General features: G+C 72.2%; 47 protein-coding genes, 2 tRNA genes and 2 pseudogenes (2 of these 51 running past the window's edge). 26 read left to right on the top strand and 25 right to left on the bottom strand.

The features are described 5' to 3' along the window. Positions 1-3,268 carry the 3' portion of a thiol reductant ABC exporter subunit CydD gene (gene cydD, locus ACFY3C_RS26920; RefSeq protein WP_390772550.1) on the top strand. 278 nt of this gene lie to the left of the window's left edge, so 3,268 of the gene's 3,546 nt are visible here — the last part of the coding sequence; its start codon lies beyond the left edge, outside the window; it ends in the stop codon at positions 3,266-3,268. 60 nt (positions 3,269-3,328) lie between these two features. On the opposite strand, the gene ACFY3C_RS26915 is transcribed toward cydD, so the two are convergent. The 6 genes from ACFY3C_RS26915 to ACFY3C_RS26890 all read right to left on the bottom strand — a co-directional run bounded on the left by ACFY3C_RS26915 (position 3,329) and on the right by ACFY3C_RS26890 (position 9,489). Further along, positions 3,329-4,216 carry an HAD hydrolase family protein gene (locus ACFY3C_RS26915; protein ID WP_390772549.1) on the bottom strand — a complete coding sequence of 296 codons (888 nt, stop codon included), beginning with the start codon at positions 4,214-4,216 and terminating at the stop codon, positions 3,329-3,331. A gap of 84 nt (positions 4,217-4,300) precedes the next feature. Further along, the gene (locus ACFY3C_RS26910; protein ID WP_386572583.1) at positions 4,301-5,212 is read right to left on the bottom strand and encodes an LLM class flavin-dependent oxidoreductase; all 912 of its coding nucleotides are present in this window, start codon (positions 5,210-5,212) and stop codon (positions 4,301-4,303) included. A 43-nt stretch (positions 5,213-5,255) separates the two neighbouring features. Further along, the gene (locus ACFY3C_RS26905; protein ID WP_390772548.1) at positions 5,256-5,795 is read right to left on the bottom strand and encodes an RNA 2'-phosphotransferase; all 540 of its coding nucleotides are present in this window, start codon (positions 5,793-5,795) and stop codon (positions 5,256-5,258) included. Between the two features lie 121 nt (positions 5,796-5,916). Continuing rightward, positions 5,917-6,864: a MerR family transcriptional regulator gene (locus ACFY3C_RS26900; RefSeq protein WP_390772547.1), complete on the bottom strand. Its 948-nt coding sequence runs from the start codon at positions 6,862-6,864 to the stop codon at positions 5,917-5,919. A 31-nt stretch (positions 6,865-6,895) separates the two neighbouring features. Continuing rightward, positions 6,896-8,650 (bottom strand): SDR family oxidoreductase, encoded by a 1,755-nt coding sequence (locus ACFY3C_RS26895; protein ID WP_390772546.1) that lies wholly within the window; start codon positions 8,648-8,650, stop codon positions 6,896-6,898. Further along, positions 8,647-9,489: a M24 family metallopeptidase gene (locus ACFY3C_RS26890; protein ID WP_390772545.1), complete on the bottom strand. Its 843-nt coding sequence runs from the start codon at positions 9,487-9,489 to the stop codon at positions 8,647-8,649. Before ACFY3C_RS26890 ends, ACFY3C_RS26895 begins: the two co-directional genes overlap by 4 nt. 239 nt (positions 9,490-9,728) lie before the next feature. Here ACFY3C_RS26890 and ACFY3C_RS26885 point away from each other — a divergent pair, with 239 nt between their 5' ends. From ACFY3C_RS26885 to ACFY3C_RS26860, 6 genes are all read left to right on the top strand, one after another. After that, on the top strand, positions 9,729-10,691 hold the full coding sequence (locus tag ACFY3C_RS26885; RefSeq protein ID WP_389179768.1) for an ABC transporter ATP-binding protein: 963 nt from the start codon (positions 9,729-9,731) through the stop codon (positions 10,689-10,691). Beyond that, positions 10,681-11,598, top strand: a complete 918-nt coding sequence (locus ACFY3C_RS26880; protein ID WP_390772544.1) for an ABC transporter permease — start codon at positions 10,681-10,683, stop codon at positions 11,596-11,598. The genes ACFY3C_RS26885 and ACFY3C_RS26880 overlap by 11 nt, the downstream gene beginning before the upstream one ends. Further along, complete coding sequence (locus ACFY3C_RS26875) at positions 11,595-12,506, top strand: ABC transporter ATP-binding protein (RefSeq protein WP_390772543.1); 912 nt, start codon at positions 11,595-11,597, stop codon at positions 12,504-12,506. Before ACFY3C_RS26880 ends, ACFY3C_RS26875 begins: the two co-directional genes overlap by 4 nt. A 10-nt stretch (positions 12,507-12,516) precedes the next feature. Next, on the top strand, positions 12,517-13,236 hold the full coding sequence (locus ACFY3C_RS26870; RefSeq protein WP_386572573.1) for an ABC transporter permease subunit: 720 nt from the start codon (positions 12,517-12,519) through the stop codon (positions 13,234-13,236). A 97-nt stretch (positions 13,237-13,333) separates the two neighbouring features. After that, a complete protein-coding gene (locus tag ACFY3C_RS26865; RefSeq protein WP_390772542.1) occupies positions 13,334-13,576 on the top strand; it encodes a hypothetical protein in 243 nt (80 codons plus the stop codon). A 275-nt stretch (positions 13,577-13,851) separates the two neighbouring features. Continuing rightward, positions 13,852-13,936, top strand: a tRNA-Ser gene (locus ACFY3C_RS26860). A gap of 179 nt (positions 13,937-14,115) precedes the next feature. Here ACFY3C_RS26860 and ACFY3C_RS26855 read toward each other — a convergent pair. The 9 genes from ACFY3C_RS26855 to ACFY3C_RS26815 form a co-directional block, all read right to left on the bottom strand. After that, positions 14,116-14,919 (bottom strand): HAD family hydrolase, encoded by an 804-nt coding sequence (locus ACFY3C_RS26855; RefSeq protein WP_390772541.1) that lies wholly within the window; start codon positions 14,917-14,919, stop codon positions 14,116-14,118. Continuing rightward, entirely contained in the window at positions 14,916-16,193 is a 1,278-nt protein-coding gene (gene serS / locus ACFY3C_RS26850; protein ID WP_386572569.1) for a serine--tRNA ligase, read from the bottom strand. Before serS ends, ACFY3C_RS26855 begins: the two co-directional genes overlap by 4 nt. 530 nt (positions 16,194-16,723) lie before the next feature. Beyond that, on the bottom strand, positions 16,724-17,656 hold the full coding sequence (pheA, locus tag ACFY3C_RS26845; RefSeq protein ID WP_386572567.1) for a prephenate dehydratase: 933 nt from the start codon (positions 17,654-17,656) through the stop codon (positions 16,724-16,726). Between the two features lie 81 nt (positions 17,657-17,737). Continuing rightward, positions 17,738-19,021: an iron uptake transporter deferrochelatase/peroxidase subunit gene (gene efeB / locus ACFY3C_RS26840; protein WP_390772540.1), complete on the bottom strand. Its 1,284-nt coding sequence runs from the start codon at positions 19,019-19,021 to the stop codon at positions 17,738-17,740. Between the two features lie 8 nt (positions 19,022-19,029). Next, positions 19,030-21,006: a copper resistance CopC/CopD family protein gene (locus ACFY3C_RS26835; RefSeq protein WP_390772539.1), complete on the bottom strand. Its 1,977-nt coding sequence runs from the start codon at positions 21,004-21,006 to the stop codon at positions 19,030-19,032. Between the two features lie 13 nt (positions 21,007-21,019). Beyond that, positions 21,020-21,475 carry a copper chaperone PCu(A)C gene (locus ACFY3C_RS26830; RefSeq protein ID WP_390772538.1) on the bottom strand — a complete coding sequence of 152 codons (456 nt, stop codon included), beginning with the start codon at positions 21,473-21,475 and terminating at the stop codon, positions 21,020-21,022. Continuing rightward, positions 21,472-22,125: an SCO family protein gene (locus ACFY3C_RS26825; RefSeq protein WP_386572562.1), complete on the bottom strand. Its 654-nt coding sequence runs from the start codon at positions 22,123-22,125 to the stop codon at positions 21,472-21,474. Before ACFY3C_RS26825 ends, ACFY3C_RS26830 begins: the two co-directional genes overlap by 4 nt. A 91-nt stretch (positions 22,126-22,216) precedes the next feature. Continuing rightward, on the bottom strand, positions 22,217-22,960 hold the full coding sequence (locus tag ACFY3C_RS26820) for a YcnI family protein (protein ID WP_390772537.1): 744 nt from the start codon (positions 22,958-22,960) through the stop codon (positions 22,217-22,219). 176 nt (positions 22,961-23,136) lie between these two features. Beyond that, positions 23,137-23,964: a hypothetical protein gene (locus ACFY3C_RS26815; protein ID WP_390772536.1), complete on the bottom strand. Its 828-nt coding sequence runs from the start codon at positions 23,962-23,964 to the stop codon at positions 23,137-23,139. Between the two features lie 243 nt (positions 23,965-24,207). Between ACFY3C_RS26815 and ACFY3C_RS26810 the strand changes: the two genes are divergently transcribed. From ACFY3C_RS26810 to ACFY3C_RS26790, 5 genes and pseudogenes are all read left to right on the top strand, one after another. Next, the gene (locus ACFY3C_RS26810) at positions 24,208-24,651 is read left to right on the top strand and encodes an ATP-binding protein (protein WP_386572556.1); all 444 of its coding nucleotides are present in this window, start codon (positions 24,208-24,210) and stop codon (positions 24,649-24,651) included. A 38-nt stretch (positions 24,652-24,689) separates the two neighbouring features. Continuing rightward, positions 24,690-25,268, top strand: a complete 579-nt coding sequence (locus ACFY3C_RS26805; protein WP_386572555.1) for a GNAT family N-acetyltransferase — start codon at positions 24,690-24,692, stop codon at positions 25,266-25,268. A gap of 119 nt (positions 25,269-25,387) precedes the next feature. Next, on the top strand, positions 25,388-26,311 hold the full coding sequence (locus ACFY3C_RS26800; RefSeq protein WP_390772535.1) for an intradiol ring-cleavage dioxygenase: 924 nt from the start codon (positions 25,388-25,390) through the stop codon (positions 26,309-26,311). 17 nt (positions 26,312-26,328) lie between these two features. Next, positions 26,329-26,658 (top strand): annotated as a pseudogene (locus ACFY3C_RS26795) (triphosphoribosyl-dephospho-CoA synthase); the annotation flags it as partial. Between the two features lie 339 nt (positions 26,659-26,997). Beyond that, positions 26,998-27,501 (top strand): annotated as a pseudogene (locus ACFY3C_RS26790) (triphosphoribosyl-dephospho-CoA synthase); the annotation flags it as partial. On the opposite strand, the gene ACFY3C_RS26785 reads toward ACFY3C_RS26790, so the two are convergent. From ACFY3C_RS26785 to ACFY3C_RS26770, 4 genes are all read right to left on the bottom strand, one after another. Then, on the bottom strand, positions 27,476-28,720 hold the full coding sequence (locus ACFY3C_RS26785; protein ID WP_390772534.1) for an MFS transporter: 1,245 nt from the start codon (positions 28,718-28,720) through the stop codon (positions 27,476-27,478). The pseudogene ACFY3C_RS26790 and the gene ACFY3C_RS26785 overlap by 26 nt on opposite strands. 68 nt (positions 28,721-28,788) lie before the next feature. Continuing rightward, positions 28,789-30,153 carry a PLP-dependent aminotransferase family protein gene (locus ACFY3C_RS26780; protein WP_390772533.1) on the bottom strand — a complete coding sequence of 455 codons (1,365 nt, stop codon included), beginning with the start codon at positions 30,151-30,153 and terminating at the stop codon, positions 28,789-28,791. 93 nt (positions 30,154-30,246) lie between these two features. Further along, entirely contained in the window at positions 30,247-31,755 is a 1,509-nt protein-coding gene (locus tag ACFY3C_RS26775) for an aminopeptidase P family protein (protein WP_390772532.1), read from the bottom strand. Positions 31,756-31,891: 136 nt separating this feature from the next. Continuing rightward, positions 31,892-33,319 carry a SpoIIE family protein phosphatase gene (locus tag ACFY3C_RS26770; RefSeq protein WP_390772531.1) on the bottom strand — a complete coding sequence of 476 codons (1,428 nt, stop codon included), beginning with the start codon at positions 33,317-33,319 and terminating at the stop codon, positions 31,892-31,894. A gap of 606 nt (positions 33,320-33,925) precedes the next feature. Between ACFY3C_RS26770 and ACFY3C_RS26765 the strand changes: the two genes are divergently transcribed. Continuing rightward, the gene (locus ACFY3C_RS26765; protein WP_390772530.1) at positions 33,926-34,591 is read left to right on the top strand and encodes a bifunctional DNA primase/polymerase; all 666 of its coding nucleotides are present in this window, start codon (positions 33,926-33,928) and stop codon (positions 34,589-34,591) included. Positions 34,592-34,647: 56 nt separating this feature from the next. After that, a complete protein-coding gene (locus ACFY3C_RS26760) occupies positions 34,648-35,316 on the top strand; it encodes a hypothetical protein (protein ID WP_390772529.1) in 669 nt (222 codons plus the stop codon). 246 nt (positions 35,317-35,562) lie between these two features. Here ACFY3C_RS26760 and ACFY3C_RS26755 read toward each other — a convergent pair whose 3' ends face one another. The 3 genes from ACFY3C_RS26755 to ACFY3C_RS26745 all read right to left on the bottom strand — a co-directional run bounded on the left by ACFY3C_RS26755 (position 35,563) and on the right by ACFY3C_RS26745 (position 38,340). Further along, the gene (locus ACFY3C_RS26755) at positions 35,563-36,525 is read right to left on the bottom strand and encodes a DUF5926 family protein (RefSeq protein WP_386572545.1); all 963 of its coding nucleotides are present in this window, start codon (positions 36,523-36,525) and stop codon (positions 35,563-35,565) included. 176 nt (positions 36,526-36,701) lie between these two features. After that, the gene (locus tag ACFY3C_RS26750; RefSeq protein WP_390772528.1) at positions 36,702-37,340 is read right to left on the bottom strand and encodes an ATP-binding protein; all 639 of its coding nucleotides are present in this window, start codon (positions 37,338-37,340) and stop codon (positions 36,702-36,704) included. A gap of 172 nt (positions 37,341-37,512) precedes the next feature. Further along, entirely contained in the window at positions 37,513-38,340 is an 828-nt protein-coding gene (locus tag ACFY3C_RS26745) for a glycerophosphodiester phosphodiesterase (RefSeq protein WP_386572543.1), read from the bottom strand. Between the two features lie 294 nt (positions 38,341-38,634). On the opposite strand from ACFY3C_RS26745, the gene ACFY3C_RS26740 reads away from it, so the two are divergent. The 3 genes from ACFY3C_RS26740 to ACFY3C_RS26730 all read left to right on the top strand — a co-directional run bounded on the left by ACFY3C_RS26740 (position 38,635) and on the right by ACFY3C_RS26730 (position 41,308). Further along, a complete protein-coding gene (locus ACFY3C_RS26740; protein ID WP_386572542.1) occupies positions 38,635-40,137 on the top strand; it encodes a trypsin-like peptidase domain-containing protein in 1,503 nt (500 codons plus the stop codon). A 154-nt stretch (positions 40,138-40,291) separates the two neighbouring features. Further along, positions 40,292-40,378: transfer RNA gene (locus ACFY3C_RS26735), tRNA-Ser, on the top strand. A 234-nt stretch (positions 40,379-40,612) separates the two neighbouring features. Further along, the gene (locus ACFY3C_RS26730; RefSeq protein ID WP_386572541.1) at positions 40,613-41,308 is read left to right on the top strand and encodes a hypothetical protein; all 696 of its coding nucleotides are present in this window, start codon (positions 40,613-40,615) and stop codon (positions 41,306-41,308) included. Between the two features lie 31 nt (positions 41,309-41,339). Here the strand turns inward: ACFY3C_RS26730 and ACFY3C_RS26725 are convergent, their stop codons facing one another. Continuing rightward, positions 41,340-42,212: a bifunctional DNA primase/polymerase gene (locus tag ACFY3C_RS26725; protein WP_390772527.1), complete on the bottom strand. Its 873-nt coding sequence runs from the start codon at positions 42,210-42,212 to the stop codon at positions 41,340-41,342. 370 nt (positions 42,213-42,582) lie between these two features. Between ACFY3C_RS26725 and ACFY3C_RS26720 the strand changes: the two genes are divergently transcribed. The 8 genes from ACFY3C_RS26720 to ACFY3C_RS26685 all read left to right on the top strand — a co-directional run bounded on the left by ACFY3C_RS26720 (position 42,583) and on the right by ACFY3C_RS26685 (position 50,518). Then, the gene (locus tag ACFY3C_RS26720; RefSeq protein ID WP_386572538.1) at positions 42,583-42,894 is read left to right on the top strand and encodes a hypothetical protein; all 312 of its coding nucleotides are present in this window, start codon (positions 42,583-42,585) and stop codon (positions 42,892-42,894) included. A gap of 201 nt (positions 42,895-43,095) precedes the next feature. Further along, on the top strand, positions 43,096-44,247 hold the full coding sequence (locus tag ACFY3C_RS26715; RefSeq protein WP_390772526.1) for an acyl-CoA dehydrogenase family protein: 1,152 nt from the start codon (positions 43,096-43,098) through the stop codon (positions 44,245-44,247). Between the two features lie 8 nt (positions 44,248-44,255). Beyond that, positions 44,256-45,176: a bifunctional MaoC family dehydratase N-terminal/OB-fold nucleic acid binding domain-containing protein gene (locus tag ACFY3C_RS26710; protein WP_390772599.1), complete on the top strand. Its 921-nt coding sequence runs from the start codon at positions 44,256-44,258 to the stop codon at positions 45,174-45,176. Position 45,177: 1 nt separating this feature from the next. Continuing rightward, complete coding sequence (locus ACFY3C_RS26705; RefSeq protein WP_386572534.1) at positions 45,178-46,443, top strand: acyl-CoA dehydrogenase family protein; 1,266 nt, start codon at positions 45,178-45,180, stop codon at positions 46,441-46,443. Then, positions 46,433-46,876: a MaoC family dehydratase gene (locus ACFY3C_RS26700; RefSeq protein ID WP_386572532.1), complete on the top strand. Its 444-nt coding sequence runs from the start codon at positions 46,433-46,435 to the stop codon at positions 46,874-46,876. Before ACFY3C_RS26705 ends, ACFY3C_RS26700 begins: the two co-directional genes overlap by 11 nt. After that, on the top strand, positions 46,873-48,039 hold the full coding sequence (locus ACFY3C_RS26695; RefSeq protein WP_390772525.1) for a lipid-transfer protein: 1,167 nt from the start codon (positions 46,873-46,875) through the stop codon (positions 48,037-48,039). Before ACFY3C_RS26700 ends, ACFY3C_RS26695 begins: the two co-directional genes overlap by 4 nt. A gap of 149 nt (positions 48,040-48,188) precedes the next feature. Continuing rightward, on the top strand, positions 48,189-48,746 hold the full coding sequence (locus ACFY3C_RS26690; RefSeq protein ID WP_386572528.1) for a SigE family RNA polymerase sigma factor: 558 nt from the start codon (positions 48,189-48,191) through the stop codon (positions 48,744-48,746). Between the two features lie 116 nt (positions 48,747-48,862). Continuing rightward, positions 48,863-50,518 carry a long-chain fatty acid--CoA ligase gene (locus tag ACFY3C_RS26685; protein WP_386573110.1) on the top strand — a complete coding sequence of 552 codons (1,656 nt, stop codon included), beginning with the start codon at positions 48,863-48,865 and terminating at the stop codon, positions 50,516-50,518. A gap of 62 nt (positions 50,519-50,580) precedes the next feature. Here ACFY3C_RS26685 and ACFY3C_RS26680 read toward each other — a convergent pair whose 3' ends face one another. After that, positions 50,581-51,789 carry an MFS transporter gene (locus ACFY3C_RS26680; RefSeq protein ID WP_390772524.1) on the bottom strand — a complete coding sequence of 403 codons (1,209 nt, stop codon included), beginning with the start codon at positions 51,787-51,789 and terminating at the stop codon, positions 50,581-50,583. Between the two features lie 126 nt (positions 51,790-51,915). On the opposite strand from ACFY3C_RS26680, the gene ACFY3C_RS26675 reads away from it, so the two are divergent. Beyond that, positions 51,916-52,500, top strand: coding sequence for a TetR family transcriptional regulator (locus tag ACFY3C_RS26675; protein ID WP_386572525.1), 585 nt, complete (start codon positions 51,916-51,918; stop codon positions 52,498-52,500). Positions 52,501-52,522: 22 nt separating this feature from the next. Here the strand turns inward: ACFY3C_RS26675 and ACFY3C_RS26670 are convergent, their stop codons facing one another. After that, positions 52,523-56,795: the 3' portion of a PAS domain-containing protein gene (locus tag ACFY3C_RS26670; protein WP_390772523.1), read on the bottom strand. The gene runs 380 nt beyond the window's last position; 4,273 of the gene's 4,653 nt are visible here — the last part of the coding sequence; its start codon lies off the right edge, out of view — the gene reads right to left on this strand; the stop codon is at positions 52,523-52,525.

The raw sequence follows: 56,795 nt of genomic DNA, 5'->3' as shown, positions 1-56,795 counted from the left end.
TCGGGGGCGGCTGCTGGAGCGCGCGGCCCAGCTGGGCCCCGGGTGGTTGAGCAGACAGCGGACCGGCTCGCTGGTCACCCTGGCCACCCGAGGAGTTGATGCCCTCGACGACTACTTCTCGCGCTATCTCCCACAGTTGGGCCTGGCGGTCGTCGTCCCGGTGGCCGTGCTGGCGCGGATCGTCACCGAGGACTGGGTGTCGGCGGCGATCATCGTCGGCACCCTGCCGCTGATCCCCCTGTTCATGATGTTGATCGGCTGGGCCACGCAGTCCCGGATGGACCGTCAGTGGCGGCTGCTGTCCCGGCTGTCGGGCCACTTCCTGGACGTGGTCGCCGGGTTGCCCACGCTGAAGGTGTTCGGCCGGGCCAAGGCGCAGGCAGACTCCATCCGCCGGATCACCGGCGAGTACCGGCAGGCCACCATGCGGACCCTGCGGATCGCGTTCCTCTCCTCCTTCGCCCTGGAGCTGCTGGCCACTCTGTCGGTCGCGCTGGTCGCCGTGACGATCGGCATGCGTCTGGTGCACGGCGACATGGACCTGTACGTCGGCCTGGTCATCCTGGTGCTGGCGCCCGAGGCCTATCTGCCACTGCGCCAGGTGGGCGCGCAGTACCACGCGGCGGCGGAGGGGCTCGCCGCGGCGGAGGAGATCTTCGCCGTACTGGAGACGCCGGCACCCGCGTCCGGCACCGCGGTGGTGCCCGAGGGCCCGCTGGCCTTCGACGGGGTGACGGTCCGCTACCCGGGGCGGTCGGCGGACGCCGTGAGCGAGGTGTCGTTCACCGTCGAGCCCGGCGAGACCGTGGCGCTGGTCGGGCCGAGCGGCGCGGGCAAGTCGACGCTGTTGAACGTGCTGATGGGGTTCGTGCAGCCCGCCGAGGGCCGGGTCCGGGTCGGGGGAGCCGATCTCGCGGACGTCGACCTGGCGCAGTGGCGGTCGAGGATCGCGTGGGTGCCGCAGCGGCCGCACCTGTACGCCGGGACCATCGCGGAGAACGTCCGGCTGGCCCGGCCCGACGCGGACGACACCGCCGTACGCCGCGCACTGCGGGACGCGGGCGCGCTGGAGTTCGTGGACGCGCTGCCCGAGGGGGCCGACACGGTGCTCGGCGAGGACGGGGCCGGGCTGTCCGCGGGGCAGCGGCAGCGGCTCGCGCTGGCCCGGGCCTTCCTCGCGGACCGGCCCGTGCTGCTGCTGGACGAGCCGACGGCCGCGCTGGACGGGGCGACCGAGGCCGACGTCGTGGCGGCGGTACGGAGGCTTGCAGCGGGCCGGACGGTGCTGCTGGTTGTGCATCGGCCGGCGCTGCTGGAGGTTGCCGATCGGGTGGTGCGGCTGGAGGGCTCGGAGTCCTTGGCGCGGCTGTCCGGCAGTTGCCCGTCCAGGGGGCTCCGCCCCCTGGACCCCCGTCCTCGCCCACCCGCCACCCGACTCGGTCAGTTGGAAGGTGGACCGGACGGCGCTGGACTCGGCCCGCTGAGGACCGGGGCGGGAGCGCAGGTCCTGCAAGGGTTCCGGAGTGCCCTCGCCCGGGTTCGGAGGCTCGCCGGGCCCCGGCGTGGTCGGCTTCTTCTCGCGCTGCTGCTCGGGAGTCTGGCGCTCGGCAGTGCTGTCGGGCTGATGGCCACCTCCGGCTGGCTGATCTCGCGAGCCTCGCAGCAGCCGCCGGTGCTGTATCTGATGGTGGCTGTGACGGCGACGCGGGCCTTCGGGATCGGGCGCGCCGTCTTCCGGTACGCCGAGCGGCTGGTGTCGCACGACGCCGTGCTGCGGATGCTGGCCGACACCCGGGTCGCCGTCTACCGGCGGCTGGAGCGGCTGGCGCCCGCGGGCCTGCGCACGGCCCGCCGCGGCGATCTGCTCACCCGGCTGGTCTCCGACGTGGACGCGCTCCAGGACTACTGGCTGCGCTGGCTGCTGCCCGCCGGCGTCGCGGTCGCCGTCTCCACCGCCTCCGTCGCCTTCACGACCTGGCTGCTGCCCGAGGCCGGAGCCGCCCTCGCGGCCGGGCTCCTTGCGGCCGGTGTCGGTGTCCCCCTGGTCACCGCGGCCGCGGCCCGCCGGGCCGAGCGTCGGCTGGCGCCCGCTCGCGGAGAGCTCGCGACCCGGGTGACCGACCTGCTCACCGGCACCGCCGAGCTGACCGTCGCCGGCGCGCTGCCGGCCCGTACGGCCGCGGCCCGGCAGGCCGACGGCACGCTCACCCGGATCGCGTCGCGCTCTGCCGCCGTCACCGCGCTCGGTGACGGGCTCACCGCGCTGCTCTCCGGCCTGACCGTCACCGTCGCCGCCCTGCTCGGCGCCCAGGCGGTGGCCGCGGGCCGGCTCGGCGGCGTGGCGATGGCCGTGGTGGTCCTCACCCCGCTGGCCGCCTTCGAGGCCGTACTGGGGCTGCCGCTCGCCGTGCGCTACCGGCAGCGGGTGCGCCGGAGCGCGGAGCGCGTGTTCGAGGTGCTGGACGCCCCGGAGCCCGTACGTGAGCCGGAGCAGCCCCGGCAGGCGCCCGCCTCGCCCTTCCCGGTCGTGCTCAGGGGCCTGGACGCCCGGCACGCGGGACAGCACCGGGACGCACTCGCCGGACTCGACCTCACGTTGGAGCAGGGCCGCCGGATCGCCGTGGTCGGTTCTTCCGGATCCGGCAAGACGACACTCGCCCAGGTGCTCCTCAGGTTCCTCGACCCGCAGGCGGGCTCGTACACGCTCGCCGGTGTGGACGCCTGCGCCCTGGCCGACGACGACGTGCGACGGCTCGTCGGACTGTGCGCGCAGGACGCGCACCTCTTCGACAGCAGCGTGCGCGAGAACCTGCTGCTCGCCCGGAAGGACGCTACCGAGGCCGACCTGCGCGACGCGCTGGCCCGGGCCCGGCTGCTGGACTGGGTGGACGGGTTGCCGGACGGGCTGGACACGCTCGTCGGCGAGCACGGGGCGCGGCTGTCGGGCGGGCAGCGGCAGCGCCTCGCGCTGGCCCGCGCGCTCCTCGCCGACTTCCCGGTCCTCGTCCTGGACGAGCCCGCCGAGCACCTGGACCTGCCGACGGCCGACGCACTCACCGCGGATCTGCTCGCCGCCACGGAGGGCCGTACGACCCTGCTGATCACCCACCGGCTGGCCGGGCTCGACGCGGTCGACGAAGTGGTCGTGCTCGACGCAGGCCGGGTGGCGCAGCGCGGGCGGTACGCGGAACTGGCCGCCGTGGAAGGGCCGTTGCGGGAGATGGTGCTGCGGGAGACGGCGGCGGAGTCGCTGGTGGGGGCGCGGTGACGGGCCACTGGTGAGAGTCCCCCTACCGGAGACCCCCACCGGGTTGCCGGAGTAGCGACATCAGACGCGTTCGGCGATCATCCGCTCGATCACGACCGCCACGCCGTCGTCGTTGTTGGCGACCGTACGGCCCGAGGCGGCGGCGATGACGTCCGGGTGGGCGTTGCCCATCGCGTACGACTGGCCGGCCCAGGTCAACATCTCGACGTCGTTGGGCATGTCCCCGAAGGCGACGACCTCCTCGGGCGTGATGCCGCGCTCGGCGCAGCACAGGGCGAGCGTGCTGGCCTTGGAGACGTCCGGTCCGCTGAGTTCCAGCAGCGCGCTGGGGCTGGAGCGGGTGACGTTGGCGCGGACGCCGATCGCGAGACGGGCGAGGCCGAGGAAGACGTCCGGGTCGAGTTCGGGGTGGTAGGCGAGGATCTTGAGCACGGGCTGGTCGGCGTCCGGGCCGTCGGCCGAGAGCAGGTCCTCGGCGGGCAGGAGGTTGTCCGGTATCTCCATGTGCAGCTTGGGATAGGCCGGTTCCTGGTGGAAGCCGTACGTCTGCTCGACCGCGAACACCGTGCCCGGTACCGCGTCACGCAGCAGTCGTACGGCGTCCAGCGCGTTCTCCCGGGCCAGTTCGCGCACCTTCACGAAGCGGTGGGTGCCGGGGCCGCCGTGCAGGTCGACCACGGCGGCGCCGTTGCCGCAGATCGCCAGGCCGTGGCCGTGGACGTGGTCGCTGACGACGTTCATCCAGCGGGCCGGGCGACCGGTGACGAAGAAGACCTCGATGCCCGCGGCCTCGGCGGCGGCCAGCGCGGCGACCGTCCTCGGGGAGACCGACTTGTCGTCGCGCAGGAGAGTGCCGTCGAGGTCGGTGGCGATCAGCCGCGGCGGTAGAGCGGCGGCCGGGGTCCCGGGCTGTCTGGTCGCTGAGGTCACCGGGTCATTCTCGCGCATATGCCAGCACGCCCGTGCGGAAGTCCGCACAGATGAGTCCACAGACACATCGCAGATGGCCGACGGGTGACGTCTGTCACCGGGTCACGCCAGCTGGGCGGGAGCCTCCATGGCGATCCGCTCGAAGACCTTCTCGTCCGCGGCGAAGTCCGAGTCCGGGATGGGCCAGTGGATCACGATCTCGGTGAAGCCCAGCTCCTGGTGGCGGCCGGCGAAGTCCACGAAGGCGTCCAGGGATTCGAGCGGGCGGCCGCGGTCCGGGGTGAAGCCGGTGAGCAGGACCTTCTCCAGCTCGGTCACGTCCCGGCCGATCGACGCGCACGTCTCGGACAGCTTCTCCAGCTGTCCGCGCAGCGCCTCGACCGACTGCTCCGGCGTGCCGTTCTCGTACAGCTTCGGGTCGCCGGTGGTCACCCACGCCTGGCCGTGCCGCGCGGCGAGCCCCAGTCCGCGCGGGCCGGTTGCCGCCACCGCGAAGGGCAGCCGGGGCCGCTGCACACAGCCGGGGATGTTGCGCGCCTCGTGCGCCGAGTAGAACCGGCCCTCGTACGTCACCGCGTCCTCGGTGAGCAGCCGGTCGAGCAGCGGCACGAACTCGGCGAACCGGTCGGCGCGCTCGCGCGGCGTCCACGGCTCCTGACTACTTTTCGACAGGGCCGTCGCGTCGAAGCCGGTGCCGCCGGCGCCGATGCCGAGGGTGATGCGGCCGCCGGAGATGTCGTCCAGGGAGATCAGTTCTTTGGCGAGGGTCACCGGGTGCCGGAAGTTCGGCGAGGTGACCAGCGTGCCGAGGCGGAGCCGGTCGGTGGCGGCAGCGGCGGCGGTCAGCGTCGGTACGGCGCCGAACCACGGGCCGTCGCGGAAGCTGCGCCAGGACAGGTGGTCGTAGGTGTACCCGGTGTGGAAGCCGAGCTGCTCGGCCCGCGTCCAGGCCGAACGACCGCCCTCGCTCCAGCGGCGGTACGGCAGGATCACGGTGCTCAGACGCAGACTCATGCGTCCGAGGGTACGGGGCCCCACCGACAAGGGCCGAAATCGATCAAGAGAACCGCAGGTAGCGGGGTGGTACCGCCTGGGTGAGCCACACTCCGTTCGCGCTGACGTGGAAGATGTGGCCGTCGCGGTGCATGGCGCCGGCGTCCACGGTCAGCACGACGGGGCGGCCGCGGCGGGCGCCGACCCGGGTCGCGGTCTCGCGGTCGGCAGAGAGATGGACGTCGTGCCTGTTCATGGGCCGCAGGCCCTCGGCACGGATCGCGTCCAGGTTGCCGGCCACGGTGCCGTGGTAGAGGTACGGCGGCGGGGTCGTCGGGGGCAGGCCGAGGTCGATCTCGATGCTGTGGCCCTGGCTGGCGCGGATTCTCGTGCCCTCGATCGCGAAGCGCTGCTTGTCGTTGGCGGCCACCACGTGGTCGAGCTCCTCACGGGTGAACCGGAACCCGTGCGCGGCGGCCGCGGCGATCAGTGTGTCGATCTCGACCCAGCCGCCCGGGTCCAGTGTGAGGCCGATGCGCTCGGGCTGGTGGCGGAGGTGTTTCGAGAGGTACTTCGACACCTTCACGGTGCGTCTTTCTTCCATGCCTCCAGGGTGCTGGAGAGACGCGGATCACGCAGGTTGTTTTCTCTCCCGGGTTTGATCCACAAGCAAGTGGAGTTATCCACAGGGTAATTGAAGAAATTGTGGACAACTGGCGGGCGTTTTAGGGTGTTTCGTCAAGTTCGCTGTGAGAGCGCTTCGGTGAGGCCAGGTCGTCCAAGGCCCTTGCCCTTACCTCTCGTTCGGCGGCCAGGGCGATGAACGTGGACGTGTGTTCGCGGCCAACGAGGTGCTCCACGGCGGTGATCGTCTCTGTGGGCAGGTCGACGGAACACGTCCGACCGCGCTGCTCGCGTGGATCCTCGGCACCGAGGCGTGTGCGCAGGTGCTGGATCGCGAACACGCGCATGGCCCGGGCCAGTTCGGCGTCCACGGTCTGCTGGGCGAGAGGGCGGAGGCGGCGTACCAATGAGGCCGCTTCCGCCGCGTGTGCGTCCGTGCGGTGGGTGGGGTCGTCGAGGTAGCGGGCGAAGACGTACTCGGTGGTGAACTCCAGGAAACGGGCGGCTATGTGCTCCACCTGACCTCTCAACTCCCTGAGGTGGCCTGAGATCGCGGAGAGCGGGACTCCGGCAGCGTGCAACTCCGCCGCCACGGACAGTTCTTGGGGGCTCGGTACCAGGAAGGTGTCGGGGTCGCCGTCCACCGGTTCCAGTACGCCGAGTTCGACCGCCTCGGCCACTGCGTCCTCGTCCGGGGCGCCGCCGAACCGGGCGTCCAGCTCGGTGCGGGTGATGCGGGCCGGCTCCTCGTCGGTCCATGGGCCCTCCACCTCGGTGACCAGGCCGAGGACACCGCCCAGGCCGCGGCCGGTGTCCCAGGCGTCCAGGAGTTCCTTGATCGAGGCGAGGGTGTAGCCGCGGTCGAGGAGGTGGGCGATCTGGTGGAGACGGGTGAGGTGGATGTCGGAGTAGAGGTTGGCGCGGCCCTGGCGCTCGGGGCGGGGGAGGAGGCCTTTGTCCTGGTAGGCGCGGATGGTTCTGACGGTGGTGTGGCTGCGGTGGGCGAGGTCTTCGATGCGGTAGGTCTTCTGGGCCGGGGGGTCGGTCATGTGGGGGTTCCTCGGAGGGGTACCGGAGGCTTCACAACTTCGGCTCCACCCGCGCGATCCCCCTCAACACCCCGGGCATGAACCGCGACAGAAGATGCGCGCCCCGCGCCTCGGGTGTCACCGGTACCACCGCCTTGTTGTGAGTCACCGCGTCCAGGACGGCCTTGGCGACCTTCTCCGGTGGGTAGTTGCGCAGGCCGTAGAGGCGGGCGGAGTGCTTCTGGCGCCGGCGTTGCTCGGCCTCGTCGACTCCGGTGAAGCGGGCTGTGGAGGTGATGTTGGTGTTGACGAAGCCGGGGCAGATCGCCGTGACTCCGATGTCCTGTGCAGCCAGTTCGGCGCGCAGGCACTCGGAGAGCATCAGGACCGCCGCCTTGGAGGTGCTGTAGGCGGGCAGCGCGCGGGAAGGCTGGTAGGCGGCCGCCGACGCGATGTTGACGATGTGGCCGCCCTGGCCGCGCTCGGCCATGCGCGCGCCGAAGAGGCGGCAGCCGTGGATCACGCCCCAGAGGTTGACGTCCAGGACCTTGCGCCAGTCGTCGGTCGTGGTGGTGAAGAAGGAGCCCGACAGGCCGATCCCCGCGTTGTTGACCAGTACGTCCAGCACGCCGTACTCGCGGTGCACCTTCTCGGCGAGCTTCTCCATGGCCTGTTCGTCGGAGACGTCCGCCGTCTCCGCCCACGCCTCGGGGGCGCCGACCAGCCGGGACAGCTCGGCGGTGCGGGCGGCGGCCTCGGCGTCGCGGTCGACGGCCACCACGCGCGCGCCCGCCTCCGCGAAGGCGAACGCCGTGGCCCGGCCGATACCGCTGCCCGCTCCGGTGACCAGCACCAACTGCCCGCCGAACCGGTCCGCGTGGCGGCCGGCGGCCCTGGGCTCCGGCCGGCCGCCCTCGACGCTCGTCACGAACTCCTCGATCCAGGCGGCCACCTGGTCGGGACGCGTGCGCGGGATCCAGTGCTTGGCCGGGAGCGTGCGCCGGGTCAGCTGCGGCACCCACTGCTCCAGGTCGTCGTACAGGCGCTCCGACAGGAACGCGTCCCCCTGGGGAGTGATGAGCTGCACGGGCGCGTGCGCGAACGCGTCCGGGCGGGGCCTCAGCAGCCGGGCGCGGACGTTGTCCCGGTACAGCCAGGCGCCGTGCGCCGCGTCGGAGGGGAGGGAGGGGGTCGGGTAGTCGCCGGCAAGGACCCCTTCGGTCCGCTGGAGGATCTTCGGCCAGCGCTTGCCGAGCGGGCCGCGCCAGGCCAGTTCCGGCAGGGCGGGGGTGTGCAGCATGTAGACGTACCAGGACTTGGCGCCCTGTCCGAGGAGCTGGCCCACCCGGCGGGGCGTGGGACGCTTCACGCGCGCGTTGATCCAGTGCCCGAAGTGGTCGAGGGAGGGGCCGGACATCGACGTGAAGGAGGCGATACGGCCCTCCGTGCGGCCCACGGTGACGAACTCCCAGGACTGCACCGAGCCCCAGTCGTGCCCGACGAGGTGCACCGGGCGGTCCGGGCTCACCGCGTCCACGACCGCCAGGAAGTCGTCCGTGAGCTTCGCCAGGGTGAAGCCGCCGCGCAGGGGCTGCGGTGCGGTGGAGCGGCCGTGGCCCCGGACGTCGTACAGGACGACGTGGAAGTGGTCGGCGAGGCGGACGGCGACCTGGGACCAGACCTCCTTGCTGTCCGGGTAGCCGTGCACCAGCACCACCGTCGGCTGCTCCGGGTCACCCAGCTCGGCCACGCACAGCTCGACCCCGCCGGTGTGCACCCGGCGCTCACGCGCACCCTTCAGCGTCACTTCGCCTCCGCCCAGCGCCGCACGTGCGGCAGATCGTCGTCCAGCCAGAACGCGCTCTGCTCGGGGTCCCGGGAGTCGGTGACCACCAGGATCTCCTCGAACTTCGCGCCCGTACCCCGGAAGCCGAGGTGGGGTTCGACCGCCCACAGGCCCGGCTGCGGCGGGTGGTCGGAGAAGCGGTACGGCGACCACAGGGGCGACCAGCCCTCGCGGTGGCCGTGCAGGGCGTCGGCGGCCAGGCCCTTCAGGGACTGCGTGCCGAACCCGAACAGATGGAGCGACCAGCGGCGCTGCTTCACCCGGTCCACCTTGTGGGCGATCACACCGAACGGGTACGCCCGGTGCCGGTTGGCGTAGCCCTGGCGGACCATGAGGCGGTCCACGTCCTCGTAGATCTCGCGCAGCGGCCGCCGCTCGCGCACCTCGCGCAGGATCAGCTCCCGGTGCGCCTCCAGGTCGGCCATCAGCCGGTCCTGCACCGGGTTGACGCCGAGGGAGCCCGAGTAGCCGATGTCGGCCGTGTATCCCTCGTAGACCGGGGCCATGTCCAGGATGAACGGCATCCCGGGCTCCAGGGCGCGGTCGGTCGGGAAGAACTGCAGCGGGATGCGGAAGTTCACGAACGCCGTGCGGTCGCCGAACCAGGCGAAGGGCAGGTGGAACCAGTCCCGCACCCCCCGCTCGCGCAGCCACTCGCGCTGCATCCGCGCCGCCTCGCGCTCGGTCACCCCCGGTTCGAGGCGTGCCGCGACCGCCTCCGCGCACTCGTAGGCGAGGCGCTGCACCCGCCTGAACCCCTGCAACTCCACGGAGAGTTCGCTGTTCACTGCCGTCGCCATGCCGCCCCGTCCCGTCGACTGCGGTACGCGTCCGTAACTTGACACTGGTGAATGTGACAGTTGTTAGAGGCGGCGTCAATAGGCGGGATCAAGGCTGTGGACAACGCTCGGTGAGCTGCTGCGGATAACTCTCAGGCAGGGGATCCCTCAGGGGCCCGTAATACTCGAGTCTGACGCGAAGACGGCTCTGAGGTCTGACGACCGGCGTGGTCCGGATCACTACCTTCGATGACGTGACTGTGATCGCGACCGAAAGCCTGAGCAAGCGGTTCCCCCGGGTGACCGCGCTCGACCGGCTGTCCGTGGACATCGGACCCGGTGTGACCGGACTCGTCGGAGCCAACGGCGCCGGCAAGTCCACCCTGATCAAGATCCTGCTGGGTCTGTCCCCCGCCACGGAAGGCCGCGCCGAGGTGCTCGGCCTCGACGTGGCCACCAAGGGCGCCGCCATCCGCGAACGTGTCGGCTACATGCCGGAGCACGACTGCCTGCCGCCCGACGTCTCGGCCACCGAGTTCGTCGTCCACATGGCCCGCATGTCCGGCCTGCCGCCCACCGCGGCACGCGAGCGCACCGCGGACACCCTGCGCCATGTCGGCCTGTACGAGGAGCGCTACCGCCCCATCGGCGGCTACTCCACCGGCATGAAGCAGCGCGTGAAGCTCGCCCAGGCCCTGGTGCACGACCCGCAGCTGGTCTTCCTGGACGAGCCGACCAACGGCCTCGACCCGGTCGGTCGCGACGAGATGCTCGGCCTGATCCGCCGCATCCACACCGACTTCGGCATCTCGGTCCTGGTCACCTCCCACCTGCTGGGCGAACTCGAGCGCACCTGCGACCACGTCGTCGTCATCGACGGCGGCAAGCTGCTGCGCTCCAGCTCCACCACGGACTTCACGCAGACCACCACGACCCTCGCGATCGAGGTCACCGACAGCGACGAACACCCCGACGGCACCCGCGCGGTCCGTGAGGCGCTCCACGCGCGCGGGGTGGACACCGACGACAGCAGCGGCCTCCCCGGCGCCGGGCACATCCTGCTGCTCACGGCGCAGGGTGAGGAGACGTACGACCTGGTGCGCGACACCGTCGCCGACCTGGGCCTCGGGCTGGTGCGCATGGAGCAGCGCCGGCACCACATCTCGGAGGTCTTCACGAGCGAGGAAGAGCAGCGGAAGGAGGCGGCCGTCCATGGCAGTTGAGCAGCCCATGCCGACACCCGTCGCACCGTCGGGTGACCAGACCCGCATCCACAACATCGGCTACCGCACCTACGACGGCCCGCGCCTCGGCCGCTCCTACGCCACCCGCTCGCTCTACTCGCAGTCCCTGCGTGGCGCGTACGGCCTCGGCCGCTCGGTCAAGTCCAAGGTGCTGCCGATGCTGCTGTTCGTGGTGATGTGCGTGCCCGCGGCCATCATGATCGCCGTCGCGGTCGCCACGAAGGCGAAGGACCTGCCCGTCGACTACACGCGCTACGCGATCATCATGCAGGCCGTCATCAGCCTGTACGTCGCCTCGCAGGCGCCCCAGTCCGTCTCGCGCGACCTGCGCTTCAAGACCGTGCCGCTGTACTTCTCACGGCCGATCGAGACCGCCGACTACGTGCGGGCGAAGTACGCGGCGTTGGCCTCGGCGCTGTTCGTCCTCACCGCGGCCCCGCTGCTCGTGCTCTACATCGGCGCGCTGCTGGCCAAGCTCGACTTCGCCGACCAGACCAAGGGATTCGCTCAGGGAATCGTCTCCGTGGCACTGCTCTCGTTGCTCTTCGCCGGCATCGGCCTGGTCATCGCCTCGGTGACCCCGCGGCGCGGCTTCGGCATCGCGGCCGTCATCGCCGTCATGACGATCTCCTACGGCGCGGTCTCCACGCTCCAGGCCATCGCCGAGGCGCAGAACAGCACGGGCGCCATCCCCTGGATCGGCCTCTTCTCGCCCGTCACGCTCATCGACGGAGTGCAGTCCGCGTTCCTCGGCGCGAGCTCGTCGTTCCCCGGAGCGGTCGGACCCACCGACGGGGAGGGCGTGGTCTACGTCCTCGTCGTCCTGGGCCTGATCGCCGCCAGCTACGGCCTCCTCGTGCGCCGCTACCGGAAGGTGGGACTGTGACCACACTCTCCATCGACCACGTCTCCCGCTGGTTCGGCAACGTGGTCGCCGTCAACGACATCACCATGACCATCGGCCCCGGCGTCACCGGCCTGCTCGGCCCGAACGGCGCCGGAAAGTCCACCCTCATCAACATGATGGGCGGCTTCCTGGCCCCCTCCACCGGCACCGTCACCCTCGACGGCCGGCCGGTGTGGCGCAACGAGGCCATCTACAAGCACATCGGCATCGTCCCCGAGCGCGAGGCGATGTACGACTTCCTCACCGGCCGCGAATTCGTCGTCGCCAACGCCGAGTTGCACGGCCTGGGCGCCAAGGCTGCCGGGCGGGCGCTGGCCACGGTCGAGATGGAGTACGCGCAGGACCGCAAGATCTCGACGTACTCCAAGGGCATGCGCCAGCGAGTGAAGATGGCGAGCGCCCTGGTGCACGACCCGTCGCTGCTCCTGCTGGACGAGCCCTTCAACGGCATGGACCCGCGCCAGCGCATGCAGCTCATGGAGCTGCTGCGGCGCATGGGCGACGAGGGCCGCACGGTGCTGTTCTCGTCCCACATCCTCGAAGAGGTCGAGCAGCTCGCCTGGCACATCGAGGTCGTCGTCGCCGGGCGGCACGCGGCCAGCGGCGACTTCCGCAAGATCCGCCGCCTGATGACCGACCGCCCGCACCGCTACCTGGTGCGCTCCAGCGACGACCGCGCGCTCGCGGCCGCGCTGATCGCCGACCCGTCGACGTCCGGCATCGAGGTCGACCACGCCGAGGGCGCCCTGCGCATCCAGGCCGTCGACTTCGGCCGCTTCACCACCCTGCTGCCGAAGGTCGCCCGCGACCACGGCATCCGGCTGCTCACGGTCTCGCCGTCCGACGAGTCCCTCGAGTCCGTCTTCTCGTACCTGGTCGCGGCGTAGGAGGCCGAAGATGTACGACCCCACAGTCGCCCGGCTCACCTACCGGGCCCTGCTCGGCCGCCGCCGGGCCCTCATCCTGGGCGCCCTGCCGCTCCTGCTGATCGCGATCTCCGTCGTCGTCCGCGGTCTCGCGGGCGCCGACGATCAGACGGCCGCCGACCTGCTGGGCGGGCTCGCGCTCGCCACGATGGTGCCGATCATCGGCGTCATCGCGGGCACGGGCGCGATCGGCCCGGAGATCGACGACGGCTCCGTCGTCTACCTGCTGGCCAAGCCGGTGAAGCGCCCGACGATCATCTTCACCAAGCTGATCGTGGCGATCGCCGTGACGATGGTGTTCTCGGCCCTGCCGACGCTCGTCGCGGGCTTCATCCTCAACGGCAACGGCCAGCAGATCGCCGTCGCCTACACGGTGGCCGCACTGGTCGCGTCGATCGCCTACGCGGCGATGTTCCTGCTGCTCGGCACGGTGTCCCGGCACGCGGTGGTGTTCGGCCTCGTCTACGCCCTCGTCTGGGAGGCCCTGTTCGGCTCCCTCGTGTCCGGCGCCCGCACCCTGAGCGTCCAGCAGTGGTCGCTCGCCGTCGCCCACAAGGTGGCCGGCGGGGACCTGGTGACCTCGGACGTCGGACTGCCCACGGCGACGGTCCTGCTGGTCGTGGTCACCGTGCTCGCCACCTGGTACGCGGGCCAGAAGCTGCGGTCGCTGACGCTCGCCGGCGAGGAGTGACAGGTCACGGTCCTGACGGGGGCTTCACCTCGGTCCGGGCACACTGGGCGGAGCGGATGTACGGCTAGGGGACCGCTGTACGGCTGGGAGGCCGCAGATGGCAGAGGAGATCCCGCGGTACGAGGGACGAGGGCGGACCGGCGGTGACGTCTGGGACGAGCTGGTCCTGGACGAGGACTTCGTGCGGGCCGCCGAGACCTCCGAGCCGTCCGCCCGGGCCCGGATGCTCGCCGCCCGCTGGCGCGCCGAGGAGCCGGAGCCGCAGCCGTGGCGGTCCGACGACCCGCCGGCGGGCTGGTTCTTCAGCAAGGCGCGCCGGCGCAGGTGGCGTCGCCGGTAGCGGCGGCTCCCGGTAGCGGCGGCCCCCGGTTAATTCAGTGGCGCCCAACCCGGTGGCGGGGCACAGTGGTTGTGCCCCATCCGCCGGGAGTGTCCCGGCGCCGCGTTCTGGGAGAGGAGTTGGGCGATGTCCATGCACGGCAGTACGTCCAGCTCCCTTCAGGGCAGCCTGAGCCGGGCTCCGGAGTGATCCCTACCTCTCCGTAGAGCTCATGGGAGCTGCCCGGGGCGGCCGCTTCGAGCACGCGATGTGTCTCTCGCGTGGGCCGCCCACCCGGAGGATTGGCCGAGTGGTAAGGCACCGGCTTGCTAAGCCGTGGTCGGGGGCGACCCCGCGCACGTTCGATCCGTGCATCCTCCGCGAGACGTTGTCACTGGGACTTGGCCGAATTTTCAGGGCTTGGGCGTATGTGAGAAAGGCACCCGGCGCTGCAGGCTGTGCCCACCCTCCCCCGCTCTCGGCTTCGCTCGAGCGGGGGACCCCCATCGCCCTGCGGAACGACTGCCCACAGCGGTTGCGCAGCCACGCCCGTCCCTGGCTCAGCCCAGCAACCGCTCCAGCACCACCGCGATCCCGTCCTCCTCGTTGGAGGCCGTGACCTCGTCCGCCACTGCCCTCAGCTCCTCGTGGGCGTTGGCCATCGCCACGCCCCGGGACGACCAGGCGAACATCGGGACGTCGTTGGGCATGTCGCCGAAGGCGATGGTGTCGGCGGCCTTCAGGCCCAGGCGGCGGGCCGCCAGGGACAGGCCCGTGGCCTTGGACAGGCCGAGGGGCAGCAGCTCCACGATGCCCTCGCCCGCCATGGCGACCGTGACGAACCCGCCGGCCGCCCGGCGGGCCGCCTCCACCAGCTCGTCGTCGCCCAGCGTCGGATGCTGGATGTAGATCTTGTTCAGCGGGGCGGCCCAGAGGTCGGACGCGTCCGTGAAGGGGGTGGCGGGAAGGGCGCCCGAGACCGCGTAGCCCGGCCCCACCAGCACCTTGCCGTCCAGGCCGTCCTGGCTCGCCGCCACGTACAGCGGGCCCACCTCGGCCTCGATCTTCGCCAGGGCTACGCCCGCCAGCTGCCGGTCCAGGGTCACGGACGTCAGCAGGCGGTGCTGCCCGGCGTCGTACACCTGCGCGCCCTGGCCGCAGATGGCGAGGCCGTCGTAGCCGAGGTCGTCGAGGATGTGCCGGGTCCAGGGGGCCGCACGGCCGGTGACGACGATGTGCGCCGCGCCCGCCGCGGTGGCCGCGGCGAGCGCCTCACGGGTGCGCTGCGAGACCGACTGGTCGGAGCGCAGGAGCGTTCCGTCGAGGTCGGTGGCGATGAGGCGGAACGGGAATCCGGCGCTCACTTGGCGACCGGCTCCAGGACCTCCCGGCCGCCGAGGTACGGACGCAGCACCTTGGGCACGTACACGGAGCCGTCGGCCTGCTGGTGGTTCTCCAGGATCGCCACGATCGTGCGCGGTACGGCACACAGCGTGCCGTTGAGCGTGGCCAGCGGCTTGACCTGCTTGCCGTCACGGACGCGGATCTGCAGCCGGCGGGACTGGAACTCGGTGCAGTCCGAGGTCGAGGTCAGCTCGCGGTACTTGCCCTGGGTCGGGATCCACGCCTCGCAGTCGTACTTACGGGAGGCCGAGGCGCCGAGGTCGGCGGAGGCGACGTCGATGACGCGGAACGGCAGCTCCAGCGAGGTCAGCCACTGCTTCTCCCACTCCAGCAGGCGCTTGTGCTCCTCCTGCGAGTCCTCGGGAGCGACGTACGAGAACATCTCGACCTTGTCGAACTGGTGCACGCGGAAGATGCCTCGCGTGTCCTTGCCGTGCGAGCCGGCCTCGCGGCGGAAGCACGGGGAGAAGCCCGCGTAGCGCATCGGCAGCCGGTCGGCGTCGATGATCTCGTCCATGTGGTACGCCGCCAGCGGGACCTCGGAGGTGCCGACCAGGTACAGGTCGTCCTTGTCGAGGTGGTAGACGTCCTGGGCCGCCTGGCCGAGGAAGCCGGTGCCGGCCATGGACTGCGGGCGCACCAGCGCCGGGGTGAGCATCGGCGTGAAGCCGGCCTCGGTGGCCTGCGCGATCGCCGCGTTCACCAGGGCCAGCTCCAGCAGGGCGCCGACACCGGTGAGGAAGTAGAAGCGGGACCCGGAGACCTTGGCGCCGCGCTCGACGTCGATCGCGCCGAGGAGCTGGCCCAGCTCCAGGTGGTCCTTGGGGTCGAAGCCCTCGGCGCCGAAGTCGCGGATCGTGCCGTGCGTCTCCAGCGTGACGAAGTCCTCCTCGCCGCCGACGGGCACGTCGGGGTGGACGAGGTTGCCGAGCCGGAGCAGCAGCTGCTGGGTCTCCGCGTCGGCCGCGTCGCGCTCGGCGTCGGCGGCCTTGACGTCGGCCTTCAGCTGCTCGGCACGCGCCAGCAGCTCGGCCTTCTCGTCGGGGGCGGCCTTGGGGATCAGCTTGCCGAGCTGCTTCTGCTCGGCGCGCAGCTCGTCGAAGCGGACGCCGGAGGACCTGCGCCGCTCGTCGGCAGACAGGAGGGAGTCGACGAGCGCGACATCCTCTCCACGGGCGCGCTGGGACGCGCGCACACGGTCGGGGTCCTCACGAAGCAGGCGAAGGTCAATCACGAGGCCAAGGCTACCGGTGCGAGCTCCCAGGCCACGACCCACTATTGCGACTCGCGCCTTACGTCCCGTTATGGGTCAATTACGCAGAGTGTCGAGACGTGTCAATAAAAGCCGTCTCATTCCCTGGAACGAGGCAGTCGGCCGACCCCTGGTTGACCGGATTTCCTTGTGGAGAGCGGGACTTGGCGGGCCCGTTGTCCACAGGAATCCACACGCCGGGAAGAGTTATCCACAGGCTGTGCGGAAAGTCTGTGGACTTCGGAATTGATCACTCCGGAAGTTCCGACCGGACTGAAGAATTCCCGGCTCAAACAGGGGTGACACCCACTTTCGGGTGGAAAGGGGTCGCTCCAAAAGATGAACCAAAGGAAACGAGTGGACGAAGGGTGACCTGCCGGGCGGTGGCCCCATCTGGGACATCCAGGGCGATTTGTCGACCGGATGGCACCGTCGTGTCGACTTGTCCCCAGGTCGAGAAGCGGACCTGTGGATAACTTCTGTGGATAACGAAGATACGCAGGTACGACTGGCTAGAAGCGGCCGTCCTGGCAGCGCGCGACCCAGTCCGCGGCCGCCACGAACTCCTTGTCCGAGGTCCCCGGCAGGGTGGCCCGGGCCTCGCCCGGCTTGATGTCCGCACGCGGATAGGAACCGAGGAAACGAACCTGCAGACAGATCCGCTTCAGCCCCATCAGCGCCTCGGCCACCCGCCGGTCGGAGATATGGCCCTCGGCGTCGATGCAGAAGCAGTAGTTGCCGATGCCGGCGCCGGTCGGCCGGGACTGCAGCAGCATGAGGTTGATGCCGCGGGTGGCGAACTCGCCGAGCAGGTCCCGCAGGGCGCCGGGGTGGTCGTCCCGCTGCCACAGCACCACCGAGGTCTTGTCGGCACCGGTCGGCGCGGCGGGCCGGGCCGGGCGGCCGACCAGCACAAACCTGGTCTGCGCGTTCTCCGCGTCGTGGATCCCGGTCTCCAGGGCCTCAAGGCCGTACCGGGCGGCGGCGAACTCGCCCGCGAACGCGGCGTCGTACTGGCCCTCCTGGACCAGCCGGGCGGCGTCCGCGTTCGAGGCGGCGGACTCCCAGTGCACGTCCGGGAGGTTCTTCTTGAGCCAGTTGCGGACCTGCGGCTGGGCGGCCGGATGCGCGGAGACCGTCTTGATGTCGGACAGCTCGGTGCCCGGGCGGACCAGCAGCGCGAAGGTGATCGACAGCAGCACCTCGCGGTAGATCATCAGCGGCTCGCCCGCGACCAGCTCGTCCAGGGTGGTGGTGATACCGCCCTCGACGGAGTTCTCGATCGGCACGAACGCGGCCTCCGCCTCGCCGGCCCGCACCGCGTCCAGCGCGGACTGCACCGACACGTACGGGATCAGCTCGCGGGTGGCCGCCTCCGGAAGCGTGCGCAGGGCGACTTCGGTGAAGGTGCCCTCGGGACCGAGATACGCATAGCTCGCTGGCATGCCCTCACCCTAATGGGCACCGGCGAACGCGGCCCTCGTGTCTCACGGACGCCACTCGACCGGGTGGTTTGAAACCCGGAATCACCCCTCCAGCAGCCGCTGTCCCACGTACTCTCCCTCGGCCGCACCGCCGGGCACCGCGAACAGACCGCTCGACTCGTGCCGGATGTACGTGGACAGCGCGTCCCCGCGGTCGAGCTTGCGCTGCACCGGTACGAAGCCGCGCAGCGGGTCCGCCTGCCAGCAGACGAACAGCAGCCCGGCGTCCGGCGTCCCGTCCGTGTCGATGCCGTCGTGGTAGGAGAACGGGCGCCGCAGCATGGCCGCGCCGCCGTTCCGGTCGGGCCGGGTGATCCGGGCGTGGGCGTTGATCGGGACGACGTACTCGCCCTTGGGGTCCGCCTTCTCCAGGTCCATCGGGGTCGTCTCGCTGCCACCGGACAGCGGCGCCCCGTCGGCCTTCCGGCGCCCTATGACCGCCTCCTGGGCCGTTTGCGACAGCTTCTCCCAGTCGTCGAGGAGCATGCGGATACGGCGTACGACGGCGTAGGAGCCGTTCGCCATCCACGCGGGCTCTCCCGAAGCGGGCACGAAGATCCGCTTGTCGAAGTCGGCGTCGGCCGGCTTGGGGTTGCGGGTGCCGTCGAGCTGGCCCATGAGGTTGCGGGCCGTCATGGGGTGGGCCGTGGCGCCGGGGGTGCGGTTGAAGCCGTTCATCTGCCAGCGGACCCGGGCCGCGCTGCCGGCGTCCTTCTGGATCGCGCGCAGTGCGTGAAAGGCGACCAGGGCGTCGTCGGCGCCGATCTGCACCCAAAGATCGCCGTCGCTGCGCCTCTTGTCGAGCTGGTCGGAGGAGAAGTCGGGCAGCGGGTCGAGGGCGCCCGGCCGCTGCTTCTCCAGACCGGTCCTGCCGAAGAAGCTGTGACCGAAGCCGAAGGTGATCGTCAGCGCGGACGGGCCCGCGTCCCGGGCCACATCGGTGTCGTCGTGCGGCGCCACCTCGCCCGCCATGAGCCGCTCGGCCGTCGCCGACCAGCGGCGCAGCAGGGCCGCCGCCTCCTTGCGGCCCGCGCCCGCCGCCAGGTCGAAGGCGACGAGGTGGCCGCGGGCCTGCAGTCCCTCGGTGATGCCGGGCTGATGTTTCCCGTGAAACATCGCCCGGTCGGAGCCCACCGAGGTCAGCGGGGTGGCCTGGGCGGGCGCGGCCGCGTAGCCCACGGCTGCGCCGGCCGCGCCGAGAACGAGCCCGGTGGCCCCGGCGGTGCCGATCAGCGCGCGCCGGGAGATGCCGCGGCCGCCGTCGGCAGCGGGCTCCCGCACCGCGGACTCGGGCGTACGGGCCTGGGGAAGGGACTGGTCGGGCATGGTGGGGTTCAGCCGATCTGCGCGTTCTTGGAGACGGTCACCTGGTCGATGTCGGAGGTCCGCACGGTCACGGCGATCTTCCAGTCGCCCGCCATGGGGATCTGCACGCTGCTCGCCGACCAGTGGCCGGTGGTGATGTGGTCGGGGGTCACCGGGAGCGGCCCGATCTTCTTCGCCGTGAGGGTGAAGGCGACCTTCACCTCGGGGACGTCGAAGGCGCGCCCGTTGGGCCGCTGGACGTAGACGTGCATCTCGTTGCCGCCCACGCGCGCGGGGTCGAGGTCGACCCGCACGAGGCCCTTGCCGTCGGTGCCGCCGGTGTCGAAGGGCATGTCCAGGGTCAGCGTGCCGGAGGAATTCGACGAGGAGGAGGACGAGGAGGACGACGTGGCCGCCTGGGCCTCCAGCTCGGTGCGGCCCGGCTCGGTCTGGGTGAGCCAGGTGGTGACGGCGAGCAGCACGACCGCGACGCCTGCCTCGGCGAGCACCGAGCGGCGCAGACCGAAGCGGTTCGCGTCGGCGTCCCGGAGCCGCTTCTGGCGGGCGGTGTCCACCGCGGCCCGCTGCCGGGCGAGCTGGGCGGCGCGCTTGTCGTCACCGGAGACGGCACCCTTGCCGGTGTTCTTCTCGCTGCCCTTGTCGGCGGCGGCCTTCGACGCGGAGACGTGCTCCTTCTCGCGCTCCTCGTCGCGTTCCGTCTCGCGTTCCTTCTCGGGCTGCTGGGCCTTCTCGGCGGCAGCGACCGCGTCCGTGACGTCCGCCAGGCGTCCCGTCCAGCGCCGCGAGATCCACGCGATGCCCACCAGCAGCGCCACCAGCCCGATCTTGACCAGCAGCAGCTGCCCGTACCGGGTCTCGGTGAACGCGGACCAGGAGCCGAGCTGGCGCCAGGACTGGTAGGTGCCGGTGGCGACCAGGGCGAGGACGGAGCCGAACGCGAGGCGGGAGAACCGGTGGACGGCGGCCGTCTCGATCGGCGTGTCCGCGGGTGCCCGGTACAGGGCGACGAGGAGGGCGGTCAGACCGCCCAGCCACGCGGCGACGGCCATCAGGTGGAGGACGTCGACGGGCATGGCGATGCCCGGCTGGAGCCCGGTGGAGGCGTGCTCGGCCATGGCCCAGCTCGCCGCGAGCCCGGCGGCCACGACCACTCCGCCGATGCCGAGTCCGAAGGTCAGGTCGCGCTTCTCCTCGCCCTCCTCCCGGCGGTTGTAGGCGCCGAAGAGGACGGCGATGAACAGTGCGGCGGCGGCGAGCAGCAGCAGCCGGGAGACCAGCGCGGCGCCGGTCTTGGTCTGCAGCACCTGGCCGAGCAGGTCGAGATCGAAGACCTCCCCGAACTTCCCCGAGGAGGTGTAGGAGCCGCGCAGGAGCAGCAGCCACAGGGTGGCCGCGGTGAGCGCGAGCCAGCCGCCGACCACGAGCCGCTGCAGGGCCCGTACGCCCGAGCCGCGCTGCCAGCAGGCCAGCACGAAGGCGGCGCCGCCCGCCAGCACGATGAAGCCGGCGTACGAGACGTACCGCCCGAACGCGTAGAGCCAGCCGACGACCGTGTCGCCCGCCGCGGTTCCCACCCCAGAGACGACGGTCTGCGAGGGCGCCCCGATGGAGAAGGTGAAGGCGCCGGAGACGGGGTGGCTGTCCGCCGAGACGACCTGGTAGGCGACCGTGTAGGTGCCCTTGGCCAGGCCGCTCTTCAGCTTCACGGCGTACGTCGTCCCGCTCACGTTGGCGGGCGAGCCCACCTCGGCGTTCTTGCCCTTGGGGTCGAGGACCTGCAGCGAGTCGTCGTTCATCGCCACCTTCTCGGAGAAGGTGAGCGACACCTGGGTGGGTGCCTTGTCGACCACCACCCCCTGTGCGGGGTCGCTGCCGGTCAGCGCGGCATGCGCGGAGGCCGGTGCGGCGCCCGCGAGCAGCGCGCCGGCGACGGCGAGAAGCAGCAGCACCAGGGTCCGCAGGCGGGGGGTGATGGTCCGCGTCAAGGTGGTCCCTCCCTCAGTGGCCGGTCGACGGGTTGTACGTGGCGGACTCCACCGGCATCTCGACGGTGAGGGGCCCGGACTTGGCGAAGGTGAGCTTCAGGGTGACCTTCTGACCCTGCTCCGGCCTGCGCTTCAGCTTCTCGAACATCAGGTGGTTGCCACCGCTTTTGAACACGAGTTGACCATGCGCCGGGACGGCGAAGGAGGTCTTCTCCTCCATGGCCCCGCCGACGGTGCTGTGCATGGTGACCTGGCCGGCGACATCGCTGGTGACCGAGGTCAGCTCGTCCTTCGTACCACCCTGGTTGGTGATCGTCAGGAACCCGGCGGCCATGTCGGCGGAGACCGGCTGGGGCATGTAGGACGCACTCACCGACAGCTCGGCCTTGGCGGAGTCGGAGCCGGTGCCGCAGCCGACGAGTGCGAGGGCGCCCGCGAGCGCGGCCGCGGTCAGGACGGCACGCCTCACGGCTTGGCTCCCTCGACGAGCTTCGGCAGGTCCTTGGTGTAGTCGTCGACCGTGGCGTCCTCGCCGTAGAGGACGTAACCGCCGTCGGTCTTCGGCGAGAACGCGATGACCTGGGTGCCGTGCACCGAGACGATCTTGCCCTTCTTGTCCTTAGTCGTCGGCTCGATGGAGATGCCGAGGGAGCGGGCGCCGGCCTGGATGGTGGAGAAGTCGCCGGTCAGGCCGATGAACTGGGTGTCGATGCCCTTGAGCCACTTGCCCAGTTCGGCGGGGGTGTCGCGCTCGGGGTCGGTGGTGACGAAGACGACCCTGAGGTCGTTCTGCTCGGCCTTGGGCAGCGCCTTCTTGGCGACGGCGATGTTGCTCATCGTCGTCGGGCAGATGTCGGGGCAGTGCGTGTAGCCGAAGTAGACGAGGGTCGGGTGGCCCTTGGTCTCGGCACGCAGGTCGTACTTCTTGCCGTGCGTGTCGGTGAGGACCAGGTCGGGCTTCTCGAACGGCTGGTCGAGGACGGTCGCGGCCTTGCCCGAGTCGGTCTCCTCGGAGACCACGGCGACGGGCGACTTTCCGTCGCCGCCGCTGCCGCAGGCGGAGAGGGTCAGGGTGGCGGCGGCGAGCAGCGCGGCCGCGGCGAAGGTCTTCTTGCGCATAGAAAAATGTCCCAGATGTGAGAACTCCGGTGCGCACCGGGGTCGTACGACAGCCTCGCACGACCCCTTGGTGCGCCTGCGGAACGGTGGGTCAGGCGGTCCGGCGGCGGCCGGCGAGGACGCCGTAGGCCACGCCCGCGACACCGATGACGATGCCGACCACGCCGAGCACGCGCGCGGTGGTGTCGCTGTCGCCCTTCGCGTCGTCGTCGGCGGCCGTCGTCTCGTTCTTGCCGTCGGCCTTGCCCTCGGACTTGTCGGAGGCGTCCTCGGCGGTCGAGGCGCCGTGGTGGTCGCCGGTGGCGGCGGACAGCTCCAGCACCGGGGCCGGGTTCTCCGGCTCGGCCTGGCCCTCCTGCGGCACCTCGATCCAGCGCACGACCTCCTTGTCGGAGTACGTCTGGACCGCCTTGAACACGAGCTGGTCGGTGTCCTCGGGCAGGGCGCCGACGGAGAGCGGGAACTTCTGGAAGTAGCCGGGCTCGATGCCCTTGCCGTCGGCGGTCCAGGTGACCTTGGTGACGGCCTCGTCGATCTTCTCGCCGTGCAGGGTCAGCGGCTTGTCGAGCTTGGACTTGGTGACCTTGACGTTCCAGCCGGCGAGGGGCTGGGGCATGACGGAGGCCAGTGGGTGGTCGGCGGGGAAGGTCACCTCGAGCTTGGTGGTCGAGGTGTCGTCCCGCTCGTTGGGGACCTTGAAGTCGACGACCGCGTAGCCGCCCTTGGCCGCGGTGCCTTCGGGCTGCACGCTGACGTGCGCGAAGGCGGGGGCGGACAGCGTGAGAACGGCCGTGCCGGCGACGGCAGCGGCGGCGGCGATACGAGAAGCCTTCATGGCGGGGAGCACTCCACTCCGAATGGGTTCCGGTGGTGATCAGGAGTACGCGTGCGCGTGGCGGTACCACTCGTGGTGCCGGATGCCGATGTGCGCACGCGCGCGTGCCGCACGACGGCGGCCCCTCCTGTCCGGTTCTCCGTTTCCGGCTCCGGTGGAGTGATGGTCGCGTCGCGTCAGGCGGCGAGGAGGAACGCGGCGGCGGGCGGGCCGCGCCGGATCACCGTGTGCTGGAGTGCGGTGGTGTGCGGGGCGGGTTCCTCGTCCCGGTCGGTACGACGGCCCCGCGGGCCGGGCTCGGCCGCGGGCAGCAGCCCGGCGCACAGGGCGTGCGCCAGCGCGAGCGCCCCGCGCAGGGATCGTGCGAGCGCCCCCTCCGTGACTCCGTGCGCCGACAGCTCGATCAGCCGCAGCACGGCCAGGTCGCCTCGGCGCAGCAGCCATCCGGCGGCCAGGGCCGCGAGGACGTGGCCGAGAAGCATCGGCAGGGAGGGCAGCAGCGACGCCGAGGAACCGGTGGCGTCGGCCATGTGGTGCATGGCCGGCGTGGCTCCCACGGCCCGGCCCGAGGGGTCGATGAGGTGCGCGTCGAGCAGGAGCCGGTAGGCGTGCCCGGGGGTGAGTGCCGCGGGGCTGGACCCGCACACGAGCCGGGCGGCCCGCTCGACGAGCGCGCCGCTGCTCAGCGACCCCTCCGTCGGACTCATCGACATCGCGCCGGTCGTCCCGTGCTGACCCAGCCCGAACAGCGTGTGCAGCACGGTCTGGCCGAGCGCGAGGAGCGCGGCGATGCCGGGCAGCGAGCGCTGCCGTCCGGCGAGCGGTGCCACCAGCAGCAGGGAGCCCAGGAATCCCGCGCCGAGCGTCCACAGCGGCACGCGCGCGCAGGAGGCCAGTGTGTGCCCGGCCGCGGCCAGCGCGACGCAGACCGCGGCGAACACCGCGGCCCGCAGGAACCGGAGCCCGGCTCCGGGGCGCGCCGTGCGCGGGTGGGGGGTAGTCATGGCGGCCTCATCATCGCACTGGCCTTGCCCCGTTCCTGTGGCAGGGCACGGGATCCGGCCTCGGCGAAAAAGATCACCACAAAGAATGGAAGATCACCCTCCGCCCGGGGACCTGCTCTCATACACCGATTCCTCCCGGGACGCATCGACCGTATGGGCGGAGTCACGTCAACGGTGTGCTTACGGCCGTGCACGGGCGGCAATAGGTAACGGTATGTCGAGCCGCAGCCAGGAGGCTGGAGCATGAGCATCTGGTGGTCACTCCATCTGCGGCGTGAGGCTGCGAGCGTCCCGCTCGCCCGGCGGCTGCTGATCGGCACGATGGAGACGGCGGGCGTCGACCCGGATGTCTCCTACGACCTGTCCGTCGCCCTCAGCGAGGCCTGCGCCAACGCGGTCGAGCACGGCGGAGGATCGCGCGACGGCTGCTCGGAGGCCTACCGGGTGACCGCCTACCTCGACGGCGAGAAGTGCCGGATCGAGGTGGCCGATTCCGGGCCCGGGTTCACCCGGACCCAGGACATCAGACCCGCCCGCGCGGACGCCGAGCACGGTCGCGGGCTCTGTCTCATCCGGGAACTCGCCGATCACGTGCACATCGGCGCCAAGCCCGGCCGGGGCGGGACGGTGGTGAGCTTCGACAAGATGCTCAAGTGGAAGAAAGATCCTTCCCTGCTTACGGCATGACGGTCCCTCTCCCGAGTCCGCGCCGCTATGGTGCGCGCATGCATGGCAGAGACATGGAATTGCAGCACGAGAAAATAGCGGGCGGAGTGATCCTGCGTCCGCTCGCCGCGGCCGACGCTTTCGCGCTCGCCTCCGCCTATACGGAGAACCGTAAACACCTGGAGCCGTGGGAGCCGGTCAGACCGGAATCCTTTTTCACCGCCGAGGGCCAGGCGGAGCGCATCGACGGGCTGCTGCGGCAGTTCGCCGAGGGCGCCGTGGTGCCCTGGGTGTTCGAGGCTCCGGACGGCCGGATCGTCGGGGCGATCACCTTGTCCGGTATTTCGCACGGCCCTTTCTGCAGTTCCTATCTCGGGTACTGGGTGGCCGCCGACCAGCAGAACAAGGGGCTGGCCAGCTCCGCGGTGCAGCAGGTCTGCCGTATCGCCCGGGACACGATCGGACTGCACCGGATCGAGGCGTCCACGCTGACCGACAACACCGGTTCGCAGCGGGTTCTGGCGAAATGCGGATTCGAAGCGATCGGACTTGCGCCCGACTACCTGCACATCAACGGGGAATGGCGGGACTGCCGGCTCTTCCAGCGCGTGCTGCACGACCACGCTCCGGTCCCGTAAGGGCGCGTTCTCGCCCAAGGGTGCCTTTTCGGCCTTCTTCTCGGACTTCCCTTCCTTCACAGCGCTTTCCCAGGTCATGCCCATCGGACTGACAAGCGGCGTTCCTAACTTCCTCGGCCATGACGGGAAATCACAGAAACACCTCGATCACCCGGCGCCGGGCCCTCGCGGTCACCGGCGGCACGGTGGCGGCCGGCGGCCTCGCGGTCGCCGGCTACCAGTCGGCGTTCGCCGAAACGGCCACGGACGCCGAGGCGAGCGCGACGGCCTCGGCGACCTCGACCAGCGGCACCTGCATGCAGCTGCTGTCGAGCGTCACGGAGGGGCCGTACTACCTCGACGGTGCCTTGGTGCGCAAGGACATCACCGAGGGCAAGAGCGGTGTCCCGCTGACCCTGCGGCTCACGGTCGTGGACGCCACCGACGGCTGTACGCCGGTCTCCGGCGCGGCCGTCGAGATCTGGCACTGCGACGCCTGGGGCTACTACTCCGGCTACACCACCGCCAACCCGGGCGGCTCGGCCCCGGCCGAGAGCGAGGAGGGCGACAGCGCGAACGACAACACGTATCTGCGCGGCTATCAGATCGCCAATGCCAACGGGGTCGTGAAGTTCGAGACGATCTTCCCTGGCTGGTACACCCCGCGCACCTGCCACATCCACGTCAAGGTGCACACCGGCGGCGAGAAGGCGGACGGCACCTACGAGGGCGGCAAGGTCAACCACACCGGCCAGCTGTTCTTCGACGACGACATCGCCGAGGAGATCTTCGCCCTGGAGCCGTACTCCCAGCACACGGGCAGCTACACCACCCTGGCCGACGACATGGTCTACGACGGCGGAGGCGCCGCCGACGGCCTGCTCACGCTCAAGCCCGTGCACAAGAGCGACCTGTCCAAGGGGTACAAGGGCTTCCTGACGCTGGGCATCGACCCGGACGCGGAGAACACCGGCGCGGGCAGCGGCGGCGGGGGCACCCCGCCGAGCGGCGCCCCCACGGGTGCCCCGCCGACCGACGCCCCCTCCCCCTCGGCGTCCTCCTGACGGCTCGGGGGAGGGCGATGAACACCCGCGAGGACGAGGCGCTGGCGCGGGCCGCGGTGGCCGCGCTCACCGGTCAGCTGGCGCTGACCCCCAAGCCGGGGCTGCCCGACCCGCGCGACCTGAACGCCCTGACCGTCCACGCGGACCACCGCACCCTGCGCTGGTCCGCCAAGGCGCTCACCCCCGGCCTCGCGGCCATGGCCGCAGCCGCCCGCCGCACCGCCGAACCCACACCGGCACTCCGCGCGGAACTCGGCGCGATCGGCCGCTGCACCGAACACACCGTCACCCTGGCGGGCGGCGGCCACCGGGGCGCCCTGTGGGTGCTGGGGCTGCTGGTCGCTGCGGTGGCGGTGGAGTCGGGGGTGGGTGGGGGCGGTCGTGGGTCCGGTGCCGGTGGTTTGGTGTCGGGTGCGGATGGTCGTGGGTCCGGTGCCGGTGGTTTGGTGTCGGGTGCGGGCGGTCGCGGATCCAGTGCCGGTGGATCGGCGTCGGGGGCGCGCGGCCGCGGGGCCGGCAGTGCTGCCCGCCAGTCCGGGGCTGCCGGTGTTTCCGGGTCCGTCCGTGAGTCCGGGGCTGCTGGTGTCTCCGGGTCCGTCCGTGAGTCCAGGGCCGCCCGCCAACCTGGGGCCGCCGGTGTCTCCGCGGCCGTCGGCGAGTCGGAGGCTGCCCGCGAACCCGGCAGGGCCGCCCGAGACCCCCGTGCCCGCGCCCACCGCATCACCGCGCTCGCCCGGCAGATCGCCGTGCACCCCGACCGTGGGGCGCCGGCCCGGCCCACCCGGGGCTCTGCCGTCTCCGTCAGGTTCGGGGCCGCGGGTGCGAGGGGTGAGGCGCGGGCCGGATTTCCGCATGTGCGGCGGGCGTTGGACGCGTTGGGCGCGGCGCGGGCGGGCGGTGCCGACGAGGTGCGGGCCCGGCTGGACGCCCTGCTCACCGTGATGTCCACCCTGCAGGACACCGAACTGCTGCACACCGCGGGCCCGCTCGGCCTGCGCCGGGTGCAGGCGGGTGCCCGCGCCGTCCTGGAGGCGGGCGGTACGGCGACGGCGGCCGGCGCCGAGGCACTGGCCGCGCTCGACGCCGACCTGCACGCGCGCGCGTGGAGCCCCCGTGGCAGCGCGGGGCTGCTTGCGGGGGCGTTGTTCCTGGACGCGTTGCCGGTCAGCCCGCGAGTGCCGGCTCGGTGACCGTCCGCTCGGCACGGCCGGCGGCCCGGCGGGCCGCCGGCCCCATCGCACAGGCCGCCACCGGCATCAGCGCGCCCAGCAGCAGCCAGCCCGGGGTGCCCCAGCCCATCAGCAGCGAGGTCACCACCAGCGGGCCCAGGGTGCGGGCCACCGTGACACCCGTGCCGAAGAAGCCCTGGTACTCACCCATCCGGTCGGCCGGGGCCAGGTCGAAGGACAGCTGCCACGAGCCCGCCGACTGCTGCATCTCCGCGACGACCTGCAGCACCGCGCCGGCCACCAGGATCACCGCCGCGGGCCACGCGGATTGCCCCGCCGACAGCGCGAACACCGCGCAGGACGCGAACATCACGACCCCGGACCGGCGCAGCACCCGTACCGCCGTGGCCAGCCCGGTGACGGCTCGGGCCGCCCGCACCTGGAACAGCGTGACGGCCCCGGTGTTGAGGACGAAGAGCACCGAGGCCAGCCAGGCCGGCGCCCCGGTCCGCTCCGTGATCCACAGCGGCAGCGCGAGGCTCAGCAGTGGCAGACGCAGCAGCAGTACGGCGTTGAGCAGCGCGAGGAGCGCGTACGGGCGGTCGCGCAGGACGGCGAACCGCTGCTCGCGGCGCTCGCCCGCCACAGCCACCGCAGTCGCAGTCGCCGTCCCCGGCACCGATGCCACCGCCGGCAGCCGCAGCAGGATCAGCGCGCACCCTACGAAGCACACCGCGTCGAGCAGCAGCACCGCCCGGTACGCCCCCGCCGTACCGGCGTTCAGCGCGAGCCCGCCGAGCGCCGCGCCGACCGCCAGCCCCCCGTTCAGCGTCGACTGCAGCCGTGCCAGCAGCCCCGTCCGCTCCCCGGCGGGCACCAGCCCCGCCAGCAGCGCCTGCCGGGCCGCCGCCAGACCCGACTGCGCCGAGGCGTAGGCACAGGCGGCGAGGACGAACGGCACGAACCCTCGCACCAGGAGGAACGCCCCGACCGCCGCCGCGGTTCCCAGCGCCAGCAGCACCGCCGTCCCGCGCGCCCCGCGCCGGTCCGCGAGCCGCCCGAGCGGCACCCCGACCAGCGAGCCGACCGCCCAGGCGAGCGTCAGCCCGAGCCCCACGCGCGCGGGCGCGAGGCCGACGACCCGCGTGAAGTACAGCGCCGAGGTGACGTAGAAGGCGCCGTCCCCGACGGAGTTGGCGAGCTGGGCGAGAGCCAGGAAGCGCTGCGGGCGGATCGTCATACCGATGACGCTATGGGCTTATTGGCTCCGTCATCAGGCCCAATATGCTGCTACTTCGCTGGCCCACTTCAGGCCTCCAGGACCTTCGCCAGCACCTCCAGCGCCTCCGGATACGCCCGCTCGCGGGGAGTGCCGTAGCCGACGACCAGGCCCTGGGGCCGGCCCTCGGCGGGGGTCTGCCAGTGGCTGCCCAGGTGGCCGACGGCGAGTCCCTCCGCCTCGGCGCGGGCCAGCGCCTCGGCCTCGTCGGGGACGTCGATCAGCGCGTGCAGCCCGGCCGCGATGCCGCGTACGTTGCGCCGCGCCCCCAGCCGGTCGAGCAGCTGGTCCCGGCGGCGCCGGTAGCGCAGCCGGCACGCGCGCACGTGCCGGTCGTAGGCGTGGCTGTCGATCAGCTCGGCGAGCGCCAGCTGCCCGATGGTCTCGGTGTGGTGGTCGCTGTGCAGCTTGGCGTCGGCGACCACGTCGACCAGCTGCGGCGGCAGCACCATCCAGCCGAGCCGCAGCGCGGGGCCGAGGGTCTTGGAGGCGGTGCCCAGGTAGACGACCTGGCCCGGGGCCATGCCCTGCAGCGCGCCCACCGGCTGGCGGTCGTAGCGGAACTCGCCGTCGTAGTCGTCCTCGACGATGAGCCCCCCGCGCGCGCGTGCCCAGTCGGTGAGCGCGCGGCGCCGCTCGGGGTGGAGGGTCACACCGGTCGGGTACTGGTGGGCCGGGGTGACCACCACGGCGGCCGCCTCGCCCAGTTCTGCGGGACGCACCCCGCGCTCGTCCACTCGCACCGGCAGCACGGTCCCGCCGTTGCGCCGCACCACCTCCCGGTGGAAGGGCAGCCCCGGGTCCTCCATGGCGATCGAGGCGCCGTCCAGCACGCGCGTGAGGAGCGCGAGTCCCTGGACGTACCCGGAGGTGATCACGATCCGCTCCGGCGGCGCGAGCACCCCGCGCGCCCTCCCCAGGTAGCCCGAGAGCGCGGTGCGCAGTTCGATCCGGCCGCGCGGGTCGCCGTAGTCGTACGCCAGTGAGGGCGCCGTCGCTATGGCCCGGCGCAGCGCGCGCAGCCAGGCCGCGGCCGGGAAGGCGCCCACGTCGGGACTGCCCGGCCGGAGGTCGAAACGCGGCGCACGCGCGTGTGGCGCCGTTCCCGGCGCTTCCTCCCGCAGAGCCGGCAGCTCGGCGACCCGGGTGCCGGAGCCCTGCCGGGCCGTGAGATAGCCCTCGGCGACGAGCTGGTCGTACGCCGACTTCGCGGTGCCGCGCGAGATGCCGAGTTCCGTCGCGAGCCGCCGGGTGGCCGGCAGCCGGGTGCCGGGTGCGAGCCGCCCGTCGCGTACGGCGTCCCTGAGCGCCCGTTCCAGACCGACCCGGCGGCCGTCGGCCGCGTCGGGTTCGAGATGCAGGTCCACGCCCACACCGGACCAGAAGCTCTCCACGAAAACCCTCCCCCTAGGCACGTGAATCCCGCGCACGCGTACGGACACGCCGATGGCCGGGCACCTTCCGGGTGCCCGGCCACCAGTGTCTTATCAGCCCTTGAGGGACGCCATCCAGGCCTCCACCTCGTCGGAGCGGCGCGGCAGGCCGTCCGAGAGGTTCCGGTTGCCGTCCTCGGTGACGAGGATGTCGTCCTCGATGCGGACGCCGATGCCCCGGTACTCCTCGGGCACCGTCAGGTCGTCGGCCTGGAAGTACAAGCCCGGCTCGACGGTGAGGACCATGCCCGGCTCCAGCGTGCCGTCGACGTACGTCTCGGTCCGCGCGGCCGCGCAGTCGTGGACGTCCATGCCGAGCATGTGGCCGGTGCCGTGCAGGGTCCAGCGGCGCTGCAGGCCCAGCTCCAGGACGCGCTCCACCGGGCCCTCGACCAGGCCCCACTCGACGAGCTTCTCGGCGAGCACATGCTGGGAGGCGTCGTGGAAGTCGCGGTACTTGGCGCCCGGCTTCACGGCCGCGATACCGGCCTCCTGGGACTCGTACACCGCGTCGTAGATCTTCTTCTGGATCTCGCTGTACGTGCCGTTGATCGGCAGCGTGCGCGTGACGTCGGCGGTGTACAGCGTGTGCGTCTCCACGCCCGCGTCCAGCAGGAGCAGGTCGCCGGAGCGGACCGGGCCGTCGTTGCGGACCCAGTGCAGCGTGCAGGCGTGCGGGCCGGCCGCGCAGATGGAGCCGTAGCCGACGTCGTTGCCCTCCACGCGCGCGCGGAGGAAGAACGTGCCCTCGATGTAGCGCTCGCTGGTCGCCTCGGCCTTGTCGAGGACCTTCACGACGTCCTCGAAGCCGCGCACGGTGGAGTCGACGGCCTTCTGCAGCTCGCCGATCTCGAACTCGTCCTTGACCAGCCGGGCCTCGGAGAGGAAGACCCGCAGCTCCTCGTCGCGCTCGGCGGTGACCTTGTCGGTCAGGGCGGCCTCGATGCCGGCGTCGTGGCCGCGGACGACCCGCACCGGGCCGGTGGCCTCGCGCAGCTTGTCGGCCAGCTCGCGCACGTCGGCGGCCGGGATGCCGTAGAGCGCCTCGGACTCGGTCAGGGAGTGGCGGCGGCCGACCCACAGCTCGCCCTGGCCGGAGAGCCAGAACTCGCCGTTCTCGCGGTCGGAGCGGGGCAGGAGGTAGATCGTCTCCTTGTGGCCCTCAGCGGTGGGCTCCAGGACCAGGACGCCGTCCTCCGTCTGGTTGCCGGTGAGGTACGCGTACTCGACCGAGGCGCGGAAGGCGTACTCGGTGTCGTTCGAGCGGGTCTTCAGGTTGCCCGCGGGGATGACGAGGCGCTCGCCCGGGAAGCGCGCGGAGAGCGCGGCACGGCGACGGGCGGTCTCGGCGGCCTGCGCGATCGGCTGCAGGTCGTGCAGCTCGGTGTCGGCCCACCCGGACTTCATGTTCTCGGCCAGCTCGTCGGAGACACCCGGGTACAGGCCGTTCTTCCGCTGCTTGATGGGCTCCTCGGACTCAGCTTCCGGGCCCGCTGCGGTAGCAGCTTCATCGGGCACAGCCGGGTTGAGCTCGTCGGACACGTGATCCTCCTCGGTACGCATGTGATCTCCCCCCGGGCCCGCGACGCTCGTGCTTGTGGCCGAGCGGGGACCTCCATCATCGTACGGTCGCAGACAAAGCGACCCAGGGCCGGAAGACCTGTTATGCCCACCCATGCGAGGCGGTGCGGGAGCGCTCTCAGTCGAAGCGGGCCGCCAGCAGGACCACGTCCTCCTCGCTGTCCGCCGTGTCCAGGCCGTCGGGCAGCACGGTGCGCAGCACGTGGTCGGCGATCGCCCCCGGGTCGCGGCGCAGGGTACGCGGGATGCTCGCGGCGGCCGCGTGCAGCCGGGCGAAGGCGCGGTCCATGGCGTCGCCGATACGGTGCAGCAGCCCGTCGGTGTAGAGCAGGACGGTTTCTCCTGCTTCGGCCTGGATCTCCACGCTCGGCGCCTCCCAGCAGGCGAGCATGCCGAGCGGTGCGGAGACGGAGGTCTCGGCGAACTCGGTGCGGCGCTCGCCGATCAGCAGGGGCGGGCTGTGCCCGGCGCCGGCCAGGGTGATCTTGCGCAGGGCCGGCTCGCAGTAGGCGAACAGGGCGGTGGCCGAGCGGGCGGGCTCGGTCAGGCGCAGCAGCAGCTCCAGGTCGGACAGGACGGCGACCGGGTCCTCGCCCTCCATCACGGCGTACGCCCGCAGGGAGGCGCGCAGCCGGCCCATGGCGGCCACCGCGCTGGGTCCGGAGCCGGTGACCGAGCCGACGGAGAGGCCGAGGGCGGCGTCGGGCAGCGGCAGCGCGTCGTACCAGTCGCCGCCGCCGCGCGGGCCGGTGCGGTGCCGGGCGGCGAGCTGGACGCCGGCCACCCGCGGCAGCCGGGAGGGGAGCAGTTCCTCGGCGAGGGTCGCCGCACGCGCGCGCGTGCGCTCCACTTCCACCAGCAGGGCGAGGTGTTCGGCGGCGTGCCGGACGTACAGGCCGATCAGGTGGCGGTGGTGCTCGTCCGGCTCGGCGGGCTCGTCGTACAGCCACACGGCGGCGCCGAGGCGGCCGGCGGACCCGGCGGTCAGGGGGAGGGCGTAGCTGGCGGCGTAGCCGAGGCGGGCGGCCACCTCGCGGTGGCGGGGGTCGAGGCCGTCCTCGGCGAACAGGTCGGCGTGCACGATCTCGGCGGTGCCGGCGCCGGTGTCGAGGAGGGGGTCGTAGGGCTGCGAGCCGCGTGGCACGGTCTCCAGATGGCCGAGGTCGGCGCGGCCGAGGCCGAGGCCGAGGGAGGTGCGGGGGCCGAGTCCGTCGGCGGGTTCCAGGACGACCAGGCCGCGGCGGGCGCCGACGAGGGCGGATCCGGCGCGCAGCAGCTCCTCGAGGGCGGGCTCGAGCGCGTCCGTGCGGGACAGGCGTTCGGTGAGTTCGTGGAGGGTTGTGAGGTCCGAGACCCAGGCGGCCAGCCGGTCCTGGAGCAGGGTGCCGGGGGCGGGGCCGGCGGGGGCGGGGGTGTTCTTGACCGGAGGTGCGGTGTCCGGGGAGGGGCCGATGCCCGGGGCGGCGGGTGTGGGCGCGACAGTGTGTGGGGGTGGGGGAACCGCTGAATCGATTCCAGCCACTTTCGGAGGATGCGGGGCGCTCATGGCGTCCGGCTTTCAGACCGGTGCGTAGTGCTCAGAAGCATCGCAAACCCCCATGTCATTCTGCGCCGCTAGCGGTGTCTCCACATGTACACGCACTCGTGAGGGGATGTCCAGCATTGTCCTGCAGGGATTCCTGGTGTCCATGGGTCTGATGTGGGTTTCTTCCGAAACCCTTGCCTTACTGCCAAGTTGGCTTAAAACTGCCTCAGGTATCGGTCCATTGCGGTCGACTGGCCTTGCTCCACTGAGCGTCACAGCGGTCGTGATGGGTACGTACTCGGTGAAGGCCAGGGGTGGTTGGGGGTCACCCGGAACCTGGCGACGGACCCGGGCGTCATAGCCACCGACGGCCGAGCCCCATCCTCCCCTGGCGGAGGCGGAGAGAAATACGCGCGACGGCAAAACGCCAGACTTCGCCACCCCCACGCCGCACTCGTGCTTTTGATAGACGCACTATGGACGCGGCCGATGCTCGACCCCTTGGGGTTCCCCTTGCCATGCGCAGGGGTGTGATGCGCCAACAGGTACGCACAGTGAAGTGATCGACACATGGTGTGATGTGGTCCACGGTGTTGCCAGCGGTGCAACGGAAAGGAACGAGCGCTCATGCGCGAGATCCTCGGAAGGCGACGCAGGCTCCTGTCCAGGCGGAAAGACGGGAGGCCTGAGCTGATCAGCGCGGCCCTGACCTTCGCGACGGAATGGCAGTGGCCCGTGCTCCCGGGCGTGGCCCCGGACCCGCAGGGACGGGCCCGCTGCGGCTGCCCCGACCCGGAGTGCACGGTCCCCGGTGCGCACCCCTTCGACCCGAGCCTGCTCGCCGCCACCACCGACGCGCGCATGGTGCGCTGGTGGTGGACCAACCGGCCGGGCGCGCCGATCATCCTCGCCACCGGCGGCAACGCGCCCTGTGCGGTCAGCCTGCCGGCGCCCGCGGCGGCCCACGCCCTTGACCTGCTCGACCGGCGGGGCATGCGCCTCGGCCCGGTGATTGCCGCACCGACCCGCTGGTCGGTGCTCGTCAAGCCGTACTCCATGGAGCAGCTCGGCGAGCTGCTCTACGCCAAGGACTTCGTGCCCGGCTCGCTGCGCTTCCACGGCGAGGGCGGCTACCTCGCCCTGCCTCCCTCCGAGACCGGCCACGGCGCCGTCCGCTGGGAGCGTGCGCCGCTCCCGGGCTCGGCCTCGCCCTGGGTGCCCGACGTGGAGGCCGTGGTGGACGCGGTGGTCGACGCCCTCACTCGTACGGGTGTGAGCGCGCCCGAGTTGTAGGGGTGTCGGGCGCGGGCGTCGCCCGATGTCCGCCCATGGTCGTTATCTTCCGCTACATGCTGCGCATTTCTGGGGGTCAGGGCACTCGTTCGCCGCACCGCGGCGGGCCGGACCCCCGAAGGCTTCGTCTGCTCGCCCTCGCGGGCGTCGTGGTGGCCGCCGTCGTGCTGCCGCTGGCCGTGGCGTCCGCGGGGCAGGTGGGCGACGCCGGGGGACCTGTGGCGGCGGGCGGCCGGTCCGGCGCACACGGGCCGTCGTCCAAGTCGGCCAAGTCGTCGAAGTCGGCCAAGTCGTCCACGGACTCGTCCTCGGACGGTGACGCGAAGATCCCCTCCGTCGATCCCACGCGCTCCCCGCTGCTGCTCGGCCTGGGCCTGGCCACCGCCGCCCGCTGCGGACCGGAGCTGTCCTCCCCCGAAGGCGTCGAGGCGCAGACCTGTGTGCTGACCCAGGGCGAGGACATCTGGGCGCGCACCTACTACCGCAACACCACCGGGGAGGCCGTGAACGCCGTGCTGAGCCTGCTGGGGCCGGGCGGCCGGACCGTGCAGACGCACTGCGCCACGGACACCGACGACGAGCCCGCAACCTGTGAGACACCCCGCGAACGCACCCGGGGTTCGCTGGACGGCTACACCGCCGTCGCCGAGTTCGCCGCGCACGGCGGCGACGGGCCGCTGCTGCTGCACTCGGGCAGCAACTCCGAGGAGACGAACGGGAGTTGACGCTCCCCGACGCGCTGTACATCGGACGCGGACATGGAAAGGCCCGGTTGCTGGCGACGGGGGATGCACCAGCAACCGGGCTACTGGAACGGTAACAAGAGATCGGCGGTTCGCAAATTCGATCTCGGCTATTCGGACACCGATTTGCCTGTCACGACGGGGAGTTGTGACAGGAGTCACCTGTTCCGGGCGCCGGGTGTCACGGCTGACCGACCGTTCAGCCGTGACACGTGTCCGCGGGGACGGTCAGCTGAGCGTGACCTGCCGGTTGGTCAGTCCGCCGCGCGCGCGGCGCTCGTCGGCCGTGAGCGGCTCGGTGGCCGCGAGGGCGGCGGCGAGCCGCTCGGCGAACTCGGCGGCCGGCTTCTCCACGTCCTCGGCCGTGACCCCGCTCGGCAGGTCCCAGACCGGCACCGTGAGGCCGTGAGCACGGAAGGAGCCCACCAGCCGGGTGCCCTCGCCGAGGCTGGAGCGGCCCGCCGCGTGCAGCCGGGCGAGAGCGTCCAGAAGCTGCTCCTCCGGGTGCGGCATGACCCAGCGCAGGTGGTTCTTCTCCGGGGTCTCGCACCAGTAGGCGGCGTCCACGCCGGACAGCTTCACGGTCGGGATGGCCGCGGCGTTGGCCCGCTCCAGGGAGGCGGCCACGTCCGGGGTGGCGTTCTCCGCGTCCGGCACCCAGAACTCGAAGCCGCTGTGCACAACTGGCTCGAACGCGCCTTCCGGGTCGAGCAGGTCCTGCAGTCGCGGACCCCCGGCGGGGGCGCGGCGGCCCTCCACCGGCGTGCCGGGCGCGGCCTGAAGCGCACGCTGGAGCGTGTCGGCGAGGTCGCGGCTGATGTCACCGGAGGGCGTGTCGTTCTGCAGGCCGAGCAGGACCGAGCCGTCGTCGCGGCGCAGCGCGGGCCAGGCCATCGGCAGCACCGTGGCGAGCGTGACCGACGGGACGTCCTCGGGCAGGCCGCTGCTGAGGGTCAGCTCCACCGTGGCGGCCGGCACCAGCTCGCGCAGCGCCACCCAGTCGCACTCGCCCGGGAGTCCCTCGAACGGACGCTGCACCAGCTCGGTCGCGGCGTGCGCTGCGGCCCGGCCGTGGCACGCCTTGTAGCGCCGGCCGCTGCCGCAGGGGCAGGGCTCTCGGGCGCCGACAACCGGGATCTCTCCGTCCGTGATCTGCGGCTTGGCCTTCGTCTGGGGTCGCTTCTTGGCCATCGTGGGGTCTCCCGGTTACGGCGCGTCTGGTACGGGCGGGAGCCTAGCCGTTCGCGCCACGGCCGACGGGAACCTGTGGACAACGGACACTTGGGCGAGCCGACGGGGTGAACCTGTGGACAACTCCCGTGCCTCCGCCCGGCTCGGGCGGTCGGGTCCGCGGGTCCCCGCCGCGCTCAGTCCAGGTCGTCGAACGCGTCCGCGAAGTCCAGATCGGCCAGGGCCGGAACCACGCGGGAGGTGACGCGCGTAGCGAAACCGTCGGGGCGGCACCCGGCATCCGGATCATGGACGTCCTCGTTGACCACGACCCAGACCGTCACCTCGCCGTGGATGTCGTCCCGGACACCCCAGTCGTCGGCCAGAGCCGTGATGATGTTCAACCCGCGGCCGCCGTGCGCGGTGACCGACGGGGTGGCCGGAGCCGGGCGGGTCGGGCCGCCGCCGTCCGTCACCTCCACGGTGAGCCGCCCGCGCCCGTCCACCCGCCACGCGGCGCGTACGTCGCCGTCCCCGGGCGGAGCGTCGCCCAGGGGCCGCCCGTGTTTGCAGGCGTTGCTCAACAGCTCCGAAAGGATCAGTACGGCGTCGTCGATGACCGATTCCGACACCCCGCCGTTGCGCAATTGCGCACGCATCCGGTGTCTCGCCTTCCCCACGCCCGCAGGGCCATGGGGTACGGCCATGCTCGACGACGTGGGCACCTCCTGTGCCACCACCAACGCCACCCCCGAGACCTCCTTTGCCCCACGCCACGGTGTGGATGCCCCATTGGCCTGTACCGGAAACCGGCCAATCCTCTTCCGGTGACGCATTCGCAACGACCGCATACGGAGCGAGTGCGCCGGAGCACTCCCTGTGACGGGCCTGTCATCAGGTGGCTGGAATTCAGTGGTGTGGCCGAGAATGGAGGATGGTCGAGCCGGGTAGGCCGGGTCAAGGGGTGTGCACAGGTCCTTACCCGGCTCTTGAGGCCCGCTTCCCCGCTCAGCGGCCCAGTCGCTGCAACACCGCGCGCGGGCGGTTGGTGATGATGGCGTCGATGCCCAGCTCGACACAGAGGTCGACGTCCTCGGGCTCGTTCACGGTCCAGACGTGGACCTGGTGGCCGGCGCGCTGCAGCCGCTCCACGTACTCCGGGTGGTTGCGCACGATACGGATCGAGGGGCCGGCGATCCGCACGCCCGCCGGCAGCCTTCCGTCGCGCAGCCGCGGCGAGAGGAACTGGACCAGGTAGACCGTCGGCAGCGTCGGCGCCGCGGCCCGCACGCGGTGCAGCGAGCGCGCCGAGAAGCTCATGATCCGCACCTGCGACTCGGCGGCCGAGGCCGGCGCGTCCAGTCCGAACCGCTTCAGCAGGAGCAGCAGCCGCTCCTCCACCTGCCCGGCCCAGCGCGTGGGGTGCTTGGTCTCGATGGCCAGTTCCACCCGCCGCCCGGCGTCCGCGACCAGCTCCAGCAGCCGCTCCAGGGTGAGCACGGAGGTGTCCGCGGGGTCCTCCGGACGGTGCTCCCAGTCGGGCTCCTCGTCGCGTCCGCGCCAGGCCTCACGCGTCTTGCGAGAGCCGAAGTCCAGGGCGGCGAGATCGGCCAACTCCAGGGCGGAGACGGCCCCGCGGCCGTTGGAGGTGCGGTTCACCCGCCGGTCGTGGACGCAGACCAGATGGCCGTCGGCGGTCAGCCGTACGTCGCACTCCAGGGCGTCCGCGCCGTCCTCGATCGCCTTCTTGTAGGCGGCCAGAGTGTGTTCGGGCGCGTCCTCGGAGGCCCCCCGGTGGGCGACGACCTGGATGGGGTGCTGTGGTGCGTGGGTCACCGCGTCATGGTGCCACCCGCACGGGGTACGCGGGCGGCGCGGGTACGTCCGTGCGGCGAACGGAGGCACCCGCCATGCCCTTTTATGTAACTTTTGCCAGAAAGGTCCCATGTAAAGGATGGCCCTGGACCCACAGCCACCGCTTATGGTGCTCTGACGGCCCGTGGGAAAAGCTGACTGCATACAAGCACGACGCAGGACCATGCACAGCTGTTCGCAACGGACCGACGACAGCGTGAACGAGCGTTACCGAGTGCGACCTATGACAACAGCCGTGGATCGAGGAGAAGAGCTGTGAGCACCGAGAACGAGGGCAACGCGGTACCCCCGGCGCCGTCCGCACCTCCCGTGCCGGTGGCATCTCCTGCAGCCTCCCCGCAGGGCCCCGTGCCCGACGGGGCGCCGACGGCCCAGCTTCCGCCGGTGCCCCCGGGCACGCCCGAGCAGGGCCCGGCGCAGGCCGCACCGGCCCACGAGAATCCGACCGACGCACACCAGCCCCCCGCCGGCTACCCCGGCCAGGCCCCCGACGGGCACCAGCCCCCCGCCGGCTACCCGGGCCCCGCCCCCGACGGCTCCTGGCCGCCTCCGGCCACGCCCGCCTACGGCGACGCCGGCTCCGGTGGCTCCGGCACCGTCTGGGGTGCGTCGTACCAGCAGCCCGCCCCCAAGCCCCGCAGCGGGCGCGGTGGGCTGGTCGCCGCGGTCCTGGTGGCCGCGCTGGTCGCGGGTGGTCTGGGCGGCGGCCTCGGCTACACCCTGGCCAAGGACAACGACAACAACGGCTCCACCACCGTCTCCGCCTCCGACGGCAGCGCCTCTCAGGTCAAGCGCGCGCCCGGCACGATCGCCAACGTGGCCGCAAGAGCGCTGCCGAGCACGGTCACCATCGAGGCGGAGAGCACCAGCGGCGAGGGCGGCACGGGCACCGGGTTCGTCTTCGACAAGCAGGGTCACATCGTCACCAACAACCACGTGGTGGCGGAAGCGGTGGACGGCGGCAAGCTCACGGCCACCTTCCCGAACGGCAAGAAGTACGACGCGGAGATCGTCGGCCACGCGCAGGGCTACGACGTCGCCGTCATCAAGCTCAAGAACGCCCCCTCCGACCTCAATCCCCTCACCCTCGGCGACTCGGACAAGGTCGCCGTCGGCGACGAGACCATCGCCATCGGCGCCCCCTTCGGGCTGTCCAACACGGTCACCACGGGCATCATCAGCGCCAAGAACCGCCCCGTGGCCTCCAGCGACGGCAGCTCGTCCAGCAAGGCGTCCTACATGAGCGCCCTGCAGACCGACGCGTCGATCAACCCCGGCAACTCGGGTGGCCCGCTGCTGAACGCCTCCGGCTCGGTCATCGGGATCAACTCGGCGATCCAGTCCACCGGCAGCGGCGGATTCGGCTCCGGCCAGTCCGGTTCGATCGGCCTCGGCTTCGCGATCCCGATCAACCAGGCCAAGTACGTCGCCCAGCAGCTGATCAAGACCGGCAAGCCGGTGTACGCCAAGATCGGCGCCTCCGTCTCTCTGGAGGAGTCCACCGACGGCGCGAAGATCACCGACCAGGGCGCGGCGGGCGCCGCCGCGGTCGAGTCGGGCGGCCCGGCCGACAAGGCCGGCCTCAAGCCCGGGGACGTCATCACCAAGCTCGACGACAACGTGATCGACAGCGGCCCGACCCTGATCGGCGAGATCTGGACCCACAAGCCCGGCGACAAGGTGGCGATCACCTACACGCGGGGCGGCCAGGAGCACACAGTGGACCTCACCCTCGGCTCCAGGGCAGGCGACAGCTGACCCGCACGCGCGCGCAGGGGCTCGGCCTCTCGCGAGAGCCCCGCCGGCCAGGCACAAGATCGGCCGACGTCGGCTCCTGAGCGGACCGAGCCCCACGGCCTGTCCCGCTCCCGGTACGCTGTACCCGCTCCGCCCCCGGGTGGGTGGAGGCTGAGGTGGGTTGCCCGAGCGGCCTAAGGGAACGGTCTTGAAAACCGTCGTGGCAGCGATGTCACCGTGGGTTCAAATCCCACACCCACCGCGTAATTGAACGGCCCTGGACCGGGTGAACCGGTCCGGGGCCGTTGCCGTTGCCCCAGGGGCGGGGCATTCCGGTTCTGGCCTGGGCACGTCACATGGTCCGTGCGTGGTGACGGCGACGTCCCGAGTTCGTGACACCGGCTGTTCCGGCGATGCGGTGAGCAGGGGCGGGGCATTACGGTCCCGATCCGGGAGCGGCCGGTCGGGCCGCCCGTGAACAGGGGGGACGTCCCAGATGAATGCCCATCGCCTCAGACCCGTTGTCGTCGCGCTCACGGCCGTCGCGCTGGCCGCCGTACTCACCGGATGCCAGGGGGACGACACCGCCGCGGGGGCCTCCGACGCGCCGAAGGCCGGGGCCACGGCCGGTTCGGCGACGCCCGGCACGGCAGGCGGCACCGGCAAGGGCAGCGGCACCGGCACGGGAAGCGGCAAGGGCACTGGTAGCGGCACCGGTACCGGCAAGAGCGGCGGGAGCACGGCGGGTTCGGGTGCCACCGCGGCCGCGACGCCCGCCGGCAAGGGCACCGGATCGGGCAAGACCGCGGCACCGGCCGCCGACTGCGTCACCAAGGCGCCGGACCCGGACCACTACGACCCCGACGAGTTCGCCCTGTACCGCATCGAGGAACTCCCGGGCAGCACCGGCAAGGTGAACCTCGTCATCCAGCACGGCGCCTGGGGATGCGCCGGCAAGGACAGCGACGGCAAGCCGTTCGTCGTCAGCGGCGAGGAGGCCCGCTGGGCCATGGACCAGGCCGCGTACGTCACGGCCACCAACCCCATCACCGGCAGCAGCACGAACGAGCGCATCGGCGTGGGGGAGCTGATGGACTGGGTCAAGGCACACCCCGACTCCGGCCTGGTGTTCAAGTACGAGGTCGGCGGCGACGGTTCCATCGACCGGCTGGATCAGGTCTACACGCCGTAGGCACCCCCGGCCCCGCCCTGGTGTCCCTGCCTCAGGCCCGATGCCCCGTCATCCGGGCCGCCGACGCGATCGTCGCGCGGGCCTCGCGTTCGGACAGGCCGGTGTGGACGGCCGCCTCGACCAGGGGATCGAGCAGGGCGGGACCGAGCCCGTTCTCGAAGGCGCGGCAGGCCGCCCAGAACAGGCGGGTGTTGCGCTGGCCCGCGTGTGCGGTCAGGACGAACTGGACCAGGCCGCGGCCGTGGTCGTTGGTGGTCGTGGTCGCCGGGTGGGTGGTGCGGGGCGGGGGCAGCAGCAGGCGGAGCAGGGCCGGTGGGCAGGCGGCGGGGGCCAGGTGCGCGGTGCCGGGCGCGGCGGCGTACACGCCGTGGGCGGTGCGGGAGCCGGGGCCCACGAGGTAGCCGCCGGCGCCCCGGATGTCGATGCCGGGGGCCAGCCGGCTTGCCGAGTTGGGGACGACGATGTCCGGCGGGCCGGTCAGCCACAGGTGGCGGCCGCCGCTCGGGGTGAGGACGACGACCGTCTCGGGGATCGTGAACAGGTGTCGCAGGGCCAGTTCGCGCAGTGCGGCCGAAGCGTCCGTGCCGGACTTGGTGTCGAGGTCGACGCCGATGAGGTGGTGCGGGGGCAGCCCGCAGGCGATGCCGTAGCCGGTGGCCCAGGGCGCGGCGGCGAACAGCTCGCGGATGCGGACCGGGTCGGTGGAGGCGTCGTACACGCCGTGGCCGAAGCGGCCGCACCCGCCGTGACAGGGCGGCCCCACCGGTTCCGGGGCGTCGCGGTGCGGGGAGCGCAGGGCCGGGAGTTTCGTCCGGGACAGGGGGATGACGGCCAGTCCGCGTTCGGCGGCTGACAGGGCGTGTGCGAGGGCCAGCGTCGTGGCCTGCCGGTCGGTGGTGGCCATACCTCCATATTCGTACTTGTGTTCGAAAAAGGGAAGAGCGGGCTGCGTCGACGCGCCGGGGCCGAGAAGATTGGCCGGAAATACGCAGAAACGATTCGCCTCCTGTGGTCCTTGATGGGTGAAGGTCTGGTCTGTGCCGTGTTGTGGCGTGAGATGACCAAAGATGGCGATAGGGGTTTATCGACTTGTCATCACGCTTGCGTGCGAATCGGGCCTTCCGGGGTGGTTCGCCGGGGATTCGGTGGGCAACTCTGGATGCGCGACGTCGTTCACGAAAACCCGAGGCGGTCGGCCAACTGCCTTGGTGCAAGCCTTAATTGACGCACCCTCGGCCTCTGCGTCGAGAGTGTTCTGTTCTGGAGGAACAAACATGGCAAGCATCCGTACCGCCCGCGTTCTCGCCGCCGTCTCCGCTCTTCCGCTCGCAGCCGCCCTCTTCACCGGTGTCGCTGCCGCGGACAACGGCGCCTTCGCGGACAACGGATCGAACGCCGGCGTGGCGAGCATCATCGGCAGCGGTGTCGGCCACGACAACAACGGAAACTCGTCCACCACCCAGCAGAACGCGGTCGGCTCCGGCGCCTCGAACCAGAGCAACACCGCACAGGTCAGGGGCTCCGCATGGACGGCCCTCCAGCAGGGCAACGAGAACGTCGCCGTCCACTTCACCAACCTGTGGTGAGCCGGGGGCGGGGCCCCTCTCGCTGAGGGTCCTCGTGGGGTGTGCTTCGGGGTCGTAACGCGTCTGCGCGGCGGTGCTTCGGTGCCGCCGCGCAGGCGTTTCCCGGTGCGCGGTTCCGGGTGGACGACCTTGACAGGGAACAGTATCTGACGGACAGTCAGAAACCGTCCCGTCAGGCAAGCGAGGCCGGGAGGGCCCGCCGTGCACCTCGCCCCCACCGAGCGGCAGCAGCGGCTGCGCGCCGAACTCCGCGCCTACTTCCGGACCGTGATGCCCGGGACGGGCGAACCCGCCGACGGGCGAGCCCTGTTGCGCCGCATCGGCGCCGACGGCTGGCTGGGACTCGGCTGGCCGGTCGAGTACGGCGGTCAGGGGCGGGGCGCGGACGAGCAGTTCGTGTTCTTCGACGAGGCGTACCGGGCCGGCGCCCCCGTCTCCATGGTCACGCTCAACACGGTCGGGCCCACGCTGATGAAGTACGGCAGCGAACGCCAGAAGGCCCACTTCCTGCCCCGGATCCTCGCCGGTGACCTGGTCTTCGCGATCGGCTACACCGAGCCCTCCGCCGGCACCGACCTCGCCTCGCTGCGGACCCGGGCCGTACGGGAGGGCGACGGCTGGCGGATCGACGGGCAGAAGATCTTCACCTCGGGCGCCCAGCACGCCGACTGGATCTGGCTCGCCTGCCGCACCGACCCGGACGCGCCCAAGCACCGGGGCATCTCCCTCCTCCTCGTCCCCACGGACGCCCCGGGCTTCTCCTGGACACCGATCGAGACCGTGGGCGGGCAGACGACGACGGCCACGTACTACGACGGTGTCCGCGTCCCCGCCCGGAACCTGGTCGGAGCCGAGAACGAGGGCTGGTCACTGATCACCAGCCAGCTCAACCACGAACGGGTCGCCCTCGCCGCCATCGGCATGCAGGCCGAGGAGTTCTACACGGCGGCGCTCCTCGGCGCCCGCACCCCCGATCAGGTGACCGGCAGGCGCCGCATTGACGAGCCGTGGGTGCGTTTTCGACTGGCCGAGGTGCATGCCCGGCTGGCGGCATCGCGCCTGCTCAACTGGCGTTTGGTGGGGGACGTGGGGGCGGGTCGACTGGAGCCCGGCGACGCCAGCGCGGTGAAGGTCGCGGGAACGGAATCGGCTGTCGCGACGTATCGCATGTGTCAGGAGATCGTCGGCGATGCGGGACTTGTCCGCTCGGGATCGCCGGGGGCGTTCGAGGGCGGCGAACTGGAGCGGCTGAACAGGGCGGCACAGATCAACACGTTCGGGGGCGGGGTGAGCGAGGTGCAGCGGGAGATCGTCGCGACGATGCGGCTCGGGATGACGAGGGGGCGGAGGTGAGCGAGCGGATGGACGAGGTGGACAGGCGGCTCAAGGCGTACGAGGGCCGGCCGGCCGCCGTCGCCGGGGTGGGCAGGGACCCGGTGAACGCGCCGATGATCCGGCACTGGTGCGAGGCGATGGGCGACACCAGCCCGGCGTACCGCGGACCCGACGCCATAGCCCCGCCCACCATGCTCCAGGCGTGGACGATGGGCGGCCTCTCCGGTCACGAGGGCCGCACCGGTGCCTACGACGAACTCCTCGCCCTGCTGGACGAGTCGGGCTGTACGTCGGTGGTGGCCACCGACTGCGAGCAGGAGTATCTACGGCCCCTGCGCCCGGGCGACGAGGTCACCTTCGACGCGGTGATCGAGTCGGTCTCCGACCGCAAGGCGACGAAGCTGGGCACGGGGTACTTCGTCACGACCCGCATGGACGTACGGGTGGACGGCGAACTCGCCGGCACCCACCGCTTCCGCATCCTCAAGTACGCCCCGGCCCGCCGCACACCCCCGGCCGAGCGCCCCCGGCGCCCCCGCCCGGTGGTCAACCGGGACAACGCGGGCTTCTGGGAGGGCGTGGCCGAACACCGGCTCCTGATCCAGCGCTGCACGGGCTGCGGCACCCTGCGCCACCCCTGGCTGCCAGGGTGCAATGCCTGCGGCTGCCCGGACTGGGACACGGTCGAGGCGAGCGGCGCGGGCACGGTCTACTCGTACGTGGTGATGCACCACCCGTCGTTCCCGGCCTTCGAGCCTCCCTACGCGGTCGGCCTGATCGAACTCGCCGAGGGCGTGCGGATGGTGAGCAACGTGGTGGGGGTGCCGTACGACAAGGTGCGCATCGGCCTGCCGGTCCGGGTGGAGTTCATGTCCTACGAGGACGAGGGCGCCGCGGAGGGCGTTCTGGTCCTGCCGGTCTTCCGGGTCACCGAAGGCGAGGCGTGACATGGACTTCACGCCCACCGAGGCCCAGGCCGAGGCCCGTGACCTGGCCGCACGGATCTTCGGCGACCTCGCCACCCACGAGCGGCTGAGGGCCGCCGGCACCGGCAGCGACCCCGAGCTGTTCAAGGCCCTGTGCACGGCCGGCCTGGTCGGCGCCGTGACCGAGCTGGGCCTGCTCGGGCTCGTGCTGCTCCTGGAGGAACAGGGGCGTACGACGGCCCAGGTGCCCTATGCGGCGACATGCGTGTACGGCCTCCTGGCGGTCGCCTCCCACGGCACGCCCGAGCAGCGGGAGCGGCTGCTGCCGGGCATCGAGGACGGCTCGGTGGTGGTCGCCGGCGCGCTTCCCGCACAGGGAGGTGTGCGGGCCGCCGCGCGAGGCGGGCTGACCGGCTCCGTTCCCGTCGTCCCCTGGCTCCGGGACGCCACCCACGTCCTGGTCGCCGACGCCGACCGGCAGCTGTGGCTGGCCCCGCTCGGCGAGGGCACCGGGATCACGCCGGTGGAGCTGACGGCGCCCTGGTCCGCGGCCCGTCTCACCCTCGACCGTGCCCCGGCGGAACCCCTAGGGCCTGTCGCGAAAGTCCCGCCTGCCCGGCGACGCCCGGCACGCTCCCCCAAGCTCTTCGAGCAGGGGGTACCCCCACTCGCCGCACCGGGCACAAGCCCAAGTACGTCCAGTACATGGGCTGCACCCGGCACTCCCCCAAGCTCTGCGAGCAGGGGGTACCCCCAGAGCACGCACCGGACGCCGCCGGGCCCGCCCTTCGGGCGGACGACGGGACTTTCGCGACAGGCCCTCGGCGGCCCGGGCACCGACGCCTGTGCCGACGTCCTCGCCACCGCCCGCACCGCCTTCGCCGGGCTTCAGGCCGGGGTGTGCGCCGGTTCGCTGGCGCGGGCGGTGGCGCACACGAACACCAGGGAGCAGTTCGGGCGCCCGCTCGCCACCCGGCAGGCCGTCCAACTCCGGGCCGCCGACGCCCACATGGACACCGAGGCGATACGGGTGACGGCGTACGAGGCCGCCTGGCGGCGGGACGCGGGGCTGCCGTACGCCACGCACGCGCTGACCGCCGCCTGGTGGGCCTCCGAGGCGGGGCAGCGGGTCGTCCACACCGGCCAGCATCTGCACGGCGGGGCCGGAGCCGACCTCGACCATCCGGTGCACCGGCACTTCCTGTGGGGGCGGCAGCTGGACGCCCACCTGGGATGCGGGGCCGAAGTGCTGCAGGAACTGGGGGAGTTGATCGCGCATGGGGAGTGAGACGCGGGCACCGCGGCCGGTGGCGGGCGCGGAGTTGCCGCCGCTGGAGATCCCGATCACCCGCACGCTGATCGTGGCCGGGGCGATCGCCTCCCGGGACTACCAGGACGTGCACCACGACGCGGAGCTGGCCCGGCGGAAGGGCTCCCCCGACGTCTTCATGAACATCCTGACGACGAACGGGCTGGTCGGCAGGTACATCACGGACCACTTCGGCCCCTCGGCGGTGCTCCGCAAGGTCGCCATCAGGCTGGGGGCGCCCAACTATCCGGGGGACACGATGGTGCTGACGGGCAGGGTCGAGGAGGTCGACGGCGACACGGCGACGGTGCGCGTGGTCGGGGCCAACGCCATCGGTCGGCATGTGACCGGCACGGTGACGGTCAGCGTCCCGGCGCCGCCCGACGCGTCGGACGGGCAGGCCGCGTCATGAGCGTGCGCAGCCGGGACTCCCTCGGCGGCCGGGCGGCGATCGTCGGCATCGGGGCCACCGAGTTCTCCAAGGACTCCGGCCGCAGTGAGCTGCGGCTTGCGGTGGAGGCGGTGGGGGCCGCGCTGGACGACGCGGGGCTCACCCCGGCGGACGTGGACGGTCTGGTGACGTTCACGATGGACACCAGCCCGGAGATCACCGTGGCCCAGGCCTGCGGGATGGGTGAGCTGTCCTTCTTCTCCCGCGTCCACTACGGCGGCGGGGCGGCCTGCGCGACCGTCCAGCAGGCGGCGCTCGCGGTGGCGACCGGCGTGGCCGAGGTGGTGGTCTGCTACCGGGCCTTCAACGAGCGGTCGGGCCGCAGATTCGGCGCGGGCGTGCAGCACCGGGAGCCGTCGGCGGAGGGCGTGGCACTCGGCTGGGCGCTGCCGTTCGGGCTGCTCACCCCGGCTTCCTGGGTGGCGATGGCGGCCCAGCGGTATCTGCACACCTACGGGCTGACCCCCGAGGTGTTCGGGCACGTGGCCGTGGTGGACCGGAAGTACGCGGCGACGAACCCGGCGGCCTACTTCCACGGCCGCCCCATCACCCTCGACGACCACACCGCCTCCCGCTGGATCGTGGAGCCGCTCAGGCTGCTGGACTGCTGTCAGGAGACCGACGGCGGCCAGGCCCTGGTGGTGACGTCCCTGGAGCGGGCCCGGGACCTGCCGCATCCGCCCGCCGTGATCGCGGCGGCCGCCCAGGGCGCCGGCCGGGCGCAGGAGCAGATGACCAGCTTCTACCGGGACGACCTGACGGGCCTGCCGGAGATGGGCGTGGTGGCCCGCCAGCTGTGGCGGACGTCGGGACTGGACCCGGCCGACATCGACGTGGGGATCCTGTACGACCACTTCACACCGTTCGTGCTGATGCAGCTGGAGGAGTTCGGGTTCTGCGGGAAGGGGGAGGCGGCTGGTCTCGTGGCCGAGGATCGGCTGCCGATCAACACGCACGGGGGGCAGCTCGGGGAGGCCTATCTGCACGGGATGAACGGCGTGGCGGAAGCGGTGCGCCAGCTGCGGGGCACGGCGGTGAACCAGATACCGGGGGCGGCCCGGACCCTGGTGACGGCCGGCACCGGGGTGCCGACGTCGGGGCTGGTCCTGGCGGCCGACGGGTGAGGGTTCTCGGGGGTGAACCCGCAGAGACGGTCACCCCGCAGTCCACCTTCAGGAGGTGTAGGCAGCCCCACCCCTACAACCTGAGGGGGACGCTGCTTCGGGACCTGGGGCCGATCCGCCGGAGTGCGGTCCGCTCCTAGCGTGGAGCCATGACCACACCCGTCTGCACCAGCGCCTCGGCCGCCGCCGCACCAGCGCGGCAGACCCACGCATACCCGTCGTTCTCCTCGTACGTGCGGGCCCGCCAGCCGGTCCTGCTGCGTACCGCGCGCTCGCTGACCGCGAACCCGAGCGACGCCGAGGACCTGCTGCAGACCGCGCTCACCAAGACCTACGTGGCGTGGGAGCGGATCGAGGACCACCGGGCGCTGGACGGCTATGTGCGCCGGGCCCTGCTGAACACGCGGACCTCGCAGTGGCGCAAGCGCAGAGTGGACGAGTACGTCTGCGACGAGCTGCCCGAGCCGGAGCCCGTACCCGGCGAGGACGACCCGGCCGAGCGGCAGGCGCTGCACGACGCCATGTGGCGGGCGATCACCAAGCTGCCCGCGCGGCAGCGGGCGATGGTCGTCCTCAGGTACTACGAGGACCTCAGCGAGGCCCAGACGGCCGAGGTGCTCGGGGTCTCGGTGGGCACGGTGAAGTCGGCGGTCTCCCGGGCCCTGAGCAAGCTGCGCGAGGATCCCGAGCTGGGAATGGTGCGCTAGGCACTCAGTTTCGCCAGGCCTCAGTTTCGCTTCCCCTAGTGACATACCGCGCGGTATGTGCGCAGAATCAGCGCAACCTCTACTCCCGCGTAGGCAATGTCGCCATGGAGGACGCCGTGCTGAGCACCATGCAGGACGTACCGCTGCTGATCTCGAGGATCCTGACCCACGGGGCGACGGTCCATGGAACGTCGAGGGTGAGCACCTGGACCGGCGAGGGCGAGCCGCAGCGCCGCACCTACGCCGAGGTCGGCGCCCGTGCGGCCCAGTTGGCGCACGCCCTGCGGGACGAACTCGGCGTCCAGGGCGACGACCGGGTCGCGACGCTGATGTGGAACAACGCCGAGCACGTCGAGGCCTACTTCGCGATCCCCTCCATGGGCGCGGTCCTGCACACCCTCAACCTCCGCCTCCCGGCCGAGCAGCTGGTGTGGATCGTCAACCACGCCGCCGACCGCGTGATCATCGTCAACGGCTCGCTGATCCCGCTGATCGCACCGCTGCTGGCCAAGCTGCCGACGGTGGAGCACATCGTCGTCTCGGGCCCCGGTGACCGTTCCCCGCTTCAGGGCGCCACCGCGCGGGTGCACGAGTACGAGGAGCTGCTCGCCGGGCGGCCCACCGCCTACGACTGGCCCGAGCTGGACGAACGCCAGGCCGCCGCGATGTGCTACACCTCCGGCACGACCGGCGACCCCAAGGGCGTGGTGTACAGCCACCGTTCGATCTTCCTGCACTCCATGCAGGTGAACATGACCGAGTCGATGGGCCTGACCGACCAGGACACCTCGCTGGTCGTGGTCCCCCAGTTCCACGTCAACGCCTGGGGCCTGCCGCACGCCACCTTCATGAGCGGCGTCAACCTGCTGATGCCCGACCGCTTCCTGCAGCCCGCCCCGCTCGCCGAGATGATCGAGGGGGAGCGCCCGACGCACGCGGCCGCCGTCCCCACCATCTGGCAGGGCCTGCTCGCCGAACTCACCGCCCGCCCCCGGGACGTCTCCACCCTCGGCCAGGTCACCATCGGCGGCGCCGCCTGTCCGCCCGCCCTGATGGCGGCCTTCGACAAGCTCGGCATGCGGGTCTGCCACGCCTGGGGCATGACGGAGACCTCCCCGCTCGGCACGGTGGCCCGCCCGCCGGCCCACGCGGTCGGCACCGAGCAGGAGTTCGCCTACCGCGTCACCCAGGGCCGCTTCCCGGCGAGCGTCGAGGCCCGCCTCACCGGCCCCGGCGGCGAACGCCTGCCCTGGGACGGCGAGTCGGCGGGCGAGCTGGAGGTGCGCGGCCCCTGGATCGCGGGTGCCTACTACAACGGCCCCGACGCCGAACCGCTGCGCCCCGCCGACAAGTTCAGCGAGGACGGCTGGCTGAAGACCGGCGACGTCGGCACCATCTCCGCCGAGGGTTTCCTGACGCTCACCGACCGCGCCAAGGACGTCATCAAGTCCGGCGGCGAGTGGATCTCCTCGGTCGAGCTGGAGAACGCGCTGATGGCTCACCCGGATGTCGCCGAGGCCGCCGTGGTCGCCGTACCCGACGACAAGTGGGGCGAGCGCCCGCTGGCCACGGTCGTCCTCAAGGAGGGCTCCTCCGTCGACTTCGAGGCCCTCCGCACCTTCCTCGCCGAGGAGGGGAAGATCGCCAGGTGGCAGCTCCCCGAGCGCTGGACGATCGTCGAGGCGGTGCCGAAGACGAGCGTGGGCAAGTTCGACAAGAAGGTGCTGCGCCGGCGGTACGCGGAGGGAGAGCTGGACGTCACCAGCCTCTGACCGGGGACGTCACCGGCCTCTGACCGGACCAGTGGTGGGCGGCCGTACGGCAGGCGCGAGCCTCAGCGCCGTACCGCCGTGGTCGCCCACCCCAGCACCAGCCACACCCCCGCCACCGCGCTGACCCCGCCCCAGCCCCAGTGGCTGAAGGCCAGGCCCGCCAGGGTCGAGGCGAGGGCGCCCCCGGTGAAGCCGGCGACGACGTAGGCGGTGTTGGCGGTGGCCGGGGCGGAGGTGGTCGTCAGAGCCAGCGTCTGGTTGGCGACATGGGAGGCGACCAGGGCGGCGTGGATCGCGACGGCGGCCACGAACAGCGCGGCCAGCACCTGCCCGCCGAGCCAGAACAGCGGCACGGAGACGGCCGCGAGCAGATACGAGGACCGTACGACCTTCGCGGCGCCGAAGCGGTCGACCAGGCCGCCCGCGAGCGGGGCCACCGCGGTGGCCGTGAGACCGAACAGGCCGAACAGACCGGCGGTCGCGGTGGACAGGCCGTACGCCGGGCCGGTCAGCAGCAGGGCGAGCGAGGTCCACAGGGCGCTCCAGGCGCCGAACATCCCGGCCTGGCGTATGCACGCCCGCCACAGGTCGGGCGAGCGGCGGACGAGTCCGGGCAGCTCGGCGATGCCCGAGAACAGCGCTCCCGTGCGGGGGCGCCGCTCGGACGGCAGGGCCAGCGCCGTGGCCAGACCCAGGACGAGGGTCAGCGCGCCGGACCCGGCGAACACCCAGCGCCAGCCGAAGGCCTGCCCGGCGAGTCCGCCGACCACCCGGGCGCCGACGATGCCGGTGAACAGTCCGGCGATGACCGCCGCGACATGGCGGGCACGGTGGTGGGCGGGGGCCCGCTCGGCGACCAGCGGGACGAGCAGCTGCGGGACGACGGTCGCCGCCGCGGCGACGAAGACGGCGACCGCGAGGGCGGCGGTGCCGGGCGCGGCCGCGCCGAGCCCCAGCGCGGCGGCCGTGGCCACCGAGAGCAGGGCGACCAGCGGGCGCCGGTTGACGCGGTCGCCGAGCGGGGCGAAGAAGAGCAGGCCGGCCGCGTAGCCGAACTGGGCGACCGAGGCGATCCAGGTGACGGCCGAGGGGACCGTGCCGAAGTCGTGGGCGATCAGGGGGAACAGCGGAGCCGCGAGGTAGATGTTGGCGGCCGTGACGGCGGTGCAGACGGCGATGAGCAGGAGGAAGAGCTGCCCGGAGGCGGGCTTTTCCGGGGCGGGGACCCGGACCTCGGGTGCCCGGTGGGTGGTGCTGGTCGCTGACAGCATGGGCGGAGCTACTCCTTCGAGCCGACTCTCACAACTAACTGGTTGGTTGGATGCCTCAACAGAGTGCACCTTCTCGGAATTCCCTGTCAACCAAACGGTTGGTTACAAGAGCGGTACTCTGCTCGCATGGCAGCAGTCAGGGACCCCGAGGCCACCAGGGCCCGTATCTTCGAGGCGGCGGTCGCCGAATTCGCCCGGCACGGCATCGCGGGCGCCCGCATCGACCGCATCGCCGCCGCGGCCAAGGCCAACAAGCAGCTGATCTACGCCTACTTCGGCAACAAGGCGGAGCTGTTCACGCAGGTCCTGGAGAAGTCGATGCTCGACCTCGCCGTCGCCGTCCCCGTCGACCCCGATGACATCGAGGGCTGGGTCGACCGCGTGATCGACTATCACGCCACCCACCCCGAGGTCCTGCGCCTGCTCTTCTGGGAGGGCCTGGAGTACGGCGCGAACGCCGAACTGCCCGACGAGAGCGAGCGCCAGGAGCACTACCGCACGAAGATCGACGCGTTGCGGGACGGCCAGGAACGGGGCGTGATCACCGACGCCATCCCGGCCCGCGACCTGCTCTTCCTGCTCATCGCCCTGGCCAACTGGGCCGCCGTCGTCCCCCAGATGCGCCGCATCGTGGTGGGCGCCGAGGACACCGACCGGGACCGCCTGCGCGCCTCGATCAGAGAGGCGGCCCGGCGGCTGGTCGCACGCTGACCCCGGCGACCGAGGAGAAGGGCTAATTGACCCCGATCCGCGCCAGCAGGTCCACGATCCGGCTCTGCACCTCGTCGCTGGTGGACCGCTCCGCGAGGAACAGCACCGTCTCGCCCGAGGCCAGCCGCGGCAGGTCGGCCGGATCGACGGCGGCGGTGTAGACGACCAGCGGGGTGTGGTTGAGCTGCCCGTTCGCGCGCAGCCAGTCGATGATCCCGGACTGCCGCCGGTGCACCTGCATCAGGTCCATCACCACGAGGTTCGGCCTGAGCTGCCCCGCCAGCGTCACCGCGTCGTTGTCGCTCGCGGCCCGCGCCACCTGCATCCCACGCCGCTCCAGCGTCGAGGTCAGCGCCAGCGCGATCTCCGCGTGCTCCTCGATCAGCAGCACCCGCGGCGGATGCTGCTCGCTGTCCCGCGGCGCCAGCGCCTTCAGGAGTACGGCGGGATCGGCGCCGTACGCCGCCTCGCGCGTCGCCTGCCCGAGCCCGGCCGTGACCAGCACCGGCACCTCGGCCGCGACCGCCGCCTGGCGCAGCGACTGCAGCGCGGTACGGGTGATCGGCCCGGTCAGCGGGTCCACGAACAGCGCGGCCGGGAAAGCCGCGATCTGCGCGTCGACCTCCTCGCGGGAGTGCACGATGACCGGCCGGTAGCCACGGTCGCTCAGCGCCTGCTGGGTCGTCACGTCCGGCGCGGGCCACACCAGCAGCCGGCGCGGGTTGTCCAGCGGCTCCGGGGGCAGCTCGTCGTCCATCGGCTGCGGCCGCGGCATGTCCGCGACCTCGATCGCGCCACCGGGTCCGTCCAGCGGCTCGGGCCCCTCGGCCGCGTTCGCGTCCGGGGCGCCTATGGCGTACGACCGACCGGCACCCTCGGTGGCCGGGGCGAGCCGGGACTGCCCCGCGAGCGAGGGCTGCGCGGGCACCGGTTCGGCCGGCGGATGCGGACGGGCCGCCTGCTCCGGCTGCGGCTCCTGGCGCGTGGCCGGGTCGGGCGGCGTGCCCAGCTTCCGCCGGCGGCCGGAACCGCCGGGCGCGTGCGGGGGCGGCGTCGCCGTCGACTGCTGCACCTGCAGGGCCTGCCGCGCGAACGGCACGCCCTGCCCCAGTGTGCGGACACTGATCGCCCGGCCCTGGGTGGAGTTGGGGTCGACCGCGGGCCCCGCGGCCTCGGCGGGCAGAGGCTGAGCCGCCGCCCGCTGGACACCGGTGTGCTCCGGCGGGAGCGGGGTGCCGGGTGCCGGGGTGGCGGTCTGCGCTGCCGGGACACCCGCACCGGAGGTGTCGTCGGCGCCGGGCCACTGCTGGGGGACGGCGGCCGCGGGGGTGCCTGCGGCCGGCGTCGGCGCACCCTGGCCTGCCGGCACCCGACCGGGAGCCGCCTCCGCCGGAAGCGGCTGACCGGGCTGGGGCGCGGCCGGGGTACCGGCGGGCGGGGTGGTCTGTGCTGCCGGGACGGGGGCGGCGGGGGCCTGGGGGGCCTGCGCCTGCGCCGGTACGGGCTGAGCGGGTGCCGACTGAGCGGGCACGGGCTGGGCAGGCAACGGCTGTGCGGGTGCCAGCTGTGCCGGAACCGGCTGGCCGGGTGCCACCTGGGCGGGCACGGGCTGGCCGGACGCCATCTGCGCCGGAACCGGCTGTCCCGGCGGAACCGGTACGCCCTGACCGACGGTGCCCTGCGCGGGCACGGCTGCGTTGGGCACGGCCACCGGCTGCCCTGGGGCGGCTTGGACTGCCACGCCGGGCTGAGCAGCCAGGCCGGGCTGAGCAGCCATGCCGGGCTGAACTGCCATGCCGGGCTGAGCTACGACACCGGGTTGAGCTACGACACCAGTTGGCGCCGTGACGCCAGCCGGCGTCGCGACACCGGTCGGAGCGGCGACGCCGGACTGACCCGCAGCCCCCGTCGGCGCGCCCGTACCCTGCGCCGGAATTCCGCGCCCCGGGGTCGGCTGACCCGCGGCGACCTGAGCAGCCTGCGAAACCTGGCCGGGCTGCACCGGCTGCACCGGCTGCCCGGGAGCGGCCGGTACGGGAGTCGCCTGAGCCGGGAGCGCCGGAACGGCCTGGCCAGGGGCGCCGGGAGCGGCAGCGGCCACCGGGGCCGCCGTCTCCGTGGGCTCGCCCGGATGGGCCACGGCCCGTCGACGGCGGCCGGTCGGTGCGGTCGTGGGGTGCGCCTGGGGCGGGGTGTGGTCCTCGGCCTGGTCGAGCGGTACGGCGTCATGCCGGCCGTCGTCGCCGGGAACTCCCTCCGCGGCTCCCCGTACCTGACCCGGGACCTGGGCATCCGCACCCGGAGCCACGGCCGCCCCCACACCGGCCGCCGCGTCGGCGGACTCGGGTGAGCGGTCGGCCTCGGCCGGGGGCAGCGCGAAGACCGTACGGGCCCCCGCCTCCTGCGCGGCGGCCCGCTCCGCTGCGGCGGCCAGCGCACGTCGGCGCCGCCCGGTCGGCTGCCCGTCCGCGGCCGCCTCGGCCGGAACGGGCTGCGCGGGCTCGCCACCGGCTGCGGGAAGCGCGGGCGGCAGGGCGGCCTGCGGCGCGCCGGAGTCCCGCCGGGCCCGGCGGCCGGTGGGTGCGGGCACGCCCTGCGGCGGCACGGTGCCGCCGAGTCCGCTGCCTGTGGCAGCGGTGCCCGCGGCATGCTCGGCCGCGGTCACCACGGCACCCTCGGACACACCGTCCTGTTCCGTACCGGTGTCCGTTTCGGCGGGCCGTCCGCGCCGCCGCCCGGTCCCGCCGGACGCGGTCTCCGCAGCCTCGCCGGTGACCGGAGGAGCCGCCTCGACGGCGGCCGCCGCACGCCTACGGCGCCGCCCGGTCGGCACGCGCGCCTCCGTCTCTCCGTCACCGGACTCAACGGACTCGGCGGGGGTGTCGCTCTCCAGGAAGGCGTCCGTGGAGGCCCGCCGGGCCCGCCGTCGCCCGCCGAGGGTGCTCTGCTCGGCGGTTTTGGCAGCGTCGGCAGCGGTGTCCCCGGGGCCTGCGGCCTGCGCGGCGACCGCCCCGGCGCCACCGCCGAGCGGCACTTCGAGGACGTACGCGCTGCCGCTCATGCCCGGCACCTCGTGCGTCTGCAGCACACCGCCGTGCGCCCGGACGATCCCGCGCACCATCGGCTCGTGCACCGGGTCTCCCCCGGCGTACGGCCCGCGCACCTCGATACGCGCGACCTCACCGCGCTGCGCGGCCGCGACCACCACGGTGTTGTCCAGGTAACCGCCCGCGGACACGGGCGTGTTGCCGGTGGCGTCGACGCCCGCCACGTCCGCGACGAGATGCGCGAGCGCGGTGGCGAGCCGCTGCGGGTCCACCTCGGCCTCGATGGGCGGCGCGTGCACGGCGAACTGGACGCGGCCCGGCCCGATCAGCTCGACGGCCCCGTCCACACCGGCGGCGACGACGGCGTCGAGCATCACCTTCGTACGGGTGATGTCCTCGGTGCCCGCGTCCAGCCGCTGGTAGCCGAGGACGTTGTCGATGAGGGTGGTGATGCGTGAGTAGCCTGCCGAGAGGTGGTGCAGCACCTGGTTGGCCTCGGGCCACAGCTGCCCGGCGTCGTCCGCGGCCAGGGCGGCCAGCTCGCGCCGCAGCTCGTCCAGCGGTCCGCGCAGGGACTGCCCGAGCAGCGTCAGCAGCTGCTCGTGCCGCACGGAGAGGGCCTCGTACCGGTCCTTCTCCCGCTCGGCGAGCGCGGCGTACCGCTCCTCGCCGGCCGCCAGCGCCTCCTCGTGCTGTTCGCGCAGTTCGTCGACCTCGGTGACATGCTTCTGGCGCAGCGCGGTCAGGTCGGAGGCGTGTTCCTCGGAGAGCTGCTCCAGCTTCTCGGCGTGCGCCTTCTCCTGCGCGTCCTTCTCCTCGGCGAGGGCGTCGTACGGCCGCCGGTCCGTGAAGGTCATGACGGCGCCGACGAGCTGGTCGCCGTCGCGCACGGGGGCGGTGGTCAGGTCGACGGCGACCTTCTTGTCGCCCTTGGACCACAGCACCTGCCCGCGCACCCGGTGCTTGCGCCCGGAGCGCAGGGTGTCGGCGAGCGGAGACTCCTCGTACGGGAAGGGGGTGCCGTCGGCGCGGGAGTGCAGCACGAGGGTGTGCAGCTCCTTGCCGCCCAGCTCACCGGCCCGGTAGCCCAGTATCTGGGCGGCGGCCGGATTGACGAGCACGATCCGCCCGTCGGTGTCGGTGCCCACGACACCCTCGGCCGCGGCCCGCAGGATCATCTCGGTCTGCCGCTGCGAGCGGGCCAGCTCGGCCTCGGTGTCCACGGTCCCGGACAGGTCCCGGACGACG

This window comes from Streptomyces sp. NPDC001410 (genome assembly GCF_042895235.1).
Classification (GTDB): domain Bacteria; phylum Actinomycetota; class Actinomycetes; order Streptomycetales; family Streptomycetaceae; genus Streptomyces.
This window is presented reverse-complemented; position numbering and strand designations above follow the sequence as displayed.

Excerpts from the sequence above, each read along its gene's own strand:
- ACFY3C_RS26915 (WP_390772549.1), bottom strand. The coding sequence starts at position 4,216 with ATGCGCGAGAATGACCCGGTGACCTCAGCGACCAGACAGCCCGGGACC.
- ACFY3C_RS26910 (WP_386572583.1), bottom strand. The coding sequence starts at position 5,212 with ATGAGTCTGCGTCTGAGCACCGTGATCCTGCCGTACCGCCGCTGGAGC.
- ACFY3C_RS26905 (WP_390772548.1), bottom strand. The coding sequence starts at position 5,795 with ATGGAAGAAAGACGCACCGTGAAGGTGTCGAAGTACCTCTCGAAACAC.
- ACFY3C_RS26900 (WP_390772547.1), bottom strand. The coding sequence starts at position 6,864 with ATGACCGACCCCCCGGCCCAGAAGACCTACCGCATCGAAGACCTCGCC.
- ACFY3C_RS26890 (WP_390772545.1), bottom strand. The coding sequence starts at position 9,489 with ATGGCGACGGCAGTGAACAGCGAACTCTCCGTGGAGTTGCAGGGGTTC.
- ACFY3C_RS26880 (WP_390772544.1), top strand. The coding sequence starts at position 10,681 with ATGGCAGTTGAGCAGCCCATGCCGACACCCGTCGCACCGTCGGGTGAC.
- ACFY3C_RS26870 (WP_386572573.1), top strand. The coding sequence starts at position 12,517 with ATGTACGACCCCACAGTCGCCCGGCTCACCTACCGGGCCCTGCTCGGC.
- ACFY3C_RS26865 (WP_390772542.1), top strand. The coding sequence starts at position 13,334 with ATGGCAGAGGAGATCCCGCGGTACGAGGGACGAGGGCGGACCGGCGGT.
- pheA (WP_386572567.1), bottom strand. The coding sequence starts at position 17,656 with ATGCCAGCGAGCTATGCGTATCTCGGTCCCGAGGGCACCTTCACCGAA.
- efeB (WP_390772540.1), bottom strand. The coding sequence starts at position 19,021 with ATGCCCGACCAGTCCCTTCCCCAGGCCCGTACGCCCGAGTCCGCGGTG.
- ACFY3C_RS26825 (WP_386572562.1), bottom strand. The coding sequence starts at position 22,125 with ATGCGCAAGAAGACCTTCGCCGCGGCCGCGCTGCTCGCCGCCGCCACC.
- ACFY3C_RS26820 (WP_390772537.1), bottom strand. The coding sequence starts at position 22,960 with ATGAAGGCTTCTCGTATCGCCGCCGCCGCTGCCGTCGCCGGCACGGCC.
- ACFY3C_RS26815 (WP_390772536.1), bottom strand. The coding sequence starts at position 23,964 with ATGACTACCCCCCACCCGCGCACGGCGCGCCCCGGAGCCGGGCTCCGG.
- ACFY3C_RS26810 (WP_386572556.1), top strand. The coding sequence starts at position 24,208 with ATGAGCATCTGGTGGTCACTCCATCTGCGGCGTGAGGCTGCGAGCGTC.
- ACFY3C_RS26805 (WP_386572555.1), top strand. The coding sequence starts at position 24,690 with ATGCATGGCAGAGACATGGAATTGCAGCACGAGAAAATAGCGGGCGGA.
- ACFY3C_RS26800 (WP_390772535.1), top strand. The coding sequence starts at position 25,388 with ATGACGGGAAATCACAGAAACACCTCGATCACCCGGCGCCGGGCCCTC.
- ACFY3C_RS26785 (WP_390772534.1), bottom strand. The coding sequence starts at position 28,720 with ATGACGATCCGCCCGCAGCGCTTCCTGGCTCTCGCCCAGCTCGCCAAC.
- ACFY3C_RS26775 (WP_390772532.1), bottom strand. The coding sequence starts at position 31,755 with ATGCGTACCGAGGAGGATCACGTGTCCGACGAGCTCAACCCGGCTGTG.
- ACFY3C_RS26770 (WP_390772531.1), bottom strand. The coding sequence starts at position 33,319 with ATGAGCGCCCCGCATCCTCCGAAAGTGGCTGGAATCGATTCAGCGGTT.
- ACFY3C_RS26765 (WP_390772530.1), top strand. The coding sequence starts at position 33,926 with ATGCGCGAGATCCTCGGAAGGCGACGCAGGCTCCTGTCCAGGCGGAAA.
- ACFY3C_RS26760 (WP_390772529.1), top strand. The coding sequence starts at position 34,648 with ATGCTGCGCATTTCTGGGGGTCAGGGCACTCGTTCGCCGCACCGCGGC.
- ACFY3C_RS26755 (WP_386572545.1), bottom strand. The coding sequence starts at position 36,525 with ATGGCCAAGAAGCGACCCCAGACGAAGGCCAAGCCGCAGATCACGGAC.
- ACFY3C_RS26750 (WP_390772528.1), bottom strand. The coding sequence starts at position 37,340 with ATGCGTCACCGGAAGAGGATTGGCCGGTTTCCGGTACAGGCCAATGGG.
- ACFY3C_RS26730 (WP_386572541.1), top strand. The coding sequence starts at position 40,613 with ATGAATGCCCATCGCCTCAGACCCGTTGTCGTCGCGCTCACGGCCGTC.
- ACFY3C_RS26725 (WP_390772527.1), bottom strand. The coding sequence starts at position 42,212 with ATGGCCACCACCGACCGGCAGGCCACGACGCTGGCCCTCGCACACGCC.
- ACFY3C_RS26720 (WP_386572538.1), top strand. The coding sequence starts at position 42,583 with ATGGCAAGCATCCGTACCGCCCGCGTTCTCGCCGCCGTCTCCGCTCTT.
- ACFY3C_RS26710 (WP_390772599.1), top strand. The coding sequence starts at position 44,256 with ATGGACGAGGTGGACAGGCGGCTCAAGGCGTACGAGGGCCGGCCGGCC.
- ACFY3C_RS26705 (WP_386572534.1), top strand. The coding sequence starts at position 45,178 with ATGGACTTCACGCCCACCGAGGCCCAGGCCGAGGCCCGTGACCTGGCC.
- ACFY3C_RS26700 (WP_386572532.1), top strand. The coding sequence starts at position 46,433 with ATGGGGAGTGAGACGCGGGCACCGCGGCCGGTGGCGGGCGCGGAGTTG.
- ACFY3C_RS26695 (WP_390772525.1), top strand. The coding sequence starts at position 46,873 with ATGAGCGTGCGCAGCCGGGACTCCCTCGGCGGCCGGGCGGCGATCGTC.
- ACFY3C_RS26690 (WP_386572528.1), top strand. The coding sequence starts at position 48,189 with ATGACCACACCCGTCTGCACCAGCGCCTCGGCCGCCGCCGCACCAGCG.
- ACFY3C_RS26680 (WP_390772524.1), bottom strand. The coding sequence starts at position 51,789 with ATGCTGTCAGCGACCAGCACCACCCACCGGGCACCCGAGGTCCGGGTC.
- ACFY3C_RS26675 (WP_386572525.1), top strand. The coding sequence starts at position 51,916 with ATGGCAGCAGTCAGGGACCCCGAGGCCACCAGGGCCCGTATCTTCGAG.